The 57,671-nt window shown below is 63.0% G+C and carries 53 protein-coding genes and 2 pseudogenes (1 of these 55 cut by a window edge); 27 read left to right on the top strand and 28 right to left on the bottom strand.

The genetic code is table 11. From position 1 onward, the window contains the following. Positions 1–30: 30 nt before the first annotated feature. Positions 31–1,194, bottom strand: a complete 1,164-nt coding sequence (locus ACP8LP_RS08965; protein ID WP_016666021.1) for a THUMP-like domain-containing protein — start codon at positions 1,192–1,194, stop codon at positions 31–33. Between the two features lie 251 nt (positions 1,195–1,445). Between ACP8LP_RS08965 and ACP8LP_RS08970 the strand changes: the two genes are divergently transcribed. After that, positions 1,446–1,871: a hypothetical protein gene (locus tag ACP8LP_RS08970; protein ID WP_036910165.1), complete on the top strand. Its 426-nt coding sequence runs from the start codon at positions 1,446–1,448 to the stop codon at positions 1,869–1,871. Positions 1,872–1,897: 26 nt separating this feature from the next. Here the strand turns inward: ACP8LP_RS08970 and ACP8LP_RS08975 are convergent, their stop codons facing one another. From ACP8LP_RS08975 to ACP8LP_RS08990, 4 genes are all read right to left on the bottom strand, one after another. Beyond that, positions 1,898–2,650 carry an ABC transporter ATP-binding protein gene (locus tag ACP8LP_RS08975; RefSeq protein ID WP_016666023.1) on the bottom strand — a complete coding sequence of 251 codons (753 nt, stop codon included), beginning with the start codon at positions 2,648–2,650 and terminating at the stop codon, positions 1,898–1,900. After that, a complete protein-coding gene (locus tag ACP8LP_RS08980; RefSeq protein WP_016666024.1) occupies positions 2,647–3,726 on the bottom strand; it encodes a FecCD family ABC transporter permease in 1,080 nt (359 codons plus the stop codon). The genes ACP8LP_RS08975 and ACP8LP_RS08980 overlap by 4 nt, the downstream gene beginning before the upstream one ends. A 22-nt stretch (positions 3,727–3,748) precedes the next feature. Further along, on the bottom strand, positions 3,749–4,918 hold the full coding sequence (locus ACP8LP_RS08985) for an ABC transporter substrate-binding protein (protein WP_479929172.1): 1,170 nt from the start codon (positions 4,916–4,918) through the stop codon (positions 3,749–3,751). A 124-nt stretch (positions 4,919–5,042) separates the two neighbouring features. Beyond that, entirely contained in the window at positions 5,043–5,534 is a 492-nt protein-coding gene (locus ACP8LP_RS08990) for an NUDIX hydrolase (protein WP_036975462.1), read from the bottom strand. A gap of 459 nt (positions 5,535–5,993) precedes the next feature. Here ACP8LP_RS08990 and ACP8LP_RS08995 point away from each other — a divergent pair, with 459 nt between their 5' ends. Then, entirely contained in the window at positions 5,994–6,176 is a 183-nt protein-coding gene (locus tag ACP8LP_RS08995; protein ID WP_016666027.1) for a hypothetical protein, read from the top strand. Between the two features lie 290 nt (positions 6,177–6,466). On the opposite strand, the gene ACP8LP_RS09000 is transcribed toward ACP8LP_RS08995, so the two are convergent. Further along, positions 6,467–6,949, bottom strand: a complete 483-nt coding sequence (locus ACP8LP_RS09000; RefSeq protein ID WP_016666028.1) for a hypothetical protein — start codon at positions 6,947–6,949, stop codon at positions 6,467–6,469. Between the two features lie 666 nt (positions 6,950–7,615). On the opposite strand from ACP8LP_RS09000, the gene ACP8LP_RS09005 reads away from it, so the two are divergent. From ACP8LP_RS09005 to ACP8LP_RS09015, 3 genes and pseudogenes are all read left to right on the top strand, one after another. Further along, the gene (locus ACP8LP_RS09005) at positions 7,616–8,140 is read left to right on the top strand and encodes an EXLDI protein (RefSeq protein ID WP_036975464.1); all 525 of its coding nucleotides are present in this window, start codon (positions 7,616–7,618) and stop codon (positions 8,138–8,140) included. Between the two features lie 34 nt (positions 8,141–8,174). Next, positions 8,175–9,111 (top strand): annotated as a pseudogene (locus ACP8LP_RS09010) (ABC transporter ATP-binding protein). Further along, positions 9,108–9,848 (top strand): ABC transporter permease, encoded by a 741-nt coding sequence (locus tag ACP8LP_RS09015; RefSeq protein WP_334353273.1) that lies wholly within the window; start codon positions 9,108–9,110, stop codon positions 9,846–9,848. Before ACP8LP_RS09010 ends, ACP8LP_RS09015 begins: the two are co-directional and overlap by 4 nt. Before the next feature lie 63 nt (positions 9,849–9,911). Here ACP8LP_RS09015 and ACP8LP_RS09020 read toward each other — a convergent pair whose 3' ends face one another. From ACP8LP_RS09020 to tsaE, 6 genes are all read right to left on the bottom strand, one after another. After that, a complete protein-coding gene (locus ACP8LP_RS09020) occupies positions 9,912–10,094 on the bottom strand; it encodes a hypothetical protein (RefSeq protein ID WP_081302671.1) in 183 nt (60 codons plus the stop codon). Positions 10,095–10,793: 699 nt separating this feature from the next. Continuing rightward, complete coding sequence (locus ACP8LP_RS09025) at positions 10,794–12,128, bottom strand: C1 family peptidase (protein ID WP_065673598.1); 1,335 nt, start codon at positions 12,126–12,128, stop codon at positions 10,794–10,796. Positions 12,129–12,246: 118 nt separating this feature from the next. After that, positions 12,247–13,290, bottom strand: a complete 1,044-nt coding sequence (tsaD, locus tag ACP8LP_RS09030) for a tRNA (adenosine(37)-N6)-threonylcarbamoyltransferase complex transferase subunit TsaD (protein WP_334353272.1) — start codon at positions 13,288–13,290, stop codon at positions 12,247–12,249. Continuing rightward, positions 13,283–13,744: a ribosomal protein S18-alanine N-acetyltransferase gene (rimI, locus tag ACP8LP_RS09035; protein WP_334353271.1), complete on the bottom strand. Its 462-nt coding sequence runs from the start codon at positions 13,742–13,744 to the stop codon at positions 13,283–13,285. Before rimI ends, tsaD begins: the two co-directional genes overlap by 8 nt. Continuing rightward, on the bottom strand, positions 13,741–14,409 hold the full coding sequence (gene tsaB, locus ACP8LP_RS09040; protein WP_334353270.1) for a tRNA (adenosine(37)-N6)-threonylcarbamoyltransferase complex dimerization subunit type 1 TsaB: 669 nt from the start codon (positions 14,407–14,409) through the stop codon (positions 13,741–13,743). The genes rimI and tsaB overlap by 4 nt, the downstream gene beginning before the upstream one ends. Beyond that, entirely contained in the window at positions 14,409–15,299 is an 891-nt protein-coding gene (gene tsaE, locus ACP8LP_RS09045) for a tRNA (adenosine(37)-N6)-threonylcarbamoyltransferase complex ATPase subunit type 1 TsaE (protein ID WP_334338538.1), read from the bottom strand. The genes tsaB and tsaE overlap by 1 nt, the downstream gene beginning before the upstream one ends. Before the next feature lie 187 nt (positions 15,300–15,486). Here tsaE and ACP8LP_RS09050 point away from each other — a divergent pair, with 187 nt between their 5' ends. After that, positions 15,487–16,167, top strand: a complete 681-nt coding sequence (locus tag ACP8LP_RS09050) for an HNH endonuclease family protein (RefSeq protein ID WP_171023533.1) — start codon at positions 15,487–15,489, stop codon at positions 16,165–16,167. Between the two features lie 27 nt (positions 16,168–16,194). On the opposite strand, the gene ACP8LP_RS09055 is transcribed toward ACP8LP_RS09050, so the two are convergent. Then, entirely contained in the window at positions 16,195–17,664 is a 1,470-nt protein-coding gene (locus tag ACP8LP_RS09055) for a DEAD/DEAH box helicase (protein WP_138237669.1), read from the bottom strand. 1,372 nt (positions 17,665–19,036) lie between these two features. On the opposite strand from ACP8LP_RS09055, the gene ACP8LP_RS09060 reads away from it, so the two are divergent. Further along, positions 19,037–20,176: a glycosyltransferase family 4 protein gene (locus ACP8LP_RS09060; RefSeq protein ID WP_334353269.1), complete on the top strand. Its 1,140-nt coding sequence runs from the start codon at positions 19,037–19,039 to the stop codon at positions 20,174–20,176. Positions 20,177–20,243: 67 nt separating this feature from the next. Here ACP8LP_RS09060 and ACP8LP_RS09065 read toward each other — a convergent pair whose 3' ends face one another. Beyond that, complete coding sequence (locus ACP8LP_RS09065) at positions 20,244–21,689, bottom strand: NAD(P)H-hydrate epimerase (protein ID WP_016666041.1); 1,446 nt, start codon at positions 21,687–21,689, stop codon at positions 20,244–20,246. Positions 21,690–21,877: 188 nt separating this feature from the next. On the opposite strand from ACP8LP_RS09065, the gene ACP8LP_RS09070 reads away from it, so the two are divergent. From ACP8LP_RS09070 to ACP8LP_RS09085, 4 genes are read left to right on the top strand one after another with little or no spacing between them, the layout of a single operon-like run. Next, complete coding sequence (locus ACP8LP_RS09070) at positions 21,878–24,037, top strand: alpha-galactosidase (RefSeq protein ID WP_284950266.1); 2,160 nt, start codon at positions 21,878–21,880, stop codon at positions 24,035–24,037. 28 nt (positions 24,038–24,065) lie between these two features. Continuing rightward, positions 24,066–24,974 carry a carbohydrate ABC transporter permease gene (locus ACP8LP_RS09075; protein ID WP_016666043.1) on the top strand — a complete coding sequence of 303 codons (909 nt, stop codon included), beginning with the start codon at positions 24,066–24,068 and terminating at the stop codon, positions 24,972–24,974. A gap of 7 nt (positions 24,975–24,981) precedes the next feature. After that, on the top strand, positions 24,982–25,920 hold the full coding sequence (locus ACP8LP_RS09080) for a carbohydrate ABC transporter permease (protein ID WP_069102540.1): 939 nt from the start codon (positions 24,982–24,984) through the stop codon (positions 25,918–25,920). A 55-nt stretch (positions 25,921–25,975) separates the two neighbouring features. After that, on the top strand, positions 25,976–27,292 hold the full coding sequence (locus tag ACP8LP_RS09085; RefSeq protein WP_334353268.1) for an ABC transporter substrate-binding protein: 1,317 nt from the start codon (positions 25,976–25,978) through the stop codon (positions 27,290–27,292). A gap of 13 nt (positions 27,293–27,305) precedes the next feature. Here the strand turns inward: ACP8LP_RS09085 and ACP8LP_RS09090 are convergent, their stop codons facing one another. Next, a complete protein-coding gene (locus tag ACP8LP_RS09090) occupies positions 27,306–28,472 on the bottom strand; it encodes an ROK family protein (RefSeq protein WP_016666046.1) in 1,167 nt (388 codons plus the stop codon). Between the two features lie 113 nt (positions 28,473–28,585). After that, positions 28,586–28,933, bottom strand: a complete 348-nt coding sequence (locus ACP8LP_RS09095; protein WP_036909964.1) for a holo-ACP synthase — start codon at positions 28,931–28,933, stop codon at positions 28,586–28,588. 267 nt (positions 28,934–29,200) lie between these two features. Between ACP8LP_RS09095 and ACP8LP_RS09100 the strand changes: the two genes are divergently transcribed. The 4 genes from ACP8LP_RS09100 to ACP8LP_RS09115 are packed head-to-tail and all read left to right on the top strand — an operon-like array spanning position 29,201 to position 32,232. Beyond that, positions 29,201–30,130 carry a transporter substrate-binding domain-containing protein gene (locus ACP8LP_RS09100; RefSeq protein ID WP_065673584.1) on the top strand — a complete coding sequence of 310 codons (930 nt, stop codon included), beginning with the start codon at positions 29,201–29,203 and terminating at the stop codon, positions 30,128–30,130. A gap of 23 nt (positions 30,131–30,153) precedes the next feature. Next, positions 30,154–30,813, top strand: a complete 660-nt coding sequence (locus ACP8LP_RS09105) for an amino acid ABC transporter permease (protein ID WP_117189382.1) — start codon at positions 30,154–30,156, stop codon at positions 30,811–30,813. Further along, a complete protein-coding gene (locus tag ACP8LP_RS09110) occupies positions 30,797–31,462 on the top strand; it encodes an amino acid ABC transporter permease (RefSeq protein WP_334353267.1) in 666 nt (221 codons plus the stop codon). Before ACP8LP_RS09105 ends, ACP8LP_RS09110 begins: the two co-directional genes overlap by 17 nt. Beyond that, positions 31,459–32,232, top strand: a complete 774-nt coding sequence (locus tag ACP8LP_RS09115) for an amino acid ABC transporter ATP-binding protein (protein WP_016666051.1) — start codon at positions 31,459–31,461, stop codon at positions 32,230–32,232. The genes ACP8LP_RS09110 and ACP8LP_RS09115 overlap by 4 nt, the downstream gene beginning before the upstream one ends. A gap of 65 nt (positions 32,233–32,297) precedes the next feature. On the opposite strand, the gene glmS is transcribed toward ACP8LP_RS09115, so the two are convergent. After that, positions 32,298–34,145 carry a glutamine--fructose-6-phosphate transaminase (isomerizing) gene (gene glmS / locus ACP8LP_RS09120; protein WP_016666052.1) on the bottom strand — a complete coding sequence of 616 codons (1,848 nt, stop codon included), beginning with the start codon at positions 34,143–34,145 and terminating at the stop codon, positions 32,298–32,300. A gap of 177 nt (positions 34,146–34,322) precedes the next feature. Here glmS and ACP8LP_RS09125 point away from each other — a divergent pair, with 177 nt between their 5' ends. After that, positions 34,323–35,339 carry an esterase/lipase family protein gene (locus ACP8LP_RS09125; protein WP_063279433.1) on the top strand — a complete coding sequence of 339 codons (1,017 nt, stop codon included), beginning with the start codon at positions 34,323–34,325 and terminating at the stop codon, positions 35,337–35,339. A gap of 128 nt (positions 35,340–35,467) precedes the next feature. Beyond that, positions 35,468–36,451 carry a type I pantothenate kinase gene (gene coaA, locus ACP8LP_RS09130; protein WP_036976191.1) on the top strand — a complete coding sequence of 328 codons (984 nt, stop codon included), beginning with the start codon at positions 35,468–35,470 and terminating at the stop codon, positions 36,449–36,451. 37 nt (positions 36,452–36,488) lie between these two features. On the opposite strand, the gene ACP8LP_RS09135 is transcribed toward coaA, so the two are convergent. The 4 genes from ACP8LP_RS09135 to rplM form a co-directional block, all read right to left on the bottom strand. Then, positions 36,489–37,157, bottom strand: coding sequence for a hypothetical protein (locus ACP8LP_RS09135; protein ID WP_252906083.1), 669 nt, complete (start codon positions 37,155–37,157; stop codon positions 36,489–36,491). 109 nt (positions 37,158–37,266) lie between these two features. Beyond that, complete coding sequence (glmM, locus tag ACP8LP_RS09140; RefSeq protein WP_036975471.1) at positions 37,267–38,619, bottom strand: phosphoglucosamine mutase; 1,353 nt, start codon at positions 38,617–38,619, stop codon at positions 37,267–37,269. Positions 38,620–38,922: 303 nt separating this feature from the next. Further along, positions 38,923–39,444: a 30S ribosomal protein S9 gene (rpsI, locus tag ACP8LP_RS09145; protein WP_021107832.1), complete on the bottom strand. Its 522-nt coding sequence runs from the start codon at positions 39,442–39,444 to the stop codon at positions 38,923–38,925. A 22-nt stretch (positions 39,445–39,466) separates the two neighbouring features. Beyond that, positions 39,467–39,910, bottom strand: a complete 444-nt coding sequence (gene rplM / locus ACP8LP_RS09150) for a 50S ribosomal protein L13 (RefSeq protein WP_279187056.1) — start codon at positions 39,908–39,910, stop codon at positions 39,467–39,469. A gap of 482 nt (positions 39,911–40,392) precedes the next feature. Between rplM and ACP8LP_RS09155 the strand changes: the two are divergent. Next, positions 40,393–41,327: pseudogene (locus ACP8LP_RS09155) on the top strand (hypothetical protein). Positions 41,328–41,561: 234 nt separating this feature from the next. After that, the gene (locus ACP8LP_RS09160) at positions 41,562–42,458 is read left to right on the top strand and encodes a hypothetical protein (RefSeq protein WP_063279435.1); all 897 of its coding nucleotides are present in this window, start codon (positions 41,562–41,564) and stop codon (positions 42,456–42,458) included. Positions 42,459–42,573: 115 nt separating this feature from the next. On the opposite strand, the gene ACP8LP_RS09165 is transcribed toward ACP8LP_RS09160, so the two are convergent. Further along, positions 42,574–42,867 carry a DUF1540 domain-containing protein gene (locus tag ACP8LP_RS09165; protein WP_187117005.1) on the bottom strand — a complete coding sequence of 98 codons (294 nt, stop codon included), beginning with the start codon at positions 42,865–42,867 and terminating at the stop codon, positions 42,574–42,576. Between the two features lie 252 nt (positions 42,868–43,119). Here ACP8LP_RS09165 and trmB point away from each other — a divergent pair, with 252 nt between their 5' ends. The 6 genes from trmB (at position 43,120) to ACP8LP_RS09195 (ending at position 49,210) form a co-directional block, all read left to right on the top strand. Continuing rightward, the gene (trmB, locus tag ACP8LP_RS09170; protein ID WP_016666062.1) at positions 43,120–43,944 is read left to right on the top strand and encodes a tRNA (guanosine(46)-N7)-methyltransferase TrmB; all 825 of its coding nucleotides are present in this window, start codon (positions 43,120–43,122) and stop codon (positions 43,942–43,944) included. After that, a complete protein-coding gene (truA, locus tag ACP8LP_RS09175; RefSeq protein WP_023033156.1) occupies positions 43,941–44,777 on the top strand; it encodes a tRNA pseudouridine(38-40) synthase TruA in 837 nt (278 codons plus the stop codon). The genes trmB and truA overlap by 4 nt, the downstream gene beginning before the upstream one ends. Beyond that, complete coding sequence (locus ACP8LP_RS09180; protein WP_252908204.1) at positions 44,777–45,397, top strand: class I SAM-dependent methyltransferase; 621 nt, start codon at positions 44,777–44,779, stop codon at positions 45,395–45,397. The genes truA and ACP8LP_RS09180 overlap by 1 nt, the downstream gene beginning before the upstream one ends. Positions 45,398–45,471: 74 nt before the next feature. Next, entirely contained in the window at positions 45,472–46,734 is a 1,263-nt protein-coding gene (locus tag ACP8LP_RS09185) for a CbiQ family ECF transporter T component (RefSeq protein WP_171023527.1), read from the top strand. Then, positions 46,731–48,386, top strand: a complete 1,656-nt coding sequence (locus tag ACP8LP_RS09190; RefSeq protein ID WP_016666066.1) for an ABC transporter ATP-binding protein — start codon at positions 46,731–46,733, stop codon at positions 48,384–48,386. The genes ACP8LP_RS09185 and ACP8LP_RS09190 overlap by 4 nt, the downstream gene beginning before the upstream one ends. Further along, entirely contained in the window at positions 48,383–49,210 is an 828-nt protein-coding gene (locus ACP8LP_RS09195; RefSeq protein WP_016666067.1) for an ECF transporter S component, read from the top strand. Before ACP8LP_RS09190 ends, ACP8LP_RS09195 begins: the two co-directional genes overlap by 4 nt. Here the strand turns inward: ACP8LP_RS09195 and ACP8LP_RS09200 are convergent. Continuing rightward, positions 49,194–50,813 (bottom strand): hypothetical protein, encoded by a 1,620-nt coding sequence (locus ACP8LP_RS09200; RefSeq protein ID WP_021107839.1) that lies wholly within the window; start codon positions 50,811–50,813, stop codon positions 49,194–49,196. The genes ACP8LP_RS09195 and ACP8LP_RS09200 overlap by 17 nt on opposite strands. Beyond that, the gene (locus ACP8LP_RS09205) at positions 50,795–51,481 is read right to left on the bottom strand and encodes an ABC transporter ATP-binding protein (RefSeq protein ID WP_187117044.1); all 687 of its coding nucleotides are present in this window, start codon (positions 51,479–51,481) and stop codon (positions 50,795–50,797) included. Before ACP8LP_RS09205 ends, ACP8LP_RS09200 begins: the two co-directional genes overlap by 19 nt. A 701-nt stretch (positions 51,482–52,182) precedes the next feature. Here ACP8LP_RS09205 and ACP8LP_RS09210 point away from each other — a divergent pair. Together ACP8LP_RS09210 and ACP8LP_RS09215 are read left to right on the top strand one after the other, a co-directional pair. Next, on the top strand, positions 52,183–52,803 hold the full coding sequence (locus ACP8LP_RS09210) for a superoxide dismutase (protein WP_016666070.1): 621 nt from the start codon (positions 52,183–52,185) through the stop codon (positions 52,801–52,803). A gap of 355 nt (positions 52,804–53,158) precedes the next feature. Further along, positions 53,159–54,523, top strand: a complete 1,365-nt coding sequence (locus ACP8LP_RS09215) for an MFS transporter (protein WP_147612069.1) — start codon at positions 53,159–53,161, stop codon at positions 54,521–54,523. A gap of 44 nt (positions 54,524–54,567) precedes the next feature. Here ACP8LP_RS09215 and ACP8LP_RS09220 read toward each other — a convergent pair whose 3' ends face one another. From ACP8LP_RS09220 to ACP8LP_RS09235, 4 genes are all read right to left on the bottom strand, one after another. Next, a complete protein-coding gene (locus ACP8LP_RS09220; RefSeq protein ID WP_016666072.1) occupies positions 54,568–55,200 on the bottom strand; it encodes a hypothetical protein in 633 nt (210 codons plus the stop codon). After that, on the bottom strand, positions 55,197–56,435 hold the full coding sequence (locus ACP8LP_RS09225) for a glycosyltransferase (RefSeq protein ID WP_016666073.1): 1,239 nt from the start codon (positions 56,433–56,435) through the stop codon (positions 55,197–55,199). Before ACP8LP_RS09225 ends, ACP8LP_RS09220 begins: the two co-directional genes overlap by 4 nt. Before the next feature lie 117 nt (positions 56,436–56,552). Continuing rightward, the gene (gene rplQ / locus ACP8LP_RS09230; RefSeq protein WP_016666074.1) at positions 56,553–57,134 is read right to left on the bottom strand and encodes a 50S ribosomal protein L17; all 582 of its coding nucleotides are present in this window, start codon (positions 57,132–57,134) and stop codon (positions 56,553–56,555) included. Positions 57,135–57,399: 265 nt separating this feature from the next. Beyond that, a protein-coding gene (locus tag ACP8LP_RS09235; protein WP_016666075.1) for a DNA-directed RNA polymerase subunit alpha crosses the window boundary here: on the bottom strand, positions 57,400–57,671 show its final stretch. It continues 748 nt past the right edge of the window; the window shows 272 of its 1,020 coding nt (coding positions 749–1,020); the start codon falls outside the window, past its right edge; its stop codon occupies positions 57,400–57,402.

A 57,671-nucleotide genomic window follows, 5' to 3' on the forward strand; every position in this document is an offset into this window, starting at 1 on the left:
GATAGGTCGATTCTGGATACGGCTGGAGGATCAGCGCATTCGATCACACACCAAAACCTTGGCGTTTTTCCTTGTCGGAGTGCAGATGAGAGTGATGGAACGTGGCCCAGAGGGCTTGAGCTTTCGTCGCCACGCGACGGGATCGACGTCAACACCACGCTTCTTGATCTCGAGGGTTCCGACGCGGCGATCACGCACCCAGGAACGCAGCGTCTTGACGTCGAGAGGGAGCACCTCCTTGACGGCAAACCACGTCAGCCACGGAGAATTCACCGGGGCATCTGCAGTGAGGTAGGCGATGCCGTCAGACACCGTGTGCAGCGAGTCGTCAATCGCCGAGAGACTGCCTGCCCGAATGGCTGCCGGGTGAGGTTCAGCCACGAAGGGGCCCAGATCACCAACGTCCGGATCAGGTAGTGCACCGGGCAGCTCACAGGTCGTCTCGGGGCTGACGAGAATGGCACGATCCCCTGACCAGAGGTCGCCAAACCCGGACCACAACGTCGCCTCAACCAGATCCCCACGATGACCCACGTAGGTGACGGGCAGGTCAGGCAGTCGAGAACGATCGACGCCGGGCCCGAGCTTGACGACAGTAGCCGTCAGGGCAATCACCTTCTCAACGAAGGACCATGGCGGCTGCACGTCCTCCAGGCGCCAGGTCCGCCCTCGACCAGTGCGTCGAGCAGGGTCGAGCATGACGACCGTGGAGTCTGACGCATCCTTGAGCAGGTCATCAACGACCTCTGCGGCATCGGCGCACAGCACGTTGACTCCGGGCAGATTGTGACGGGCCAGCTCAGCGGTCGCCGGGTCGATCTCGACGGCCGTCACCCTCAACCCGGCATCGAGGCAAGCCCGGGAGTCTGCACCACATGCGCAACCCAGGTCCACAACGTCCGTGAAACCTGCCGAGACCAGGCATTGTGCACGCCACAGGGAGACGTCGCCACGGGTGGCCTGCTCGAGTCCGTCACGGGTCCACAACATGTCTGCACCGACCGGACCAACCTTGCTGACGGCTCGACGTCTCAGGCTGATTTGGTCGAGGGCTGCGGCGGCCAGATCGGCATCCATGTGACGGCGCAATCTGGTCGCGGCGGACAGCGAATCTGGATCAGACTCGGCGCCGGCGAGGTCGAGGGCGTCGATCCCTTCATCGCTGGCCAGACGGCGTGCCACGGTGAGATCCACGGTGCCACCATAGAGGTACTTTCGAACCGTTTGGGTACAATCTTCGGTCGAGACATCGCTTTGCACCGTTTTCCGTACGAGGAGCAATCAGTACCGTCGTGGCCATCACCACTTACGAGAATCGATCGAGATTCACCCAGCGCCTGCAATCCTGGGGGTCCAGGAACGTGACCCCTGAGGACGATCCTTCGCGCCGTTCTGCAGGGTGGTACGTCCATCACTTCATCGGTTCAGCCTTCCAGCTCGGAGCCATGGCGACGACCTACTATGCGTCGCGCACGGAACCCCTCAACATGGATGCCCACACCAATGTCAGCTGGGTGCTCCTTTTCGTCGCAGTCATCGTGATTCCTGGCCTGCTGACCTTCGCGGAGTCCTTCGTGAAACCGGACGGTAGCGGGCAGGACGTCGTCACTGCGGTGACCCTGATGCTGGGCCTGTGCGGCATCATCGCCTTCGGAATTCTGGCGGCGACGCCGATCGTGACGACGCCCATGTCGTTCTCGATCCTGCTGCCCGTGAGCTTGGCACTGACGGCCATTGCTCCGTACAGCCTGCCGGGGGCCAATCCACGTGCAGACAGCATGTTCACCGAAACCCACTACGGAGCGTGGAGTTCCCGTTGGTTCGCCCCGATCATCTGCCTGAGCCTGTGGGTCGTCGGGCTGGCTGGCTGACCAAGATAACGCCCGCAATTGACGGATTACGCGGTTACCACTGGACGAACGACGGGGATGCCGTCGTCGCTGAGCACCCGGGCACGGAACCCATAGACGCGCTCCAACACGTCCGGGGTGAGGACTTCCGAGGGTGATCCTTCGGCATGCACCCCGCCCTCGTGTAACAACACCAGGCGGTCACAATAACAGGCAGCCAGATTCAGGTCGTGGAGGGCGACGATTGCCATCCTGTGCCCGCTTTCAACGGCTCTGCGCACTAGGCGCAACACCTCGATCTGATTGTGCAGATCTAATGCAGAGGTGGGCTCGTCGAGCAGCAAGACCTGAGGATCTCGAACTACCATCTGCGCCAACGCCACCAATTGCCGTTGTCCGCCAGACAGCTGGGAAATGAAGCGGTGGGCGATATGGGCAATACCGACGCGCTCCAAGACATGAGCAGCACGTTCCACCGTCGCTTTGCTCCTGCTGCGAGCCGAGGTCAGGACCGACTCAAGGACGGTCAGGGATGCGGTGGCAAGCACGTCCTGGGGTAGGTAACCCACGACGTCGCGCAGTTGGGCTCCGCTGACATGGCCATCGTCATCGCTGATGATCACCTCTCCCGAGGTAGGGGTCTTCAGCCCGGCGATCGCCTTGATGAGCGTGGATTTTCCCGCTCCGTTGGGTCCGAGCAGCCCAGTGACCGTCCCCCGCTCCAGCGGACCGAGGCTCACCCCGTCGAGTACGTGACGCTGCCCGTAAGACAAGTGCAGGTTAGACAGGCGGATGTTCACGATGCCCCTCCGAAGACACGATGCCGAGTGAGGATGAGGGAAACGAATACTGGCACCCCCACTAGCGCGGTGATGATCCCAATAGGTATCGCCACCCCAGGGATGATGGTGATCGACAGGGCATGGGCGGTGGCTAGTAGGAAGGCCCCAGTAGCTGCGGAGGCAGGCGCGAAGTATCGCTGCTCCTCGCCAACCAGGATGCGGGCGACATGGGGACCGACCAGACCGACGAATCCGATGACCCCAGCAAAGGCGACGGTAACTGCTGCCAGCAGTGACGCCAGAATAAGGATTCGCGACCTCAGCCGGGGCACATTCACCCCCATGGCGGCAGCACGTTCATCTCCGAGTCTCAACGCGGTCAGCTGCCCCGAATGCCTGATCGTGATGGGAATAGCGATAGCCAGGACGGCGGCGATGATGGCATTCGAAGTCCACGTAGCCCGTTGAAGGGAGCCCATCGTCCAGAAGACGATCTGTTGGAGGGCCTCCGGGGTGGCTCGGTACTGCAAGAGCGCCAGGAGCGCATGGAATCCGAATACCAGGGCGATACCAAGTAGGATCATGGACTCCCGGCCATCTTCACGGCGGCGTGAGACAGCGGCAACAATGGCAACCGCAACAAGGGATGCCACTGCTGCGCAGACCGCCACGTTGAATTGGGAATTGGGAATGATCGTCCACCCCAAGACGATAGAGGCGGCCGCCCCAAAAGCCGCTGCTGCAGAGATCCCTAACGTGAAAGGTTCTGCCAGCGGGTTGTCCAGGATGGTCTGCATGTGCGCGCCTGCGAGCGAAAGGCACACCCCAATGAGTACCGCCATCACCGACGACGGAATGCGCAATTGCCACAGCACCATTCTGGTCTGAGCATCCACCGTGGAGGGATTGACCAGTGCTCTCAGCAGCTGGGGAAGAGTGATGTCCACGGGGCCAACCACGATGGTGACTAGGAAAGCAGCCACCGCAATGACCGAAAGCAGGACAATGGCCCAGCGCTTCCAACGGGCACGCCGGTAGTATCCCCTCACCACAGCCACCATTCCGGTGGCAGGATCCTCCCGGGCAAGGGACATGTCAGTGTTACTCACGTCGGATTCACTTCTTCAGCGTGACGAAAAACACGCCGCGGTAGCCAAAAGGCAAGTAGTCCTCATGGAATTTAGCGAAATCCTTCGTTAGGTCGACACCCTTGAATTGTTTCGGATGTTGCCATGCCGCGAACTGCTCAAGTGCGAAAACATTAAAGGGAGAGTCGTAGAACTGATGATAGACGGCATGCAACTTTCCGTCCTTCGGGGCCTTGAGTAAGGAAAATCCCGGGGTCTTGAGCAGGCCAGCCAAGGTCCTCTGTGCATCGTCATCAGTGACGTTATATCCAAGTTCGACGTGAGGAACCGACTCCGGTTTCTTCGAATCCTTAGCCCACGAACCACCGGTGGCGATGATGTGTTCGGGTTGGGTTGCCACAATCTTCTCTGGGGTGACGTCACCTGCAGATGTCCGGAGGAGGTCCACCCCAAGGTTGTGGCCTCCGGCAGCGGTGATGACGGCGCCCAGATTGAGATTCGCATAGGTGGAGCAACAGTCCTTAAGCCCGGCAGCACGCCACAGAAATGTGCGAGGTTTGTCACTTTCCCGGGAGACTCTTCGTGACACGTCATCAACCTTTGATTGATAGAATTTATTGAATTCATTAGCTCGGGAAATAGCCTTTCCACCAAAGATTTTACCGAGTGTCGCCATCGATTTCGTGGTGTTTTCTAGAGGCTTCCTGCGGAAGTCGATGAAAACATGGGGAAGCTTGGCTTGGTCCATTTTCTGAAGAAATCCAGCCTTCTCCGCAGCCTCTTTCTGGTCCAGAGTCATGACCACCGCATCGGGCTTGAACGACAGCATATTCTCCACAGTGACGTCCCCCTTCGCGATACTGCCAATCATCGGAAGTTTGCTCACCTGTGGGCGGGCCTGACGCAATGCAGATTCGAAGCTGGGCGCCGCCTTGTGTAAATCAGCGCCGATGGCTACCACATCCTTGGCCGGATTCTCCTTGTTCAGGACACTGGTGGCCATCAGCGCGCGCCCCTCAGCCAAAAGAATGCGCTTAGGTTGGGCGTCAAAGGAAACCGTGCGCCCTGCAACATCGGTGACACTCAGAGCGGGAGTATGGCCACTCGACGCCTTCTCCTGGACACCACCGGCGCAGGCACCAAGACCTAACGTAAGAGCAATCGTGGCAATGGCGCCGAGAGTTCTTGTGACATTCATGATGGTGGCGGGCCTTCCCGTGGGGGCGTACAGCGTCAATACAAAGTGAGCCTAAGGTTAGCTTTACCTAAGCCTTGGTGCAAGCATGACGCCGCGCATCCACGAAGCCCCCAGCGTCAAAGGTTTACACCGAGTATGACCACCCGGTCGGTCGACCATCGTGATAGGGCAGACAGCCGTGGAACTGCGGAACATCAGGATCAAAAACCAGCGGCAGAAAGTACCGGTCCCCCTCCCACATCGGTAGCTCGTCGAGGGAGCCGATGCGTTCCCAGGTCAGCGGACCTTCCTCGTTCGCGTCGGGGATGGCGTCGGCAATGGGATGCCATGCGTCGACGACGAAGATGAAGCCGAAATGGTCCTCTCCGTGCCGCCCGAACCCCGGCCACGAGACGGTGCCACGTAGGCGCATGGCGTCAACCTCGATCGCAGCCTCCTCGCGCAATTCGCGCTTCATGCCAGCGACGACATCCTCCCCCGGTTCCACCTTGCCTCCCAGCCCGTTGTACTTGCCGAGCTGCTCGTCGCCAGGACGTGCGATGCGATGCACCATGAGGACGCGCTCTCCGTCAGGGTGCATGACGAAGCCAAGGGTGGTGAGGATCGGGGTCATCATGTAGACATCCTCTCAAAGGGACGGAAATGGATAGTAAGCGAAAAGCAGCCTCGACAAGTCACAGAAGCTTATCTGGGGTCTTTGGTGCTTGATGTCTACATGGCTGCGCGTCCTTGTAACCGGTCCGGCAAGTCGTGGGTCACGCGTTAAATGGTGCTGTGTGTCTGACTGCCGGGCGATGGCGGGCGATAGGTCTGGAGCCCTTGTCCATGTTCAGGCCGCACAACGGGTCGACAGGGGTCCCTCGCCGCCCTGCTCAGGAGCGCACATCCCAGAACCACCGCAATGACCTCGCCGCTTAATTAGTAGGTGATTTCTCTAGTTCCCTGTTTGCCAAGTCCTGCTACCTCATCAGAAGGTGCCACGGGCCATGTGAAATGAATGAGGCTCTGGGAGCTGAAGCTTTCGGCTGCTACGTTGTCATTGGCGGCATTTTCAACGAGAGAAGGGATTGCGATCATGCAGATCACCGTCACGACCGCCAACGACCATCGGGTTCGCACCGTACAGACCGCCATGAGCAACACCTTGGGAATCGATTCCCAAGTGGACATGCTCGCTCCCGGCGGGTCCACCAGCTCTAGCTCCGGCTCGTGCTGCTCCTGCTCAACCTGTGCCGTCGTGGCGCAACCGGGCAACTGACTAGACTGGGTCCTTCGACCCCCTCACTTGTTGGACAGGGCGCGTGAGCTGAGGAACATAGCCAAGTGGGCCGCGACGAGGGGGATCAGAACGTCTGATCGGGCCGCGAGGTATCCTTGGCTGACCGCCATCACGATCGCTCCAACCGCTGCGAAGGCTCCTCCGATCGGTCGCTTCAAACCGCTGAACTGCATGATGATGAAATGGGGCCCCAGCGGTCCACATGTGCCCCGGCAGGCAGCGGGGGAAGATGAATCGGAAAATGATCTCTTCGCAGGCCAACTGCATAGTCAGCGGGGTCCCCCCATGATCAAGTTGGCTTCAACCGCCCCACGGATCGTCTTCATCCAGCCGCCAGCACTGGCTTCCACCATGTCGGCTGCCAAGCGCGATGGGCGGACCAGCTGTTCGCGGCGTCTATCGATCCAACCGAGCAAACCGTAAAGCATCTCCGCGAGGACTCCTGAAGCAACGGATTCTCCAATCCCCAGAAGCATGGCGAGTAGCACAGCGACGCTCTGGAATCCCAAGTGACTTGTTTGGTGGAGCCACCACTGCGGAGGCAAGACCAAGAAAGACAAGATGCACACCATGATGAGGTGAGCAGCCACCACCAAGGACATCTGGAATGTTGCTTGGCGTTCGGCGATAGTCGCGCTCGTGAGGATTGGAAGACTTGACCGGGCTGCGCTGCTGGACAGCTTGCGGAGGAACGGTTTAGAAACGAAGTAGTAGCCGACGTAGAGGGTCACGACTATCACGGTATTGATCATGCGCTTGGTGTCCTGCGCCGATGAGTCGAGTTCCTGTTCCACCAGTACTGAGCGTTGTAGACGATATGGGCCATTACGCAGGCCCAGAGGCCCCAGTAGAGAAACAGGACGGTTCCTAACGCTGCGAGCGGCACCTTCGCCAAGATTTGTCCCCTTCCGAAGACTGAATGGTTACAGGCGAACAGAGCGGCCCCGAAGAAGGTAAGGGCGAACCACTGCGGCGGCGGGCAATCACCTGTTCCAGCGGGACGCGCAACTTGCTGGACTGGGGAAGGCCAATCCCCTCATCGACTAGTGAGTCGCGATCCATCTCGCCGTACGTGACGATCATCGGATCAACGAAGTAGTCACCGACCGAGACATTGAATTCCATGTCACCCCGACCGATCCGGGAAGCCAGGAGGAAGTCAGCTGCCGCGCTGGATAGCCCCTGTCCATCCGTGTTGTCACAGCGGAACTGATGGGTCCTGAATCCCACCCCCTCCGTCCCCGGACTCTGTGCTCGATACGAGGTCACGGCCGAGCTGGCCTTGCGTAACCCGCTAGGTGTAGATGCCATGTTCCATCTCCCCTGACGTCTCCCGAACACCCGCGACACTAGGAGCCCATAGGTGCTCAGCGTTCAGCGATCTCTATGTGGATAGAGGGTTGACGAACGCTACATATATGCGCATAATTATATACATGCCCAGTAGAAACGTGTACGTGTCAGAAGACGACGTGAGTCTATTCACCGAAGCCAGTGAGATCGCTGGCGGCCTGTCGGCGGCCGTCGCGGAGGCACTCCGCGACTACGTGAAGAAGCATCAGCGAGCGGCTGAGGGCTACGAGGAGATCGAGCTCGCGCTGCGCACTGACGGCGCCGACCACCGGGCGACCTTCATGGGACGGCGTCTGGTTCGCGTCAGGCAACCAGTTCCAGAAGGGACCCGCATCGACACCGTCTATCAGACGGCCAAGAACCAGCTGGCTGTCGCCACCAAGATTCAAAGGAAGCTACCCGACTGGACCGCAAGCCAGGAGAACATCTGGTCACACCCCGAGACCTGGGACCGCGACTTCTGGACCACTGGAGACAAGACGCTGGTCGTATACCCCGATACCGAGCACCTGCGTCAGGCACACGCTGTTTTGGCTGAACGCGTTGAATCAGCCCTCTCCATCCCCCCTCTCGAAGTTCTGGACATCTGACATGTGTTCGCCCATCGCAAACCGTGCATCCTCGGTGCCAGCACTCTCTATTGCGCAGCTCACGAAGAAGTACGTCGTTCATGGCAGGTATGAAATCCCGGCACTATGCGGGGTTTCCCTAGATCTCAACCCCGGTGAAATGATGGGCCTTTTTCGGACCCAATGGGGCTGGGAAGACTACTCTCGTCAGAATCGTTGCCGGTCTTCTCTCCGCTGACTCCGGTGACGTGGTGTGGGGATCATCTGAGGGGCGTTCCTGCTTGGGTTATGTATCCCAGAAGGGTGGACTCCAATACGGCCTCACATGCCGGGAAGAGATGACCTTCCATGCCCAATGTTTCGGGTAGTCGGCCCGGCAGGCACGCGCGAGCGTCGACGCCGTTGCGGCGATGCTGAACTGTGGCTATCTCATGGACTGGGATGTTGGCCGACTTTCCGGCGGCCAGAAGAGGGTCGTCGAGGTTGGTCTTGCACTGGTGGGGCATCCATCTGTGGTCTTACTCGACGAACCGACCCTGGGCCTCGACCCTGCGACCCGGCTGTCTCTGTGGCAGACGGTCCAGGCCGCTCGACACGAGACCCGAGCCGCTTTCCTAATCACGACCCACTACATCGACGAGGTGTCCGACCATCTATCCAATGTCAGTGTGTTGAACCACGGCTCGATAGTCGCCAGCGGTTCCCCTGCAGCAATTCGCGAGCAATACGCGTTGGGAGAGGTGGTCGTCACCGTTGGGGGAGGCATTACCGAGCGCGCCACCAATCTATTGACCGATCCTTTCCCTGACACTACGCAAGACGACGATCGGATCCGCATCCGGTCAAAGCACCCCAACCGCGACGCGGCCGTGGTCAGTGACATCCTTGCAACCAACGCCATCGAGATGACTTCAATCGGCATCCGTGATGCGTCCCTTGAAGAGGCATTCTTGGCGATCACGGCAACCCCCGGGAAGGAGCAGCTTTCATGAAAGCCTGTTTTTCACGCTACCTGACGTTGACGCTGAGGGCGCGACGTGACTTCACCTTGACCTTCGCGCAGCCTCTCGTCTATCTCGCCCTCTTCGGTCCCCTGTTCGTTTCCACGATGAGGACACAAGGAGTCACCCGGGCTGCCGCGTACTCCATGTACGTCACAGGCCTGTCGATCCAGATGGCGATGACCATCGGGGCATTCGTCGGACTCACGATCATCCTTGAATATCGCCTCGGGATCCTTGAACGCATTTGGAGCACTCCAGCCAAGGGAAGCACCATGATGGCTGGCAGGATTTCACGTGACGTGCTGGTGATATTGGCCCCGATACTGGTCATCTTCCTCATTAGCCTCGCCCTTGGGGCCAGACCCAGCGCATGGGGGCTGATGACCTACTTCGTAACGGTTCTGGGGACGGGTGCGACGTTCGCGGGAATCTCCTATGCCGTGGCACTCAAGACCAAGAGTGAAGGAGCGTTGTCCGCGATCTTCAACCTCATCCTGCTGCCGATCCTCCTGCTGTCCGGGATCATGCTGCCCATGTCGTTTGCACCGCACTGGATCGTCGTCACTGCACACATCAACCCACTCTGGTACCTGGTCCAGGGCGCCCGGGCACAGTTCAGCACCAGGGGAGTGGTGGCGCCAGCCGCGTTAAGCTGGATCATCGCACTATTGATGTCAGCTATCGCGTTCGCATGGGCGACCCGCGAGTTCAACTGGAGGCGTTGACATAGGTGTGCCGAGAACCCGAGGGTTCTCGGCACACCTAAGTCAGTTCGACGGGCTTTCTGCTCAGCGCACCGGAGCGATGACGGCGCAGGTCGAGCACGAGGAGGACGAGCCGGCGCTGCTGCAGGTCGAGCCGCCCGGGGCTAGCAGGTCGACGTTGGCGCTGGCACCGCCGAAGGCGGACGTGACGGCGAGCTGCGTGGTGCGGACGCGGTGCTCGAGGGAGGAAGTGGTGGTGAGCTTTATGGCAAACTCCTTGAAGTGGAAGGGAGGGCGAACCCACTTGAGATGTTAACATGCGGTCCGCTCGAATGGGAGCGTACGCATCGCCTTCGCGGATTCAAAATTCTCAGCTCGCCCAAAGCTCGGGCTACTGGGAAGGTCACTATGAGTCTCTGGCCGACGGCGGTACGGTTCGGATGTGGCGCTTGTCTCCTTACAACGGGATCAGCGATCGAAGCCATTGAGCGCGCCTCCACGCCAACGTGTTGACCGCCTGATCCTCGCCCGGTCGAGCTCTCGTACGGGTCTGCTGGAAGAACAGGTGACAGTGGTTATGCAACCTGAGTGGCTGCTGATTTTCATGATCATCTCGAGCTCGATGGAGATCAACCGTCCGAGTCTCTTCTGGCGTCGTCGGCGGTGGTAGGCGGGGTCAATCCAGGTCACGATTGCGATGCGGAGTTCGTCTAGCGGGCGTCCGTCCCGTTCAGCTCAGCGTGGAGCTAACATGGGCTATAAGCTGGCTAGTATGTGGACTCAGATGCGGGGCATTAATGAACTTGACGACTAGGGGACACGTACCTGAGACGTTTCTGTCCCCCAGATAAGCGGGCTGGCAGAGTCTCCCCGACTTGACGGATTCTGCACGCGCGACAAGGAATGCCGACACGGATCTGCCCGCCCGCGTTCCTACGGGCGGGCAGATCCGTGTCGGCAGGGGACTCACATCATGTCGTGCTCGGGCAAGACGATCGGCTCCTGGTCACAGGCCTTGGCGATCTCCTCGGAGACCCGGGAGCGCGGCACGATGACGTTGTAGACGTACTCGTCGAACCACGAGTCGTTCATCGTGAAGAACCCCTTCTTGCCGACCTCGTCACCCCAGGAGTTCTCAACCCGCCAGCGCACCGGGACACCGTCAACGAGGTCCACACCGACAACGGTCATGGCGTGGGTGCCACCAGACTCGCGCAAGCGCAACCGCTCGGCCTTGGACATTTCCATGTCGATGCCGTAAAGGGCCTCGTAGTCATGCAGCTTCGCATCCCAGATGCCCAGGTCCTTGTCGAACTGCTTCTTGACGTCGCAGGCGAACCAGACCGGCTCGCCTGCTGCGATGGAGTCGATGACCGCCTTCTTCATGACGTCCAGCTCTACCGACAGGTGCCAGTACGGGGTGCCACCTTCCATGTACGGGGTGTGCTCGTGGACGTAGGTGCGACCGACCGGGTGCTCCTCACGTGGGTCATGGGCGAGGCTGACCCACGGCTCGAAAGCCTGCGGCACGATCTCGTGGGCGAACTCCAGCGGGGTGTAGGTGCCCTTGCGGTGGAAGTTCTTGTCCTTGTCACGGTACTGCCAGGTGAAACTGGTGGGCGGGGTGCCGAGGTGGATCGCGAGGATCTTCCACACAGCGTCCAAGGCCTCGCCACGGGCGGCCTCCATCTGAGAGGCTCCCTCATTGGCGTCGGAATTGGTGGCTGCGTCGCGGATCTTTCCGATGGCTCGACGCAGCACCGTCGACAGGGCGCGGTTCATCTGCAAGGTGTTGCCAGCCGACTCGGTGTCGGGCATGACCCAGGAGGGCACCACACCGTACTTGGCGACAAGGTCGGTGAACTGCATCCACCATCCGCCGTCCTCGGCCGGGTAGTCCATGATGGCGCGCACCTCTTCCTCGTCAGCGTCACGCGATGCCGTGGCGATGGCGCGAGCAAGGGTGTGGTTGGCCTTCTCGAGCTTGTCGAAGAAGGCGATGTAATTCTGCGAGAACTCGAGGTCGTCGACCTTGAGCTCGTCGATGACCTTGGCACGCAGGACGTTGAGCCCCGCGAATTCCCAGCACCGTCCGGAGTGCTTCTGGTCGGTCACCTTCCAGGAATCCAAGCGCTCGGAGGTCGTCTCGTCGATGCCGTTGACCACGGTGCGATCCAGACTGACGGTGTCGGCTCCGGTGCCGGTCACCGCATTCTGAACCAGCCGCCCGGTGACGTCGTTGGCGAAGGACTCGGCGCGAAATGCGCTGAAACTGGCATCGAGAACGAAGGGTTCACTCATTCCTCATCCATTCCTGTCGAATACTGATGCCTCACAGGATGACACAGCGAGGCCCATTGCGAGCCGATTGTGACCAGCAGTTCTCCAGCGGCGTCGCGTCCGCACCCCCGATGCCACCTCAGACGAGCACCTTCGCGATGGGCAGCCCGGAATCAGCGGAGATGTCCATCGACGACGGCGGCAGGCCAGCCTTGACGACCTGCACACCGAGAGCAGCGATCATCGCCCCATTGTCGGTGCACAGCCCCGGACGCGGGCGTCGCAGCTCGACTCCAGCAGCCTCCATCCGCTCGGCGAGCAGGGTGCGCAGCCGCGAGTTGGCCGCCACTCCCCCACCGATGAGGAAGTGCTTGAGGTCGTACTCCTGGCACATGTCGACGGCCTTGGCGGTCAGCACATCGGCAACAGCCTCCTGGAAGCTGGCGGCGACGTCGGCCACCCGGAACTCGACGTCGTCACGCTGCTGGGTCTCGACCCACCGACTCACCGCCGTCTTGAGACCGGAGAAGGAGTAGTCGAAGCGGTGCTTGACCATGTCGTGACGGGCCGTCAGCCCACGCGGGAAGCGGATGGCGTTGGGGTCGCCCCCGGCGGCGGCCTTGTCAATGACGGGGCCTCCCGGGTAGGGCAGGCCGAGGACGCGGGCAACCTTGTCGTAAGCCTCGCCAGCGGCGTCGTCAATCGTCGAACCCACCTCGACGACGTCGGTCGCGATGCCATTGACCCGCAGCAGGCTGGTGTGGCCGCCCGAGACCAGCAGAGCGCCACAGGGCATCGGCAGGTCCCCGTGCTCGAGCAGGTCGACGGCGACGTGTCCGGCCAGGTGGTTGACGCCGTAGAGCGGCTTGTTGAGCCAGCTTGCCAGCGCCTTGGCAGCCGACAGGCCGACGACCAGAGCCCCGGCCAGACCTGGACCAGCTGTCACTGCGATGCCGTCGAGCTCGGACAGGTCCACCCCTGCGGTGGCCGTGGCCTTCTCCAGCACCGGGACGATCGCCTCCAGGTGGGCACGCGACGCCACCTCGGGGACGACCCCGCCGAAGCGCACGTGCTGCTCCATCGAGGATGCGACCTCGTTGGCGAGCAGGTCATTGCCACGGACGATGCCGACTCCGGTCTCGTCACAGGACGACTCGATGCCCAGGATGAGCGGTTCAGACATGGTTCTCCTCGGTTGTGGTCGCGGGCAGGTCGACGGACATGACGAGGGCGTCAACCCCGCCGCCGTAGTAGTTGGGTCGCTGGGAAATCGTCTCGAATCCGAAGCGTTGGTACAGGGAGATGGCCGGGTCGTTGTCGCGGCGCACCTCAAGCATCATGGTGTGGCATCCCCGGGAGCGTGCCCAGTCGATGCCACGGGAGAGCAGTCCGACGGCCAGTCCTTGCCCCCGTGCCGCGGGCGTGACCATGATCCGGTCCAAGTCGGCGACGTCGAAGCCGTGAAAGGTGGCGACGGCCGCGACCTCGTCCTCCCCGGCGACCAGCGTGAGGCGGTGGTCGGCCGGCGATATCTCCTCGGCCCAAGAGGTCCGGGACCACTGCCGGGACGTGTCGAAGCTGGCCTGCTCAACGGCCATGATGGCATCGAGATCGGCCGGGCTGGCGACTCTGGTCATCGCTTGATGCCGGGCAGGGTCAGGCGAGTCGGGGTCAGGGTGGCCTTGCGCGTCGTCGGGACGGTGGCGTCGGGGTCGCGCAGGTAGAGCGGCTCCAGACCGACGTCGGGCATGGTCTGCCAGGACGCGGCGAGCACCCCGGCGTCCAGACGCTCTGGGGATCCGGGGGCGGGCGTCAGACCGCGAACCGGGCATCCCGGACCGCCGACCGGAATACCCTCGGGCAGTTCCTCGGGCCGGGTGACGTTGGGGCCGTCGAGACGGTTGCCGGAGGCGTCGTAGCGACCCCAGTACAGCTCGTGACGACGGGCGTCGGTACACACCACGAACTCGCCGTCGACGCCGTCGTCAGCCCACTGACGGGCCAGGACGTCGAGGGAGCAGACCGGGTGCGGGGTGAGGTCGGCCAGGTGGGCGAGTACCCGCCCGGTGGCCACCCCGACGCGCAGTCCGGTATAGGGGCCAGGGCCGACGCCGATGGCCACGTCACCGATGTCGGTCAGGGCGATCTCGGCCTGCTCACACGCGGTGTGGATGAGGGGCATGAGCTGCTCGGCGTGGGCGCGAGGGTCGTCGTGGTGCAGGCTGACGAGCACCTCGGACCCGCACGCCAGACCGACGCTGACGGCCGTCGAGGTGTCGATTCCCAGAACGATCGTGTTCATCAGATGTTGTCTCCGGTCTCGTCAGGGGTGGTACCAAGGGGAAATTCGGACAGTGGCGACAGGTCGACATCCTGCCAGCGGGGGCCGAAACCTTCCAGGTAGACCACGCGGGTCTCGTCGGCGGGATCCCCGCTGCGACGAATGTCGATGTCGAGGTGAGAGCCGCCGAGGTCCTCGGCGATACCGGCTCCCCACTCGATCAAGGTGACGGCCCGGTCCATGGTCTCGTCGAGGTCCAGGTCGACCAGTTCTGCGGCTGACCCGAGACGGTAGGCGTCAACGTGGACGAGTCCCGGGCGCCCGTCAACTCCGGCGTGACGTCGGGCCAGCACGAAGGTTGGGGAAATGACCGGCCCCTCGACCCCCAGACCCAGACCGATCCCCTGGGCCAGGGTGGTTTTCCCGGCCCCTAGGTCTCCGGAGGCCAACACGATGTCACCGGCGCGAAGCTCGGTCGCCAGAGTGGAGCCGAAGGAGTGCATGGCCTCGGTGGTGGGGACGACGAGGCGGGTGGGCAGCACACGCACCCAGTCGTCACCGTCACGCTGATAGGCGGGGCTGGGAGCGGACTGCATGCAGGAGACGACGAGGATGCGCGACTCCAGGTCGGTGGCGATCTGCTCGGCTCCCTGGACGAGGGCCGCGGCGATGTCGTCGTCGGGAGCGGCCAGGACGAGATCAGCGACCTCGGCATGACCACCGTCGTCGACGAGATGGGCGAGGCCGGCGGTCGCGGCACCACGGCGTGCCGTAATTCCGATGCCCCGGGTCAACCAAGTGGACACGGTCGTCTCGTCAAGGTCGAGGGCGCGCGCCAAGTCAGCGGCTTCCTCGGGAGTTGCGACCGCGAGTTCCGGGGTCACGTCCTGCGGGCTCGTCTGTTCATCCACAAGGCATCAGGATAGTCCGCGAAACGCGCCGGGCTCTCGTCGTCCGGGTGCCGCTACCCAGGCGTGGCAGACGTGTTCGCCTTAACCCTTCTGCTGAGTCGGTGGTCGCGAGTAGCGTCAGGCCACCGGTTGTCGAGATTGTGAGGGTGATGACATGGCGACGCGGACTCGTCGGCGGTGGGAGTGGTTGGTGCTGATCGTCGTCGCATCGTTGGCTCTCATCGGCGTCTATCGCCGGGCCGCTCCTCACGAGGGATCGACGGCCTACGGACAGGCGGCCGAAGTTCTCGGACAGCTTCCCGTCAAAGGGCGCGCACCCATGACGGGGTACTCCCGCGAACAGTTCGGACAGGCATGGAGCGACAGCTCCGACCCCGTCCTGACGAGCCCGTGGGGGCACAACGGCTGCGGCACCCGGGATGACGCCCTGGCCCGCGACCTCGTCGGGGCGAAGCTGAAATCCGGCAGCCGGTGCCGCGTTGTGTCCGGGGAATTGCACGATCCCTACACCGGCCGGACGATCAGGTGGAAACGTGGGCGCGAAACATCGGCCGTCGTACAGATCGACCATGTCGTCGCGCTGGGAAACGCCTGGGTCACCGGGGCCCAACAGTTGCCGATGGACCGACGTCAGGCGCTCGCGAACGACCCCCTCAACCTGCTGGCCGTCGAGGGACGGGCCAACCAGCAGAAGGGAGCCGGGGATGCGGCGACGTGGCTACCGCCGAACAAGTCCTACCGCTGTGACTACGTGTCTCGTCAGATCGCGGTGAAGAAGAAGTATCACCTCTGGGTCACCTCGGCGGAACGCAACGCGATGGTTCGGGCACTGTCGACGTGCCCGAACCAGCCGTTGCCCGCGAGGTGACTCCGCCTCGATTCATTAGGCGTCGGATCACCAGGTGTCGTTGCCGGAGCGACCGTACCTGGTCTCGATGTCGCGACGACGTCCGTCATGTCCACGGGAGTTGTGACCGCGAGAATCGTGTCCACGATCATGGCCGCGACCACCGCGACGATCCCGGTCGTAACCGCGACCACCGCGGTTGCGTCCGCCCTTGCCACGGCCGGGCTTGCCGTCACGGGACTTCTTGCCGCGCTGCTGCTTGGGGGCGACGAGGGCCTCGTAGTCTTTCTCGTCGATCGGCGCGCCCAGGGCCGGGCCGCAACCGGCGACCTCGGCGACGTGGTCGTCACCCATCATGACCTGGGCCTCGACCGGCTTGACCCCGGCCTGACGGTACAGACGCGACATGCTGCGGCGCTGGTGCGGCAGGATGAGGGAGACGACGGCGCCGTCGTGCCCGGCGCGAGCAGTACGACCGGAACGGTGCAGGTAGTCCTTGGAGTTCATCGGCGGGTCAACCTGCAGCACCAGGGTGACGTCGTCGACGTCAATGCCTCGGGCCGCGACGTCAGTGGCGACCAGGACCGGCAGGGAGCCGTCCTTGAAGGCCGCCAGTACGCGGGCACGGGCACCCTGGGTCAGACCACCATGTAGGGCACCGGCCATGACGCCGGCCTCACGCATCTGCTCGGCCATCCGGGATGCGCCCCGCTGAGTGCGGGCGAAGACGATGGTGTGACCGTCGCGGTTGGTGATCTCGCACATGAGCCCAACCTTCTCGTGCGGTTTGATCTGGAAGGCGTGGTGGGTCATCGTCGAGACCGATCCCTTGTCGGGGTCGATCTCATGGGTGACCGGGTCGTGCATGTAGCGCTTGACCAGCTTGTTGACGGCACCGTCGAGGGTTGCCGAGAACAGCAGGCGCTGGCCCTCGGAGGGGACGGCGTCGAGGATCGACCCGACCGCCTCCATGAATCCCAGTTCGGCCATGTGATCGGCCTCGTCGAGGACCGTCACGGTGACGCCGGACAGGTCGGCGTCACCGGTCTCGAGCAGGTCGACGAGGCGTCCCGGAGTGGCGACGACGAGGTCAACACCCTTCTTGAAGGCCTTGGTCTGCGGGCCGTAGCTCATGCCACCGGCGATAAGGATGGTGGACAGACCCATTGACGAGGCCAGCGGCGACAGCACGTCGGCGATCTGCATGGCCAGTTCGCGGGTGGGCGAGAGGATGAGGGCGCGCGGACGCTTGTCCTCGCGCGGCTCGGTGGATAGACGCGACAGCAGCGGAACGCCGAAGGCCAGGGTCTTGCCCGAACCCGTCGACGCACGACCCAGCACGTCACGCCCGGCGATGGCGTCCGGGATGGCGGCAATCTGGATCCGGAAGGGCTCGGTGATGCCCGTGGCGGCCAGGGCGGCGACGATCTCGTCAGGAACACCGAGGGCCGAGAATCCACCCTCGTGATCAATACCGGAGACGTCCAGATCGGTCAGCTCAGTGGCCTTCCAATTCATGTTGTCGGCGTCGTCGTGATCGGCGTGCCAGTCGCTGCGGTCCTCGCGACGACGATCGTCACGGCGATCAGACCAGCGGTCGTCGCGGCGACGGTCCTCGCGGAAGTCGCGGTTCTTCTGGAAGTCCCGACGGTCGCGGTCGCCGCGGTAACCGCGGTCATCACGGTTTCCGTGATCCCGACGGTCGTCACGGCGATCATCGCGCCAGTCGTTGCGACGCTGACCACGACGGTCATCACGCCAGTCGTCACGATCCCACCTCGAGCCGCGACGATCGTCATGCCTCCAGTCACGGTTGGCACGGTTGTTGGGACGACGCGACTTGCGGGGGCGGAACTCGCCGTCATCGGACCAGCGATGGTCGTCACGGCGTTCATCGCGACGATCCCAGCGGTCGCCCCGGCGTCGGTCGCCGTCACGGCGGTCATGGCGGCGGTCGTCACGACGATTGGACCACTCACCGCGGCCGCGTCGATCCTGGGAGTAGCGACGATCTTTGCCAGCCCCATCCTCACCGCGACGAGAGTCCTCACGGGGAGTCCATGCCTCGAAGTTGCGACCGTGCGAATCGGTGTGACCGTTGCGGACCCCTCCCCTGGTGCGGGGCTTGTGACCGCGAGCGGCGCGCTCAGCGGCCGTCCAGCGACGCTTCGGGGTGCCGTCGGCCTTGAAAGACTTGGGGTTGCGTTTCTTGTTGCTCAATGGGGTCATCCCTCACGATGGACGGACTCCTCGGGCGCTGGCGGACCACGTCACCGCGCATGAGGGCGCGGCGTCACTGCACGGGTCGCGGAATCTGGCCACGACGCACCGGACCCAGCGGGTCTCGGTGACATGGAATCCTGGGTTGATTGTCTGTCTCGATGGCCGGGCGAATAGCTGCTGTGCAGGTGAATGCAGTGAATCAATCCCGGAGCCGGGGGCTCCGCCATGCCCCGAGGGCACATCGAGCAACTGAAACGCATCATGGGCCCGAGCAAGTCAGGCCGTTGCCAACGCCATCATCCTACCCAAAACGGTCGTATCGACGAAATCAACCACATTCCTCGAGGAACGTCAGTCGCTGATGGTCGTGTTCCACGAGTAGAGACGGTGGATCGTGGAACCGAGGGCGGAACCAACCATGACCGACCCCGCGAGCGCGCCCAGAACACCGCAAAACGGAAGGCGCTCCACCCTGCACGCCTTTCCCCGTGAGCCGCAGGTGATCCCAATTGACGCGGCCACGCGGTGAGTCGCCACGACTCCCTGAAACACATGTCATTCCTCGCCTTCACGAAGCCCCAGGCGACGGCGATCTCGTCACCCCAAGTTCACCACCTCGACACCGCGACCCCGCCAAGGTGTCGCGTGTCCCGGTTACCATGAAGTTGTGCGTGTTGCGATCATCACGGAGTCATTCCTTCCCCAGGTCAATGGAGTGACGAACTCGGTCTTACGAGTGCTGGAGCACCTGCGCGACAACGGCCACGAGGCCCTCGTGCTCGCTCCCGGTGATGCTCAGACTCCCCGCGAGTACGCCGGATTTCCCGTCATCCCGTTGGCCTCCCTGCACTGGCCGGGCTACCAGGACGTCCGCGTCTCCACCAGCCCCCAGTGGACCATGGAACGCTACCTCGCCGAGTTCGAGCCTGATGTCGTTCACCTGGCCGGACCCTTCATGATCGGGTACAAGGGCGCACTGGCAGCCGCATCCCTCGGCGTCCCCGTGGTGGCGATCTACCAGACTGACATCCCCTCCTACGCCGGCCGCTACGGTCTCGGCAAGCTGGAGTTCTACGGCTGGTACCGCGTCCGTCAGATCCACTCCTTGGCAGTCGCAACCTACGCCCCGTCCACTTTCTCCCGCGATCAGCTCGTCAGCCATGGGGTGCCGCGGGTCGGCATCTGGGGTCGCGGCGTCGACAAGGTTCGCTTCAACCCGTCGAAGTACTCCCAGGAACTTCATGACAAGTGGGCTCCCAATGGTGAGGTCGTGGTCGGATACATGGGACGGCTTGCCGCCGAGAAGCGCGTCGCCGACATGGCGAACCTCGCGGACATCCCCAACACCAAGCTCGTCATCGTAGGGAATGGCCCGGCTCGATCCGAGTTGGAGAAGCAGCTTCCCAATGCCGTCTTCACCGGCGGTCTGGGCGGAGAGGAACTCCCCCGCGCGGTCGCCAGTATGGACGTCTTCTGCTCCACCGGAGAGCTCGAGACCTTCTGCCAGGCTGTCCAAGAGGCCAAGGCCTGTGGCGTGCCGGTCATCAGCCCCCGCAAGGGCGGGCCGATCGACCTCATTGACCCGTCCCGCACTGGATGGCTCTACGAGCCCGGAGACATGGCAGATTTCCGCTCTCGAGTCATCGACCTCGTTGGTGACGATTACAAGCGTCGCGCCATGGGCGTAGCCGCCCGAGCCTCGATCGAGAACCGCACCTGGGAGAACCTGTGCAGCGAGCTCGTCGTGCATTATGAGGACGCGATCCGACTGGCCGGACGCTCGACGAGGATTCGCGCCGCCCTCTGAGAGGATCTTGCCCGAGGAGTCCAGCACCCTGGAGCTCCTCGCGAGCCAGTGCGCGCAGTGTGCTTGGTCAGCGGCCCAGGACCGTCGTCACGATCCCGGGCAGCAACTCGGCAATCTGGTCGGGGGCGTACGGACCAGGCATGGAAATCGCCGTGGCAGCCTGCATCCCTGCAGCGCACACCGCCGCGTCAGCAGCATCTAGCCCCGCAGCCATGAGAGTGCCGCACATACCAGCCAGCACGTCGCCAGAACCCGCCTGAGCCGTCCATGCAGGGCCCGGCAGAGCAGCGCGGACGGTGCCGTCGGGGCGCGCCACCCACTGGATCGAGCCCTTTACCAAAACCGTCGCCCTGAAGCGTTGGGCCGCACGGACGGCTGCCGCCCGCGGGTCGGCTTCCACCTGACTCCGCTCAATCTGCAGCATCCGGGCAAGCTCACCGGCATGCGGGGTGAGCAGACATCCCTCTGGCAATTCAGCAGGCAGCAGACCCAGGGCGTCGGCGTCAATGACCATGGGGACACCGTCAGCAGCTCGCCGGATGAACCGATCGGCGTTGCCGTCATGGGTGCCCCAGCCGGAGCCCAGAACCCATGCCTGGACGCGCCCTTCCCCAATGACGACCGAGGGGGCTCGGCTGAGGATGAAGGCCATAATGGCGGTTGGCCCGGCAAATCGCACCATCCCTGGTCCACTGCGCAGCGCTCCCAGGACACCCAACACCGCTGCACCGGGGAACCTCTCAGATCCGGTGTCGACACCGACAACTCCGCGGGAGTACTTGTCGTCGCGGACACCTGGTACCGGCCAGAGCGCGGCGATCTCGGCCAGATCGCAGTAATCGTCGACACCGTCGAGCGCATTTCCCTCGTCATCGACGAGGTCCAGGCCGATGTCATGGACCTCCAACTGTCCGCAGAACTTCGCGGCCGGATGCGTGATGTGGCACCACTTGAGACTCGAGAAGGTCACGGTGTGGGTGGCGTGGACGCAGGACTCCACCTCACCGGAATTGGCGTCCAGTCCTGATGGAAGGTCAACCGAGAGCACCGGGATCTGATGATCCCGCAGCCAACCGTCAATCCGCTCGAGGGACTGCGGGATGCCGGGGCGTCCACCAATACCAAGGACGGCGTCGATGGCGAGGTCATAGGAATGACTGGTGACCTCCCCCAGCGGTGTGCGAATACAGCCGGCTTCCAACGCCGCCGCAATGCCAGCCTCGTGAGGCTGACCCATGACCTGGGCCACCTCGACCCGCCAACCACGCTGAGCCAGTGCAGCGGCTGCGAAGAGGCCGTCACCGCCGTTGTTTCCGCCGCCGACGAGTACGAGGACGCACTGTGTGGCTGCCCAGTCCGGCACCACGTCCCCGATGGCCCCGCCGAGGAGCAATTCCTGGGCCTTGCGGGCGACAGCATGGGCGGCGACGTCCATGAGGTCCTGGCCAGGCCGGGCGTCGAACCACCTCTGCTCAGCGGCTCGGGTGGCCTCAGCGGTGCAGACAATTGCCATGACGGTCCCTCCAGCCCCGATTGGGGTTCTCGCTACAGACTGACTTTCATTCAACCACGGCGGGAGAGCTGGGTCGGGAAGATGCGGTCCGGACGTGGCACGTTGCGGTGAAGGCATGCCTGAGATACTGTCTACGAGACTTACTTTCTAGAGAAACAAAGTCGTTCGCTCGATGACAGGAGGTCGCCATGAAGGGCACCAACATTCACTTGCACACCGCCGGAGTTTCACTCGTCATATCCGTGGTCGACGACCGTCAGGCATCAATCACTTACTGGGGCCGTGATCTCGGCCACCTCGATGCGCACCTCGCCGAGGACCTGCGATCCTCGTGCATTCAGACCCAGGTCGGTAATTCCATTGACGAACCCGTACACGTCGCACTACTGCCCCAGTCCGGGGACGGCTGGCTCGGCAGGCCCGGAATCGAGGGGCATCGCGAGTCCCGCAGTGGTTTCTCTCCCCAACTCCACACCACGGCCGTCCGCCTCGACAGTCGGGAGGTCGAGGAGTTCGCTGAGGCAAGCACTGGCACCCTGGAGGTGGACTCGGTCGACCCTGATGCAGGTATCGCTCTCACCTCAACCGTGACGATGTTGCCGTCCGGCCTTGTCACCGTGAGTTCTCGCCTCACCAACACAGGATCCGACGACTACCACCTGGACTCGCTCCAGCACTGCGCTCCGGTTCCCTTTGAAGCCAGCGAGATTCTTGACTTCACTGGACGTTGGGGACTTGAACACACTCCGCAACGCACCCCAGTCAGCTACGGAACTCACTGCCGAGAGGTGCGCCGCGGCGTCACGGGCCCCGATACCGCATGGGTCATGCACGTCGGTACCCCTGGATTCGGGTTCCGTCATGGTGAAATCTGGGCGACTCACCTCGCCTGGTCGGGAAATAACCGCTACTACGTCGAAAAGCTCGTCCAAGGATTCCAGGTGATGGCTGCTGGGGAGATCCTGCTACCCGGCGAGGTCGTCCTGCACCCCAGGGAGAGCTACACCTCACCCGACCTCTACCTCAACCATGCCATCGGCCTCGACGGGGTCGCCGCACGCTTCCACGATCATGTCCGTCACAACCTGCACCCGTTGGCCCCTGATCGTCCGGTCTCCTTGAACGTCTGGGAAGCCGTCTACTTCGACCAGAATCTCGACAAGCTCATCACCCTTGCCGACCGCGCTGCCGCCGTCGGCGTCGAGCGATACGTCGTTGACGACGGGTGGTTCGGTTCCCGCCGAGACGACCGCTCCGGACTGGGAGACTGGACTGTCTCACCTGACGTGTGGCCTAACGGTCTCCACCCGTTGGTCAACCACGTGAAATCCCTCGGCATGCAGTTCGGACTGTGGTTTGAACCCGAGATGGTCAACGAGGACTCCGACCTGGCTCGCAATCATCCGGACTGGCTCATGGCCCCCGGGGAGCGTCTCCCCCGCCAATGGCGTCACCAGCAAGTGCTCAACCTCACCATCCCACAGGCGTGGCAGTACATCCATGACAGTGTCGCGGCGATCATTGAGGAGTACGGGCTCGACTACATCAAGTGGGACCACAACCGAAACCTTCTCGAGTCGGGCACCCGCGCGACCGGTGTACCCGCCGTGCACGAACAGACACTGGCGACTTACCGACTCATCGAGACTTTGTTGGCCGAACACCCCGGCCTGGAGATCGAATCATGCTCGTCAGGTGGTTCTCGCGTCGACCTCGAACTGATGCGCCGCTGCTCTCGAATCTGGGTGTCCGACTGCATTGATCCGTTGGAGCGTCAGACGATGCTGCGCTGGGCCAAGCAGCTCCTCCCTCCGGAGTTCCTGGGAAGTCACATCGCGTCAGCCACCTCCCACAGCTCCGGTCGTACCCATGACCTGTCCTTCCGTGCGGCGACCGCCATCTTTGGACACCTTGGCATCGAGTGGGACATCACTTCCATCGATGACGACGAGCTGGCTGAGCTCAAGGAATGGATCGACTTCTACAAGGAGAACCGTCAGTTCCTCAACACCGGGACGGTCGTCCGGGCTGACCGCGCGGACGAGTCCCTGTGGCTGCACGGAGTCGTCTCTCAAGATCGTCACCACGCTCTGTTCAGCCTGGTTGCCAGGTACCGCTCGCCCATGTCCCCACGCGGCAACATCCGCTTCCCAGGACTCGACCCCGAGATGACGTATCACGTCAGACCGGTTCAGGTGGGCCATCCGGTCGAGGGAATGGTCGATGCGTCATGGTTCGACGGGGTCGACCTCACCGGCGCTGCATTGGAGGTTGCCGGCATCCAGGCTCCGGGACTCAATTCCGAGCATGCACTGCTTATCGAGATCTCCGGCATGTCGAAGAACTGACGACAACAGATCACAGAAGGAAGATCACATGTCAACCCATGCCTCAACGATGAGGCGGCCACGTCCAGCACACCGCTCAGACTTGAGCCTGGCCCTGCGGTTCATCGCTCCAGCCAGCATTGGCCTGATCGTGTTCCTCATCTGGCCTCTCATCACTGGTATCTACTACAGCTTCACGAGCTATGACGTCCTCACCCCGCCTCGATGGACGGGCCTGGACAACTACCGGGCCCTCATCGCAGACGACAGGTTCTGGAATTCCCTGAAAGTGACCGTCGAGTACGTCGCCATCAACATCGGTGTCCAGACGATCCTCGCCGTCCTCATCGCCGCTCTCATGCACAGATTGACGAAGTCGACAGTGGTCCGGTCACTCATCCTCAGCCCGTACCTTGTGTCAAACGTCGTCACGGCGCTGACCTTCTTGTGGATGCTCGACATCCAGTTCGGCATCGTGAACCAGCTCATCGTCAAACTGGGCGGGGAGGCCATCGGTTTCTGGAGTGATCCAAAGTGGGTCATCCCGACGATCGCGTTGGTCAATGTCTGGCGAAACATGGGTTACACAGCATTGCTGATCTTCGCAGGCTTACAGGGAATCCCCGAGAACCTCTACGAGGCCGGACGAACGGACGGCGCCTCCGAGGTGTCGATGTTCTTCCGCATCACCATGCCTCTACTGCGGCCCATCCTCGCCCTGGTCCTGATCATGACGATCATTGGATCGTTCCAGGTGTTCGACACCGTCGCGGTTTCCACGACCGGCGGACCGGCCGACGCATCGAACGTGCTGCAGATGTACATCTATCAGAAGGCCTTCGGCGAGTACGACTTCGGTTATGCCTCGGCCCTGTCCGTGGCCCTGTTGATCATTCTCGTCATCATCACCGCAATCCAGTACAAGCTGACCCGCGCTGGCCAGACGGACCTGAACTGAGGGAACAATGTCATCACTTACGATTGCATCACCCAAGACCACTCAGGCCGCATCCTCGGAGCCACGCAAGAAGCGGCTGACCGTCGGACGGATCATCGGTTGGGCATTCATGCTCATCATCCTGTTCATCACACTCTTCCCGTTTTACTGGATTCTCCGAACGGCGCTGTCCAGCAATTCCATGCTCGCCACCAACCCTGATTCCCTACTCCCGGTGGGAACGAATCTCGGTGGCTTCGGGCGTGTCTTCGGCAAACAAGATGTCGCCACCGCCGTGGCACAGGGCGGTTCAGGAGCGTCGATGAATTTCTGGCGCTACCTCCTCAACTCGGTGGTCGTAGCAACAATGATCACCGTCGTGCAGACATTGAGTTGCGCCATGGCCGCATATGCTTTCGCGCGTCTGAAGTGGCGCGGCAGGGACACCATCTTTGCCATCTTCCTAGGAGCGATGATGATCCCATCGATCTTCACCCTGCTGCCCAACTTCGTCCTCATGAAGCATCTGCACCTCATCGACACCTTGCTGGGAATCATGCTTCCGACCCTGTTGATCTCCCCATTCGCAGTGTTCTTCCTCCGGCAGTTCTTCATGAACATTTCCCGCGAGGTCGAGGAAGCCGCCCTCATTGACGGCGCGTCAAAGACGCGGGTGTTCTGGCAGCTCGTCCTTCCCATGTCGTCGGCCCCCATCGCCACACTCGCGCTCCTGACCTACATCACGGCGTGGAACGAGTACTTCTGGTCGCTGATGATCTCCTACACCGACAAGTCACGCGTCCTCACCGTCGCCCTCGGAGTGTTCAGGGCTCAGTCCCCGCAGTCTGGCACCGACTGGTCAGGGCTCATGTCCGCCACTCTCGTGTCTGCCCTCCCGATGCTCATCCTGTTCGCATGCTTTGCCAAGCGCATCGTGAACTCCATCGGCTTCAACGGAATCAAGTGAGTCATCAATCATGAAGGAAAAGAAGAGAAACTCCCGCAAAATCCGGTCCCGAATCATGTCACTTGCCCTCGTCGCCGCAATGGCTGCTGCGAGTGCGGGATGCAGCCAAACAACATCCAACAGGACCCAGATCGACTACTGGTTGTGGGACGCAAATCAGCTTCCCTCTTATGCGAAGTGCATCAACGGGTTTGAAGCAGAGAATCCTGACATTTCGGTTCGAATCACTCAGATCGGATGGGGCGATTATTGGACCAAGCTCACCGCCAGCTTCGTCGCCGGGACAGCCCCCGACGTCTTCACGGACCATGTCGGCCGTTATCCGCAGTTCATGCGACGAAACGTCCTGCAACCGCTGGACGAGGTGGACAGCGTTGGAAAGGTCAAGCCCTCTGACTTCATGCCCGGTCTGACATCCCTGTGGACCGGGGACGACGGACACCTCTACGGGATGCCGAAGGATTACGACACCATCGCCCTGATGTACGACCAGAAGAAGCTCGAAGACGCCGGAGTGACCACGAAGGAACTGGAAACTGCGACCTGGAACCCAGATGACGGGGGCAGCCTCGAGAAGATCTTGGCCAGACTCACCATCGATGACAAGGGACGTCGGGGCGATGACCCGACGTTCGACCCGGCGCATGTGAAGCAGTACGCGCTTGGTACTGACCCGTATTTCGACTATGCCGGCCAGACAAACTGGTCCCCCTTTGCCCTGTCGACCGGTTGGCGTCATACGGACAAGCCCACGTGGGGCACTCGATTCCAATACGACGATCCCCGGTTCATCAAGTCCATCGGTTGGTACACCGGCCTCTCTCGTAAGGGGTACATGCCCAAGATGGGTCAGTTCGGCAAGAGCGTGACCAGTGATCAACAGCTCGGGTCCGGAAAGGTCGCCATGAGTCTCACCGGCTCGTGGATGCTTCAGACCTATGCTCATCTCAAGGGGATCAAACTCGGCATTGCTCCCCTTCCGAGCGGACCATCTGGCCATCCGGTTTCGTTGTACAACGGTCTCGGCGACTCGATATCGCGGAGTTCTAAGCACAAGACCGAGGCAGGAAAACTCGTGTCTTATCTCGGCTCTGACGCATGCCAAGTCGTCATGGGACAGGATGCCGTCGTGTTCCCGGCTCGGCCACGAGGGACCGAAGCGGCAATCGAGGCCTTTGACGAGGAAGGCCTCGACGTGACGCCATTCACCGATCGGGTGAAACGTCGTGAAACTGCGCTGTATCCGATCGTCGACAACGCGGCCACTGTCGACTCCATCCTGCAGCCCTCATTGGATTCGGTGTGGATGGGAACGGAAAAACCATCTGTCTTCATCAAACAGAATGAGCGCGTGAACAAGGCCATCCGATAACTGATTGACCCGATCATGGACTGGGTTCGGGCGCCAGCAGGAGCGCCAAGGCGGTCATCGCAGCAGCCCGACCCCAGTCCTCGAAATTCCAATCAGCAAAATGCACGGGCGGCAGGTGGGCGCATCCTCCGGTGATGCGTCCCACCTCCCGCTCGAGTTCGTCAAGGCCGGTCTCCACAATTGGACCGAGCTCTCCTCCGACCAGCAAGGCTTGCGGATCCGTGAATGCCTGAAGATTCGCGATGATCGGTGCCAAACCGACTGCCATGTATCGTCCCAGTTCAGCCACCGCATCCGCGTCGGTCTCGGCCAACACCGCCAATTGATCGATGTCGGTGGGGAGACCGAGCTCCGCTGCCCGCGCTGTGACCGGGCCGGTTGTCAGTACTCGAGATGCCGGAACAAACTGCTCGCATTCGCGCGAATAGGTGATGACGTGCTGCCGCAGACCAGCTTCACCGTCACTTCCACGCACCTGAACACCCTCATCGACGATGCACACGGCGACGCCCATCCCCACCGTGATGACGTTGAATGAGGAGGTCCGGCGCCCAAGTCCTACTCGCTGTTCCATCGCGACAAGACACCGAACGTCGTTCTCGAGGTACACAGGGGCCCCCAGGCGTTCGGCAAGCCCGTCAAGAATCCTTCCGGGCTCCGCCTCGACCAAGTCATTGAACAAGAGGGTGGCGTGGTCAGTATCGACGATTCCTCCGATCGAGACTCCTATCCCGATGACGATGCTCTCCTCCACGAGCCGACCAGCCGCGTCGAACAATCCGGCGAGGATCTGGTCACGTGTGGTTCCCCCGGTCTCAATCATCTCTGATCGCTCGACATCACCCGCCAGGTTCGTCCGACACCCAACTATTGCGGTTGGGAGGATCTTCATCCCCAAGAGACTCAGACGGCTGCTGTTGGGATTGATGATCTCTCCCGGACGTCCCATCCCGGACTGGGCCCTAGTCGTAGTCAACTCCCCGGTCTCCACCAGTCCGCAATCGAGCAGAACGTTGACGGCCTTCGTGACTGATCCGTTCGGAACCCCGATCATCCGACTCAGTTGGGCCCGAGTGCACGGCCCGTGGCGAAGCAAGCCATCGAGCACCTTGCGCGGAATGACACTCCTCGCACCGAACCCCCTGTCCCAGGGTGCAGCCTTTCGCGGGTCGACAAACACCCATGCTCCTTACCACTCATCAGCTCTGTGACGTGTTGTCACCGAGTATGGTCCCAAGTCCTTGGTCTCAGCACCCAGAATCGCGCTGTGGCCTGTGCGCACGGTCCACGCTGTCACCCCTCGCAGACCACCATGGCCACCGCCACTCCAGCGTCATGACTCAGCGAGAGATGCACCCGCGTCACCCCCAGGTCGGATGCCCGTCGTGCCAGGGATCCGCGCAACTCGAACTGCGGAACGCCACCGTCGGACACCACCTCGCAATCTTGCCAGGGCAGCCCGTCTCTCCCGCCCAATGCCTTATACAAGGCTTCCTTGGCGGCAAATCGGGCAGCCTGGGAGCGTAACGGCGTCCGGGCCTCGGCCTCGGCGAGGACCTTGCGAACCATCCCCGGATGACGCTCGACAGCGGCCTCCCACCTGGAGACATCGCAGACGTCCACCCCGATTCCCATGATCACCCGTCAAGACTATGCGTTGCACACTGCACACCGTTGCATCGGGGATGCTCCCTGACGCTGATCCCATAGAGCGCATATTCTCATTATTTGGTATGGCATATCGACATAAAAGACATTTTCAATAAATTTTCAGTGGTTTCGGAAGCCACGTTTTTGGCTTCATGGCGCTCCCAAATAGAGATATATCACTGTCCACATTGACCGGAGCGCCAGAGTCCAATGTGATATTCCAAGCACAGAGGACACATCAACAACAGGAGATTCCCCATGTCCCGCATCATGCGTCACGGCCGGGCCACGAACCCGCGCACCGCTCTTAGCACCCGCACCAAGGCAGTCGTCGCTGCCATGCTCTGCGGACTGATGACCGTCGGCGCCACTGCCGGGTGTGGATCCCCTGACGTGGGCGGGGACTCCGGAGGCTCTGCAGAGACCGCGAGCAACGTCGGCACCCGCACCCCCGAGCAGATCAAGAAGGACGGCACCATTCACATCGGCACCTTCGCCGACAAGGCCCCCTTCGGATCCCTCACCGGCAAGAACACCTACAAGGGCTACGACATCACCTACGGCGAGCGTCTCGCCAAGGACATGGGTGTCAAGCTCGAATGGGTCCCCGTCGACGCCGCGTCCCGGGTCGAGTTCCTCAAGTCGGGCAAGGTCGACATCATCCTTGCCAACTTCACCGTCACCAAGGACCGCGCCAAGAAGGTCGACTTCGCCAACCCGTACATGCAGGTGGCCTTCGGTGCCGTCTCCCCGACGGACCACCCGGTCAAGAAGGTCTCCGACCTCGACAACGCCAAGATCCTCGTCGTCAAGGGCACCAGCCAGGACGCCTGGATCCAGGAGCACCACCCCGAGTGGAAGGTGACGAAGTTCGAGGAATACGCCGAAGTCACCAGCGCCCTGGCCGACGGCCGCGGCGATGTCTGGATCACCGACAACACCGAGGCCGTGGCGTTCACGCGCCAGAACAAGAAGTTCGTCACCGGAATCACCTCTTTCGGCGACAAGGCGACCATCGCCCCCGCCGTCCACAAGGGCAATGACCCGCTGCGCAAGTGGATCAACGACGACCTCGTCAAGCTCGGCAAGGAACAGTTCTTCCACAAGAACTTCAAGGAGACCCTGGAGCCGGTCTACGGCGACACCATCAAGCCCGACCAGCTCGTCATCGAAGGTGGAAGGAAGTAGGGCTCACCCCTACGTCAGATCACATGGATTTCGACGTCATCGGACGGTCGCTTCCGCTCTATGCGGAGGCGGCCGCCCTCACTGCTCGCATCGGCATCATCGGCGTCCTCGCGTCACTCCTCCTCGGCGCACTCTGCGCGGCCGTGCAGTACTTCCGCATCCCGGTGGTACGCCAGATCGTCGCCGTGTACGTCGAGCTGTCGCGCAACACCCCGCTGCTGGTCCAGTTGTTCTTCCTGTTCTACGGACTGCCGAAGGTCGGCGTCACCATGTCCGGCGAGACCTGCGCCATCGTCGGGCTGACCTTCCTGGGCGGTTCCTACATGGCTGAGGCGCTGCGCTCTGGACTCGACGAGATTCCCACGATCCATCGCATGAGCGCCGCAGCCCTCGGGCTGAACCGTCGTCAGACGTTCATCCACGTCCTGGTGCCCCAAGGCGTGGCGACCGCGATGCCGGCCCTCACCGCGAACACCATCTTCCTCATCAAGGAGACCTCGATGGTGTCGGTCGTCGCCCTGCCCGACCTCGTCTACCGAGCCAAGGAACAGATCGGCAACTCCTACACGACGACCGAAGCCCTCTTCCTCCTCGTCGTGTTCTACCTGCTCATCCTCATCCCGGTCGCCCTGCTGGGCCGGTACTTGGAAAGGAGGACGCGTCGTCATGCAGCCACTGCTTGATCCCCAAACCTGGGTTCTGCTGCTGCAGGGACTGTGGGTCTCGGTGCGCATCGCCCTCGTCTCGATGGTGTTGTCCATCATGCTCGCGATCCCACTCGGCCTCGTCATGGATTCCCGACATCTGTGGTTGCGGATCCTGACTCGCGGCTACGTCGAGGCGTTGAGGCTGCTTCCCCAGCTCGTGCTGCTCTTCGTCGTCTACTTCGACATGGCACAAGTGGCCGACCTCGACGTCAGTGGCGAAGTTGCGGCAATCATCGTCTTCACCCTGTGGGGCACGGCAGAGATGGGCGATCTGGTCCGTGGTGCCATCGCGGCGGTCCCCCACCACCAGATCGTCAGCGCCCAGGCCCTGGGCATGTCCGACCGTGCGGTACGACGACGCATCGTCATGCCGCTGGCACTTCGCCAGCTCGTGCCGCTGACGGTCAACCTCGTCACCCGCATGATCAAGACGACAGCCTTGGTCTCCCTCATCGGCGTCGTCGAGATCCTCAAGGTGGCCCAAGCCATCATCGACCGCAACCGCTTCGACCACCCGGACGCCGCGCTGTGGATCTACGGGACGGTCTTCTGCCTGTACTTCGTCGTCTGCTTCGTCATTTCCCTGTACTCCCGTCACCTCGAAAGGAAGATGGCGCTGTCATGACAGATCATCACCTGACCCTCGAAGGGGTCACCAAGACCTATGCCAATGGCGTGACGGCCCTGCGCGATGTCTCTCTCGACGTCGCCCGGTCCGAGGTTGTCGTCATCGTCGGGCCCTCTGGATGTGGTAAATCCACCTTGCTGCGTACCATCAACGGCCTCGAGACGATCGATTCGGGCACCGTCACCTTCGACGGCAAGGCCCTCGAGTACACCCCGTCAGGACTGCGCCAGATGCGCGAACGCGTCGGCATGGTCTTCCAGAATTACGAGCTGTTCCCGCATCTGAGCGTCGAGGACAACCTGCTGCTGGCCCCGCGGCTCGTCAAGCACGAACCCAACGAGGTCTCGCGGGAACGTGCCCGTCGACTTCTTGACCGCGTCGGGCTGCTCAACCGGGCTTCCGCCCTGCCCCGTCAGCTCTCGGGCGGCCAGAAGCAGCGTGCGGCCATCGTGCGAGCACTCATGATGGAGCCAGAAGTCGTCCTTCTCGATGAGGTGACGGCATCCCTCGATCCCGAGATGGTCCGCGAGGTCCTCGACGTCGTCCTTGAGCTCGCCCGGGACGGCATGACCCTCGTCCTCGTCACCCACGAGATGGATTTCGCACGGGCGATCGCCGACCGGATCGTCTTCATGGACGCCGGACAGATCGTCGAGATCTCGGAACCGGACCAGTTCTTCACGAACCCGACGAGCGAGCGTGCCAAGACCTTCCTGCAGATCTTCAACTTCGACGAGGTTGATCACCAGGAGCAGTCATCCCGCTGACCCCTGACGCAGAACGCACGTCGCCCCCGGAATCCTCGGATTCCGGGGGCGAAATCGTGCAGAAATCACTCCACCGTGACGGACTTGGCCAGATTGCGTGGCTGGTCGACGTCGTGACCCTTGGCGGTGGCCAGCTCACAGGCGAAGGCCTGCAGCGGGACCGCTGCCACCAGGGGCTGCAGCAGGGTCGAGCACGGCGGCAGACCGATGAAGGTGTCGGCGAACGGCCTGACATCCTCGTCCCCGCTCTCGGCCAGCACGATTGTCTTGGCGCCACGAGCGCGGATCTCCTGAATGTTGGAAACCACCTTGTCGTGGAGCTGATCGCGACCCTTCGGAGGCACGACGACGAAGACCGGGGTGTCCTCCTCGATGACGGCAATCGGGCCATGCTTGAGCTCGCCGGCGGCGAAGCCCTCGGCGTGCATGTAGGCGATCTCCTTGAGCTTAAGGGCACCTTCCAGAGCCACTGGGTAACCGACGTGGCGTCCGAGGAAGAAGACGGCTTCCTCCTCCTTGGCCATGACTCGCGCCAACTCGTAGACCGGCTCGATCTCGTCGAGGACCTCCTGGATCTTGCCCGGCATCTGATCCAGCTCGGACATGACGCCGCGGATCTCGTCGCCGTACTTCATGCCACGCACCTGGGCCAGGTAAAGGCCGAGGAGGTAGCAGGCGACGACCTGGGTGAGGAATCCCTTGGTCGACGCGACGCCGATCTCCGGGCCAGCGTGGGTGTAGATGACGGCGTCGGACTCGCGCGGAATCGTCGCACCATTGGTATTGCAAATCGCGATGACCTTGGCATGCTGTTCACGGGCATGCCGAATGGCCATGAGGGTGTCGGCGGTCTCGCCGGACTGGGAGATCGTCACGATCAGGGTCGTCGGGTCGATGATCGGGTCGCGGTAGCGGAACTCGCTGGCCAGATCGACCTCGCAGGCCACTCGGGTCCAGTGCTCGATGGCGTACTTGGCGACCATCCCGGCGTAGTAGGACGATCCACAGGCCACCACGACGATCTTGGTGATGCGTCGCAGATCCTCCGGGGAGATGCGAATCTCGTCGAGGACCAATTCTCCACGGTCAGACCAGCGGCCCAGCAGGGTGTCGGCGACCGCACGCGGCTGCTCGAAGATCTCCTTGCGCATGAACCAGTCGTGGCCCTGCTTCTCGGCCGCCGACAGGTCCCAGTCGACGTGGTACGGGCGAGCCTGGCTGGGGTTTCCGTCGAAGTCGGTGACGGTGACGTCCTCGGACGTCAGCACGACGACCTGGTCCTGACCCAGCTCGAGGGCCTCGCGGGTGTGCTCGATGAAAGCGGCGACGTCAGAGGCGAGGAAGTTCTCCCCCTGCCCCAGGCCAACGACCAGCGGGGAGTTGCGACGAGCGGCCACGACGGTGTCAGGGGCGTCGGCGCTGACGGCCACGAGGGTGAAAGCGCCCTCGAGACGAGAGGCCACCGCCCCCATGGCCTCGGCCAACGAGGAACCCTGCTGCATCTGCAGAGCAAGCATGTGAGCGGCCGTCTCGCTGTCCGTCTCCGAGGTGAAGGTGACTCCATGTCCCTCAAGCTCAGCGCGCAGGGAGGCGAAATTCTCGATGATTCCATTGTGGACGACCGCGACCCGGCCGTCGAAGGACAGGTGGGGGTGGGCATTCTCGTCGGTCGGGGCACCGTGGGTCGCCCAGCGGGTGTGGCCGATGCCCTGGTTGGACTCCGGGAGCGGATGAGCAGCGAGCTCCTCCTCAAGATTGGTCAACTTGCCCGATTTCTTGGCCCGGTGCAGGCTTCCACCCGCCACAACCGCCAGTCCGGCTGAGTCATATCCTCGGTACTCGAGACGTCGCAGCCCGTCGATGATGACACGTTCAGCCTGTCGATGGCCGCAGTACCCAACAATTCCACACATGGCAAGAAACGTACATGAATCATGAGCGTTCTAGCGAACCGAAACGCCTGCCCATTTGAACACTCGCCAACAATGCCGTTTGCACGAATGACCTGGTTCGCGGATGCACAGCCCACCGTGACCCTGCCGGTTCATAGATTTTCTCACATCTGCACCGACGCAAGATTGAGGAAAAGCATGAGATCAAAGAAGTTCGCAGCAGTCCTGACCTCCCTGACCACCGTCGTGGCCACTGCCTTCGCGGCCATTTCGGCTGCCCCGGCACATGCCGCCGAAACCGATACCTCGGTTCCGCCCGAGATCACCATGCCCGGCAGCCCGGATGGCATTCCGTCTGCTGGCGACGGACCCCGCAAGCTGTTCACCTACCCAGCCTCCATCTACGCCCTGGCCCACCCTGGTACCAATCCCCAGGGAGCCAACGACTTCGGCTGCAAACCGCGTGAGGGGCAGAACCCCGTCGTCCTGCTGCCCGGCACGAACTCCGACGCCTACGCATCCTGGTCGATGTACTCCCCGAAGCTCACTAAGGCCGGATACTGCGTCTTCTCCCCGAACTTCAACGGGCTGAAGCTGCTGCCGAACTTCGCCTACACCGGTGACATCCGAGTCTCCGCCAAGGCCGTCTCCGGCTTCGTTGACCGCGTCCTCGCAGCCACCGGGTCCAAGAAGGTCGACCTCATCGGGTGGTCCCAGGGTGGTGGCCCGCTGCCGAACTACTACATCACCAAGCTCGGCGGGGACAAGAAGGTCGACAAGCTCATCGCCCTCGCCCCGTCGAACCACGGCGTCGGTCCGAAGGCCGCCTCCAAGTTCGTCAACGAGATCGTTGACGAGGCCACCCACGAGCAGATCGAGGATGCCTTCGACAAGGCCCACATCGCCAGCTACGAGCAACAGCTCGGCTCCTCCCGCTTCATCAAGGAGCTGTACGACAACGGCCCGGTGACCCGCCCCGGCATCAAGTACACAGTCATCGAAGGCCGCTACGACGACGTCGTGGTGCCGTTCACCAACGCCTTCCTGTACGAGCCCGGCGTCAAGAACATCCTCGTTCAGAACATCTGCCACTCTGACCACGCCAGCCATGTCAACTTCACCTACGACACCAACGTGTACCAGATGGCCGTCAACGCCCTGGATCCTGACCAGGCGAAGCCAGTGGTCTGCGTCCCCCAGCCCTTCCTCGGCTGATCGTGTCCGTCCTCAACACTGACGGCGCGGCCCTGGGGGCTGCGCCGTCAGCGCATTCGGCTGTGCAGGGTGCCCTCCGATGAGTACAGTCATTCGACGTCATGTACAGCCACGATGAGGTGTCCACCGTGAATCTCACCCCGCCCGCCCCCGCAGACGACGACAACACCGAACCCGGTCCGTTCATCGAGTTGTCGCGGGAGTCCTGGGCCGCCCTTGCTGATTCCACCGAGATCGACATTGATGAGGCCACCCTGGATCGCATCCGTGGTCTTGGCGACCCCACGAGCCACCGTGACGTCGTCGAGGTGTACCGGCCGCTGACTCAGCTCATCCATCTGTACTGCATGCACACCGGCGCCCTTTTCGACGCCTCCTACAACTTCCTGCAGCTCACCCGCCATGGCATGCGACGTACCCCGTTCATCATCGGGATCGCCGGGTCGGTTGCGGTAGGCAAGTCGACCGTGGCCCGTCTGCTGCAGGAATTGATGGGGCGCTCCCCCCGTCGCCCGGTCGTCGATCTGGTGACGACCGACGGGTTCCTCTACCCCAACAAGATTCTCGAAGAGCGTGGTTTGCTGTCGCGAAAGGGGTTCCCGGAGTCCTACGACCGCAAGGCGCTGCTGAAATTCGTCGTCGACGTGAAGTCCGGGATGCCCGAGGTCACTGCCCCGGTGTACTCCCATGTCACCTATGACATCGTCCCTGGCCAGCAGCTCGTCGTCCGCCAGCCAGACGTCCTCATCATCGAGGGCCTCAACGTCCTGCAACCACCACGTCGCCGCAGCAGCGGGACGATGGGGCTGGCGCTGAGCGACTTCTTCGACTTCTCGGTGTACGTCGACGCCGAGGAAACCGACATCATTCGGTGGTACATCAACAGGTTCCTGACCCTACGTCAGACCGCATTCACCGATCCGGATTCCTTCTTCGGCGACTACGCACGCATGCCCGACGACGAGGCCATCTCCGTGGCCACGGAGATCTGGAACACCATCAACGGCCCGAACCTGGTGCAGAACGTGCTGCCCACCCGCGGACGCGCCACCGCGATCCTCCACAAGGGCCCCGACCACGAGGTCCGCAACGTGTGGATTCGGAAGGTCTGAGCAATACCGCGTGGCCACGGTCCACCGGAACGACTGTTCAGCCGATGCGCCAAGCAAAGGGGTCTGCGACTCGTGACGGCGACAAGGCACAATCCAGCTCGTGTGCGTGGCCAATCGCCGACACGAAGACCTTGTCCGGGGACTCAATCCCGACGAGGACATCATTTCCCACCTCATCGACGATGGGCTGCCCCAACCCCGGCACGAGGGGCCAAGAGGACACCAGCCAGGACGACCCCTTGACGGTGACGACATTCCCCTCACGGGCGACGTCGAGACCGTCGGCCAAGACGGTCGCCAACCTCTCCGAGCCGCGACGGTAAGCGGCGTCCAGATCGTCAATCTCAACCAGAGCCGCGTCGTTGAGAAGCTCGACCTCGTCGTTCAGCCACGCCAGGGCGACGACGAGTCCCGGGATCGGAGACCCCGTCGCGGTGGACACCAGGGGACGCGCGTAGTCGAAACTGCGTCCGGCTCGCTCCCGGTCTCCCAGGATCCTCACGACGACGTGGCCAGCGAGGGTGGCGTCGGTCAGACGGGTCGCCCCGTCGAGGAGGGAGCGCACCATGCGGGTGACGAGCTCGTCGACGACCAGCTGCCAGTCCCGGCGATCATGACCGTCGAGCTCGTCGACCATGGGGACCAGAGGGATGTCACCAACAGAGGTAACGGCATGATCACCCTCGACCCTCGCGTCGATTCCCATGGCCGACAAAGACTCCTCGACCATGCCACGCAACCGACTCGCCGCCCCAACGTCCAGACCGGGTAGGTCGGCATCAGGGCGGCGACGGAACAACGCCATAATCAGAGCCTCACAGAGCCAGGCAGCTCTTGACGGTCTCGGCCAGCTCGGCGCAGATCTGGTCAGCCTCCTCCTGGGTGGCGGCCTCGACCATGACGCGCACGACCGGCTCGGTGCCCGACGGGCGCAGCACGACGCGCCCGGTGTCACCGAGTTTCTGGTTGGCATCGGCAACCGCCTTGTTGACGTCAGGGTCGATACCGGCACGCAGCTTGTCGACCCCGCGCACGTTGACGAGGGCCTGCGGCAGACGAGTCATCACCGAGGCGAGCTCCTTGAGGGTCTTGCCGGTGCGGGCGACGCGGGCTGCCAGATGCAGACCAGTGAGGACGCCGTCACCAGTGGTGGCGAACTTGCTCATGATGACGTGACCGGACTGCTCGCCGCCGAGCGAGAACCCGTTCGCATTCATCGACTCGAGGACGTAGCGGTCACCGACCTTGGTCTGGTCGACGTGAATGTCGTGCTCACGCATCGCCAGGATGAGGCCGAGGTTGCTCATGATCGTCGCGACAACGGTGTTGGAGGCCAAGCGATGATCCTCCTGCAGAGCCAGGGCAAGGATGGCGATGATGTGGTCGCCATCGATGATGTTGCCCTCGTGGTCGACGGCCAAGCAGCGGTCGGCATCGCCGTCGAAGGCCAGGCCCATATCGGCCCCGACCTCGACGACCTTGGCCTGCAACTTCTCCGGGTGAGTGGAACCGCAGCGCTCGTTGATGTTGAGGCCGTCAGGCTGGTCGTGGATCGCGACGACCTCCGCTCTCTGGGCCTTGAAGGCGGCCGAGGCGGTGTAGTAAGAGGCACCGTTGGCGGTGTCGAGGACGATCTTCAGACCCTTGAGGGTGTCCTGCTGTCTCAGGGAACGCACCAAGTGGTCGACGTAGGTGTCGACGGCCTGCGGGGTGTAACGGATGCGTCCAACCTTGTCGCCGACGGGTCGGGCCCACGGCTCCCCCATGCGCTGTTCGATGGCGTCCTCAAGGTCGTCGGGGAGCTTCACACCGCCGCGGGAGAAGAACTTGATGCCGTTGTCAGGCATCGGGTTGTGAGAGGCCGACAGCATGACGCCGAGGTCGGTGCGGTACTCGTTGACGAGGTAGGCCGCGGCCGGAGTCGGGATGACGCCCACGCGCAGGACGTCAACACCTGCACTTGCCAAACCGGCGCATACGGCCGCCTCAAGGAACTCGCCCGAGGCGCGAGGGTCACGTGCCACCAACGCGGTGGGTTGGCGGTGCCCGAAGGCGCCAGCCTCACCCAGGACGTGGGCGGCCGCAACCGAGAGGTCGAGGGCCAGTTCGGCGGTGAGGTCCTGGTTGGCCACACCGCGCACTCCGTCAGTTCCAAAAAGTCGTGCCACGAAGTGCCACTCTACCCACCGCTCACACCAAGTGAACGAATTACCCGCTGAGCCCACCGGGATCGGGCTGATTCGATAACTGGCGTCGGGAGTGTCTTCGAGGGGTTTTCAGATCACCCGTGGAGTTACCGATGAGCACCTCGGGTGCTGCTACGAGAGATGACAGCGAGCTGGCGATTTCCCGGGCAAACCACGCGCGTTACAGAAACCGTCTCTCTTCTACAACCGAAAGTGAGCCGAGAAACGCCTCGGGGCGGCCCTCCACCGTGGGAAGGCCGCCCCGAGTTCCAGGAAAGGACCAGATCAGCGCTTCGAGTACTGCGGGGCCTTGCGGGCCTTCTTGAGTCCAGCCTTCTTGCGTTCCTTGACGCGGGCGTCACGGGTCAGCATGCCGGCCTTCTTGAGTGCCGGGCGGGAGGCCTCGGCGTCAACGTTGTTGAGCGCGCGGGCGATACCCAGACGCAGCGCACCCGCCTGGCCGGTAATGCCGCCACCGCCGATGCGGGCGATGACGTCGTAGGCACCCTCAACGCCAGCGGTGGTGAAGGGCTCGGTCACGATCTGCTGGTGGACCTTGTTCGGGAAGTAGTCCTCCAGGGTGCGGCCGTTGATCTTCCACTGGCCGGAGCCGGGGACGATGCGGACGCGGGCGATGGCCTCCTTGCGGCGGCCGGTGGCAGCACCGGGGGCGATCATGGCGGGGCGATTGGAGTCGCCAGCGGCCACGGTCGGGGTAGAGTCGGTGCGGTAGGCGATCTCACGGTCGCCCTCGGTGAACGGGGTGACCTCGGTGTTCTCGAGGTTCTCGGTTGCGGTGTCAGTCACTGTCACAATCCTTCGTGGGCGATCACTGGGCGATCTGGGTGATCTCGTAAAGCTGCGGGTTCTGCGCAGCGTGCGGGTGCTCAGGGCCGCCGTAGACCTTCAGCTTCTTGAGCTGCTGACGCGACAGCTTGTTCTTGGGCATCATGCCCCACACCGCACGCTCAACAGCGCGGCGCGGGTCCTTCTCGAGCAACTCGCCGATGCTGGTTACGCGCAGACCACCCGGGCGACCGGAGTGGTCGTAACGCAGCGAGTCAGTGGCCTTCTTGCCGGTCAACGCAATCTTGGAGGCGTTGATGACGACGACGAAGTCACCGGTGTCGATGTGGGGTGCGTACTGCGGCTTGTGCTTGCCGCGCAGGAGGTTGGCAGCGGTGGTGGCCAGACGACCCAGGATGATGTCCTCGGCGTCGATGACGTGCCAATTGCGCTGTACCTCGCCGGCCTTGGGGCTGTAGGTGGTCACAGGTACCTTCTCGAACTCGGTCCCATGCGTGAAGTTACGCACAGGGATCTTGCAACGTGGTGGTGCTCTGCGGGCAATTCCTCCACTCGACGGCGTGACACACCGGAGACCGGAACCGCATCACGACATCGCTGTGTCGGACAGACGGAGTGACCGCGGCGGCCAACTCCCGTTTGCTCGAAGGCAACAGCGGAAACATACACGGACTGCAGGCTTGGGTTCAAATCAGAGGTGGCACGGCCGACGCGACGACCGTGCCCAAAACCTCGGGACACCAGGTGCATTCAGCCCCGGTCCCATGCCCCTCCCCGCTCCTGACCGCGAGGCCATATCGTGAGGTCGCCGCCCGACTGTCACCTGTGACAGCAGCGAGAAGCACCCATCAAAAGTTATCCACAGCAGCCTTGGAGCGCTCCCATCCAGTTGTCCACAGATTTCACAGTGGATGACGGATTTCGGAGCCTCAGACGACAACTGAGGGTATGAACGAACTCGATTTCGAATGGCGTGCGAATGGCGGGGTGGCCCGTATCCATCGATTCAGTCACCTGCGAGGGCAAGCAGACCGAGCGGTGGCTGCCGGAAAGGCGGTGCGGATACTTCCCGGCGTTGTGTCCCCGACATCAGTTGCGAGTGACCCGAGGGTGCGGATCAAAGCGGTGCACATGTGGCACCGGGACGCCGTGCTCATCGGCAAGGCCGCCCTTGTCATGCAGGGGTTGAAACCACCTGGCCAGCACCTCCACAACCTCGATGCCGTGAAGGAGGTCGAGGCCTATTCACGTACCCGTTCAATTGAACGGGAGGGGATCCGTGTTCACCGATGGCGAGTCCCCCGTCGGTACGTGACGGAGAAATATGGCATGTGGGTCGTGGAGCCCGAGGTGTCAGTGCTCCTCCTGGCACTCGACGGGGACTGGGCGTGGGTCTGCGAAGCACTCCGGCAGGGGTTGGTGAGCCCGGAGTCGTGTCGAGCCTCGCGATCCAGTTTGTCCTGGCGATTCAGCCGACACCAGATCAGTTCCGCCCTCGCCGACATCAACCTCAAATCCTGGTCAATTCCGGAACTGGAATTCGGACGGCTGATGCGAGCTGTCGGCATCACCGGCGTGAAACCAAATCAGGCCGTGCGAGCCGGAGACCGTCGATACATCCTCGACAAGGCCTTCGAGGCCGAGAAGGTCGCGGTCGAGCGATCCACGGAACGATTGACGGTTACGAGAACACGATGATGCGTTCAGCGAACCTTGATCGCTCCGGATGGAAGATCCTCCACACCACTCCGACCATGATTCGGCAACATCCACAGTTCGTGCTGGATTGGCTTGCCTCCCACCTTCACCGGCGACACCGTCCCCGGACGACGTTTCCCGAACACATCCTGCGCCAGACCATGGCTGGCATCGTTCCCGCCTGACACTCGCTTTTCTCACCGAGAGCCACTGCACCGAGACCCTGCCCCCTACCGCGGCCACTCATGCTGCCCGGCTCGTGGAATTACCGATAAGACCGAATGTTGCTGCCCCTCCAGGTGGCACGAGCCCCTTTGCTTATCGGTATCGCCACGGGACCTTTCAGCAATCCGACCCCGTCCTATCCCCCACGGCTTCATCATGTTAGATTAGGCTCGCCTAAGAGGAGGGATGTGACAATGACTGCCCACGGCAACACCAACGACGGCATGGCCCCGGACCCGAAGACCCGCATCGCATCGACCTTGTCACAACGCAGTTCTTCACTCGCCCGACGCATACTCGGCGGCGCCGGCATGGCCACGATGGTCGCCCACGCGATGACCTCGGCCGACGGAAACCTCGATGAGTGGACGTGCGATCTACAGGCTCACGGAGTCACGGCATCAGGACGATTCATCGTCGCCCTGCGCCCCCAGCCAGCCCAGGCACTCTGCCAGATTCCCGCCGGCCTATCGACCGACGTTCGCCTGGAGATTTCCAAGGATTCCCCAGAACCGGCAATCCGGCTGCTGGCAGCGACCCTCCACATTCTCGGAACCATGACCTGGCTGAGTGCCGACCAGATCGATCATCTGCTGGCAACTGACGTGTTGCCGAGCGAAGTCTCGATGATCACCGAATTCGACGATGGCCTCATCGGCCTCATTGACCCGCGTCAGGCCATCCTGCACGACGCCCTGGGAAGTGCAGAGATCGATATCCCCACCCTCATCGCCGATTTGCCGAATGACGAGGTCTTCCCATCAATCAACGACGAGCTCTCAGCCCTCGACGTCGTCGCCTCCCTTGGCGACTTCCACCTGTCGCAGCTGTGCGACGCGGTGAGACAGGAAAAACTGCCGGGCTGCAATTGCTGGTCGCGCGCCACCCACCACGCATGTCCTCACACCGTGGGACGGGTGTTCTGCGCGGACATTGATCGCACCGGGCTGACGCTCATGTACGTCAACCCCGATCAAACGGGTGCGGTGTTCATTCCTCTAGACCAGGAGGCATCGTCCCTCCCTGAGCTCGAGGCCGCCGTGGCCCAGCTCCCCCTGAACTCGGGTCCGGTACGCCCTACGCGTGTCTGACAGCCGGAACCGGGACAGCGTGGGCCTCCTCTCCCCCGAGGGGGCCCACGCCTGAACCACGGCGGTCAGTTGCGAGGGCATCACCCCTTCAACAGGCAAGACGCCTACGCCTGACTCAGCGCGCTTGGTATGCCGTGCAAGCCGCAGCGTCACTGATGGTGACCTCCTTGGCGGTGCACAGAAGCTTGTCGTTGTGGATGCACTCGATGCGATGGCAGGCACCAACGCGCCCGTCAGCCGAGGAAAGGCCGGCGCGAGCGTCAAGGTGAGCAACGGTTGCGCAGGTGGGCTTTCCGGCGGTTCCACCGACCGTCACTGCGAAGGCGGTACAGCCGGAATCATTGAAGGCACAAGCGGTGCGGTTGCAGGAAACAACGGGAGTTGCGGTAGACATGTCGAAACCTTTCATAAATGACCACCGCGTGTCTGACACTGCCAATGCTAGACACTCAAAACAGCGTTCACAAGCAAGGTAAGCCTCATCTCAGAGTCGCATCTGACAAGGAAGAACACGTCTCGAATTAGCGAATTGACTGTTTATCTTTTGATGCGCTGAACATTCAGATATTCATGCTTTCCACAACGTTGGAAATTCCAAAACACAGACCTTCGCAAATTCATCCGCACCTGCTGTCGGCGCAATCGCCTAGCATGTGTGCCCATGACCGACGACCTCGACACCGCCTCCGGGTGCGACTCCCCTACCCCGCTGCCCAATACCGCGGAGTACTCCGACGACCACTCAGCTGGCGCACATCGCTCGGGTGACCGCGCACGACGCGGCGTCGTCTCCTTCGTCCGCCGGTCCCCCCGCATGAACGTCTCCCAGCAACGCGCCATGGACACCCTGGCCAGCACGTACATGATCGACGTTCCTCGTGACACCACCAGCACGTCCGTCGCGCCTGACGCCCGACTCGACCTGCCGACGATTTTCGGACGCGTCGCCCCACTCACCCTCGAGATCGGAACCGGATCCGGCGACGTCCTGGCCACCCTCGCGGCAGCCCATCCCGAGCGGGACTTCATCGGGTTCGAGGTGTATCTGCCCTCGGCCGCCAGCGCTCTCAACAAGCTCCATGTCGCTGGCGCAACGAACGCTCGCATCATTCTCGCTGACGCCGCCGCTGGTCTGGACCACCTCGTCGATCCCGGTCAGGTCGACGAGATCTGGACTTTCTTCGCTGACCCCTGGCACAAGAAGCGTCACCACAAGCGCCGCATCGTCAACCCCGACATGGCCCGCCTGGTGGCGTCACGACTACGCCCGGGAGGGTTGTGGCGTCTTGCCACCGACTGGGACGACTACGCGACCTGGATGGTCGAGGTGCTGTCGGCCGAGCCACTGCTCGAGCCGGTCAATGCGGGCCCTAACGGTTTCAGCCCACGCTGGGACGAACGCCCGGTAACCCGCTACGAGAAGAAGGGGCTCGCGGCTGGGCGAACCGTCCACGACCTGACCTGGCGTCGTGTGGACGAGTCATGACCCGCTGGCGTCTGGACATCGCCTACGACGGGGCGAATTTCTCGGGGTGGGCGGCACAGCCGGGTCGTCGCACCGTTCAGGGAGAGCTGGAGACATGGATTCCCCGGGTGCTCCGGCTCGGCGAGCCAACCCCACTGACGGTGGCTGGGCGAACTGACGCCGGAGTCCATGCCCGCGGTCAGGTGGCCCACGTCGATCTTCCCGACGGCATCGACACCTCCTCGATGCTGCGCCGGTTGGCGCGGGTCCTCGATTCCGACGTCGTCGTCAGGTCTATCCGCCCTGTTCCCGGCGAGTTCGACGCCCGCTTCTCGGCCTTGTGGCGTCGTTACGTCTACCGGCTGTGGGACGAGTCCTCCCGACCCGATCCGCTGACGCGATTCCACGTGGCATCCGTACGAGGGCACCTCGATCTTGACCGCCTCAATACGGCCGGCGATTCCCTTCTCGGGCTGCACGATTTCGCCGCCTTCTGCAAGTACCGCGAGGGCGCGACAACCATCCGCACTCTCTTGGACTGCCACGCCGAACGTCTCGAAGACCCGTGCGGGACCATCGAGGTGACCGTCCGGGCCGACGCCTTCTGCCACTCCATGGTGAGGTCCCTCATCGGAGCTCTGACGGCCGTCGCCTCCGGCCGCCGCGACCAGCACTGGCTCGACGAGGTCGCCGCCAGCACGTCGCGGGCGTCGTCGGTGCTCGTCATGCCAGCTTGCGGACTCACCCTGGAAGAGGTCGGCTACCCAGCCGACGAAGACCTTGCCGAGCGTGCCGCCCAAGCGCGTTCCCGTCGAAGCCACGACGAACTCTGCGACACCTGTTGGGAGGACTGATGAGCCGATCCCGCCGCGATGACCACGCGCCCAGCCATTACTTCACGACCCCCGAGGGGCCGGTGCAGACCCGCACCATCACCGTCAACGTCTGGGACGACTCCATGATGATGACGACCGCCGGTGGAGTGTTCTCCGGCGCACGCCTCGACCCGGGAACCGCCGTCCTCATGCGCGAGGTCACTCCCCCGCCCTCCGACGGCACCTTCCTCGACCTGGGTTGCGGGTATGGACCCATCGCCTGTGCCTTAGCGCGGGCCTGCCGCGGCTCAAAGGTCGTCGCCGTGGACGTCAACGACCTCGCCATCGACCTCACCACTCGCAACGCCAAGGCCCTCGGGATCGGCGACCGTGTCCACGCCTGCCGTCCCGAGGAGGTCGATTCGGACCTGCGCTTCGACGAGATCTGGTCCAACCCGCCGATCCGCGTCGGCAAGCCGATCCTGCACGAGATGCTGACGACCTGGCTGTCACGGCTGACCGACGAGGGAGTAGCGCACCTCGTCGTCGGAAAGAACCTCGGTGCGGACTCCCTCACCCGCTGGCTGTGCGACCAAGGTTTCGACGCTGCCCGGGTAGCCTCCGCAAAGGGTTTCCGGGTCATCGACGTCAACGCCTAAGCTCGTCGTAGACTGATGTGGTGATGATAGGAAGGGAAGTCATGCCTCACGACGACTGGGACCGGCGCTGAGCTGTGTCAAGACTGGTGACGAGGACGGCCGACCCGGTCGTCGAGAATCCTTCTGCCACGACGCACGGCAGCGCCCGGACAGTCCACCCATGGTCGTGGTGGGGCTGGGCGGCCGGCTGCGGAATCGCCATCAGCCTCACCAACAATCCCCTTCTCGTCGTACTCGTCACGGCGGCCGTGGCACTCGTCGTCACCTTGCGTCGCACCGACGAGCCCTGGGCTCGTTCTGCCGGTGTCTACGCCGGTATGGCCCTGACGGTCGTCGTCATCCGGGTGTTCTTCCAGGTTCTGATAGGAGGAGACGGGACAGGGACCGTCCTCTTCCGACTACCCAAGGTGTCCCTGCCTGACTGGGCAGCCGGGATCCGGCTCGGTGGACCGGTCACCGCTGAAGGCCTGGCTGCCACCGGTTACGACGCCCTTCGCCTGGCCGGCATGCTGATCTGCTTCGGCGCCGCAAACTCCCTGGCCAACCCACGGCGAGTCCTCAAGTCGGTCCCGGCCGCCCTGCACGACGTCTCGGTGGCCATCGTCATCGCCCTGGCGGTCTTTCCCCAACTCATCGCGTCAGTGCAACGAGTCAGACGGGCCCGAAGGCTGCGTGGTGACACCAGAAAGGGAATGAGAGCCCTCGTCGCAGTGCTCGTCCCCGTGCTCGAGGACTCGGTGGAGACCTCGATGTCCCTAGCCCGTGGAATGGAGTCGCGTGGGTACGGTCGAACCCGCAACGACCGACAGGTCCGCCCCGGGACACGAATTCTGCTCGTCCTCTCGGTGATGGGGCTGACCCTGGGCTGCTACGGGATCCTGGCCAACCCGACCGGATCGTTCAGCGCTGACCCGTCGACCTGCGCCCCTGGCAGCCTGTGCTCGTGGTTCCTGGCCGACCGGATGGGCCAACACATCGGCATCGTGCTCATCGTCGTCGGCGTCATCGGGTCGATCATCGGCCTGCGGACCTCGGGACGTCGTCTCGGGGTGAGCCGGTACCGTCCCGATCCCTGGACCTGGCAGGCCACCGCGTCATGCCTGTGCGGCGCCGTCGCGATGATTGCCATGATCTGGCTGTCCCAGGCCAATCCGAAGGCCATCACCGTCCCCACCTCGCCGGTGGCCTGGCCATCGTTGGAACCGGCCATGCTCATCGTCGTCGTGGCGGCCGCCCTGCCCGGGGTGCTCACCCCGGCGCCTCAACGATCCGCGTCAGCCGACCCGGAGCAGGCGGCCTCGTGGAAACCCCGGAAAGATCAGGTGAGCGAGTCATGACCGATGTCATCACCCTGTCGAACGTGTCGATCACCCACCCCGGTGCCACGGCTGCGACCCTCAGGAACATCAACCTGACCGTACAGGAGGGTGACCTGGCGCTGGTCGTCGGGCGTACCGGCACCGGCAAGTCGACCTTGTTGGGGGCGCTGAACGGAATCGTCCCCCATTTCACCGGTGGACGTCTCGACGGCACCGTGACGGTGGCCGGACGTGACACCCGCACACATCGTCCCCGCGATCTGGCTGACGTCGTCGGAGTCGTTGGGCAGAACCCGGTCAACGGATTCGTCACCGACACCGTTGAGGACGAGATCGCTTACGGCATGGAACAGCTGGGCATCTCCCCGTCGGTGATGCGCAAGAGAGTCGAGGAGACCCTGGACCTCATGGGGATCGCCGACCTGCGACGTCGGGCACTGCTGAGCCTGTCAGGCGGCCAACAACAGCGGGTGGCCATCGCCGCTGTACTTGCAGCCCAGCCTCGCATCCTCGTCCTCGACGAACCCACCAGTGCGCTGGATCCCACCGCAGCCCAGGACGTTCTTGCCTCCATCACCACGCTCGTCCATGACGTCGGACTGACGGTGGTGCTGGCCGAACACCGACTGGAACGCGTCATGCACGCCGCCGACACCGTCTGGTGGCTTCCCGGTGACGGGTCCATCGTGCAGGGTCGCCCGGAGGAAGTCCTGGCTCACGCTGACGTCATCCCACCCTTGGCCGCACTGGGCCGGGCCATGGGATGGCCGACCGTTCCATTGTCAGTGCGCGAGGCCCGCCGTCGTGTCGGTACGCGCCCCGACCTCCCGAAAGCACCACAACCCTCAGAAACCATGACCTGGCAGGGCCACGGTGACGAGGTGCTGCGGCTGGAGAAAGTCGGTGTCGATTACGGCACGGTCCACGCCGTCGACGCCATGACGACGACCCTGGGGCTCGGAACCGTCACCTGCCTCATGGGGCGAAATGGGTCGGGCAAGTCATCGCTGATGTGGGCCATCCAGGGGGCGACGAGGTCCTCGGGAAAGGTCCTTGTCAACCATGACGGATCCTGGACCGACCCGCGCAAGGCGAACGCCGAAACCGCGCGGAAGATGGTGAGCCTGGTTCCCCAATCCGCCGCCGACCTGCTCTACCTGCCGACGGTGGCCGAGGAGTGCGCCCAGGCTGACAAGGAGTCCGACGTTCCCGAGGGAACCACGCGGGCCATCCTCTCCCAGCTGGGCGTGGAACTACCGGAAGATCGCAACCCTCGTGACATGTCGGAGGGGCAGCGGCTGGCCCTCGTGCTCGCAATCCAGTTGTCCAGTCGCCCTGACGTTCTCCTCCTGGACGAGCCCACCCGCGGCCTCGACTACGCCATGAAGAACGAGCTGGCGAGAATCGTCAAGGACATCGCCGCCGGCGCCACTGGAGCTCCTGCGGCCGTCCTGCTAGCCACCCATGACGTGGAATTCGCAGCAGCAACGACCGACCGCACCATTGTCATGGCAACCGGCCACGTTGTGGCCGACGGATCCACGCGCTCGGTGTGCACCTCCTCACCGGCCTTCAGCCCACAGATCGCCAAGGTCTTCCACCCGGCCGACGTCATGACGATCGCCGATGTCAAGAGGCTCGTGGGAAACCCGGGAGGTACGGGCCGATGAGCAACCGACAGAAGCAGAACGTCGCCGTCCGCACGTCGACGACATCGCGGGTGCTTCTCGTCGTCACCGCACTCATGGGTCTGCTGGCCTTCTGCTGGCCGCTGTTCCTCGACCCCGGCAGCTCGACCGACTACGAGACGCGCACCCCCTTCCTCTTCGCAGCCATCCTGCCGGTGGTGCTCGCCGTAGTGGTGTCCCAGCTCAGTTCGGACGGTATCGACGTCAAGGCCATCGCCATGATCGGCGTCCTCACCGCCTGTGGGGCCGCGCTACGAACCCTCAGCCCGTCGATGGCCGGCATCTCCTTCGTCTTCATCCTCATGATTCTCGGCGCGAGGGTGTTCGGCGCAGGGTTTGGATTCGTCCTCGGTACGACGACGATGTTCGCGTCCGCCCTCCTCACGGCAGGCTTTGGACCGTGGCTGCCCTACCAGATGATCGCCTCGGGCTTCGTCGGGCTGGGAGCGGGCCTCCTCCCCCGTGCCAGAGGGAAAGCCGAAATAGCGTGGCTGTGCGGCTGGGGATTCATCTCCGCCTTCATCTACGGCTGGCTGATGGATTTCGCCTTCTGGCCGTTCAACCTGGGTACCAGCACCCAGCTCTCCTTCGACCCACACGCGTCTCCGCTGACCAATCTGTGGCACTTCGTGCTGTTCAACGTTGCAACGTCCATGGGCTGGAACCTGGGACGCGCGCTCACCAACGTCATCTGCCTGGCGCTGCTGGGCGGTCCGATACTACAGGTGTTGCGTCGAGCCTCCCGACGCGCTCAATTCGGCGCGTCAACGGCAGAATTGGCGCCACAGCTCACGACACCGGAGTGACCTTCTTCAGCACCTCGTCCCAGCTGCGATCAAGTTTTCGTCCGCCCACGATGATCCCAACATGCAGTATCAGGAGGGACCACGCCAGCCCGACGACGAAGGTCAGGAGGATGCTCCACCACGAGTTGTCGGTCATCCCCACCAGCATCACGAGCAGGCCGATCGGGATGGCGGTGATGACACCTGCCACCATGCCGATGAGGGCCCCCAGGCAGCCAGCACCCGTCGACGATCCGGAACCGGAGTTGAACCCGCTCCCCTTACGATTGTCAGCCACCCGCATCGGATTGACGACACCCATCCACGAGCCGATCCCCGTCGAGAGCAGGAGGGCACTCCAGGCTTCGGCGACCACCACCGGCAACAGTTCCCACTGACCACAACGCCACACCATGACGAGGGCCAGCAGCAAACCAACCGGCATCGTGACGATGAGGTAAGCAATCGCGCGACCGCGTCGATCCTCCACACCGGCGACCGACGCCTCAATGTGATGCCACAAGGCCGTCCCGTCGTAGCTGATGAGCGAACCCGCGTAGAGCGGCACCGCGCACAGCATGACCATGAAGGGGAGGGCGGTGAAAACGAGAGCTGACGTCGTGCCGCTCACCTTGTACCCGCCATTGATGAACATCGGGACCAGAGCAAAAACCGGGATAAGGAAGGTGTTGAGCAGCAGAGACACCATTCGAGGATCGCGCTTCATGTAGCGCAGGGTGCGTCCGGCAATAGCTCCGGTCGGGGTGACCGGAAACATGCGATCTATCCGGCTTTCAGCCTTGATCTTCTCGGCACCGCCGCCATCTCCAGCTGGCGAGACGAGGCGACGGTCAACGATGGCCTGCCAGGCCCAGACCATGAGTGCAAGACCAGCGATGCTGAGGACGAGCTTGACGATGAGTGCCAGCCACGTGCTGCTGGCAGCTTCCCAGGGCATCGACCAGGCCCATCCTAGCGGGGTCCAACCAACAATCCGTCCGACGTTGACCGGAATCGCGTTGGTCGTCGCATCAGCCCTTGTCACGAACTGCATCCCGACGCCCAGTCCGCAGCACAGGAGTACGAGAAGGACCATCATGGTCTCGCGGAATCGACGCTTGGCCAGCACCGCCGACATCGCGGCCAGCAGGAGATTCGATGTGATCATGGCACCGGACCATCCCAGTAGGACACCGAGAACGGCCACAACGACCGAAATCGCGCCCGCACTGGACCATGCGACAACATGTGAGGCTGCCGCGACCAGGGTGACAATTCCCCCCAAGCCCAACAGACCGGCTGTCACGAACGCAGGCATCAGCTCCCGAGAACGCCTGGGGAACATGGCGTACCGCGAGGGGTCGGTGTAGATCGGTTGGGCACCGAAAAGTACCGGCAGCACGATCCAGAAGACCATGAGGGAGGCCCCTGCGGCCACGGTGCTGGCCCCGCGAGGATCGACGCCAAGTTGACCGGTCGAGAACACGTAAGAGAAGTAATTCCCACCGAGGAACAGGGCCATCAGAATAAGGAAGATCAGTCCGACCGTCTCACCGGCCTTGGCGCCTTTACGGCACGGGGCCAGAGTGGTTCGCCACTGGTATTTCAGGACTTGCGCAACCACGTGAGCCCCTCCCCAGTGTTGGCATTTCCGCCGACGAGCTCGACGAACCTGTCCTGCAGGGACTTGCCCTGACGGACCTCGTCGATGGTCCCGATGGCGTGAAGTTGTCCCTTCGCGATGACGGCCACCGAGTCGCAGAGGGACTCGACAAGCTCCATGACGTGGCTGGAGATCACGACCGTCCCGCCGCCGTCGACGAAGTGACGCAGGATTGCGCGGATCGTCTGACCGGAAACCGGGTCGACGGACTCGAAGGGTTCGTCGAGGACGAGCAGGGCCGGGTCGGCGATGAGGGCGCAGGCCAGACCGATCTTCTTCGTCATGCCGGCGGAGTAGTCGCACACCAGGGTGTTGGCAGATTCCGTCAGGCCGAGGGCGTCGAGAAGACCGTCGGTGCGCTCATTGACGGTGCCCTCGTCGAGGCGATGCAGCATCCCACAAAAATGGAGCAGCTCTCGGCCAGAAAGTCGGTCGAAGGTCTTCATCCCGTCGGGGAGGACGCCCATCTGGGCCTTGGCCGCGGCCGGATCTGCCCAGAGATCATGGCCAAGCACCTCGATTCGGCCGCTGTCAGGACGCAGCAACCCAGTGGCCATAGAGAGCGTCGTCGTCTTGCCGGCCCCGTTGGGGCCGACAAAGCCGAACATGGAGCCACGCGGAACCCACATCGTTAGGTTGTCGACGGCAATCTTGGTGCCGAACCTCTTGGTGAGGCCGTCGATTCTCACGGCTGGGTCACTCGTCGGCGAAGCCGCCAGAGGCGTGGACACGTCGGTCTGAGGGATGGGCCAGGATCCTGTGGGGTCAGTCACATCATTCATCAAATCACATTGTCAGACCACACCTAAAGAACCGATCAGCGCTGCAGCCACGGCCAGACCGTCTGTTCCGGCCCCGTATGACCACCTGTTCCGAAGGTCCCGGTACTGGTCACATTCATGGGGATGCACCAGGTTAGGAAAAGCTCAGCGCCGACCAGGGCGACGGGGAGGGTGGAGCAGCCACCGCTGATATTGGCGATGGACCTCGCAATCATCGCATCGCAACGACGAAGGCCAGCAACAGCAATAGGGGAAGGGTGTCGGCGCGCACCTGGCTGCTCCTGTCTGGTGTGACCGGCCGCGTCAGCGGTCAGGCCTCACGTCAGAGGTAGTACGTGAAGGTCGTGGTTACAGCGTCAGGACGGGGCCTCGTCGCTGTCGCTGAAGACTGAAGAGCTCTAGCCAGGACCAATTTCGGCACATTACGTGAAAAATCTCGCAGTTGTGGGAATGATGGAGACAGTTCCGGTGTTGTACCAAACAAGCGGCCCCGCCAAGGGCCACGTCATGACGGAAGCCATGGCGCATCTCGTTCCACAGGAGGAAGAATGGCTGTTTACACCCTTCCCGATCTCGACTACGACTACGGCGCACTGGAGCCCCACATCTCGGGCAAGATCATGGAGCTCCACCACGACAAGCACCACAACACCTACGTGCAGGGTGCCAACACCGCCCTGGAGAAGCTGGCCGAGGCCCGCGAGAAGGGCGACTTCGGAGCCATCAACAAGCTCGAGAAGGACTTGGCCTTCAACCTCGGTGGACACATCAACCACTCCGTCTTCTGGAAGAACATGTCCCCCGACGGCGGCGGCCGTCCCGAGGACAACGAGCTCGCCGCTGCCATTGACGAGTTCTTCGGATCCTTCGACGGCTTCAAGAAGCAGTTCGAGGAGGCCGCCAAGGGCGTTCAGGGCTCCGGCTGGGGCATGCTCGTCTGGGATGTCCTGGGCCAGCGCCTCAACACCATGCAGCTGTTCGACCAGCAGGGCAACCTGCCGTCCGGACAGATCCCGATCGTGCAGCTCGACATGTGGGAGCACGCCTACTACCTGCAGTACCAGAACGTTAAGGCCGACTACATCAGCGCTTGGTGGAACGTCGTGAACTGGGCCGACGCCCAAGCTCGCTTCGATCGTGCCCGTTCCCAGACCCCTGGCCTCATCTGAGAGACCGTCTGAACTCACGAGGGGCTCGTCTTCTTGACGAGCCCCTCGTGGTGTGTCTGGGCCATACTTCCCGAGAAGCCTTGCCCCAATCGGCTTGACCCACCACTTTGACCCACCAACTGGTGGTAATCCCGAAAACCTATTCACCAGCTGCCACACGCGATGACAGCCCCACCCCATCCTTTCGGCATATGCACGGGACTCACGAGTCTCAGCGAGGCGACCCCCTCCACGGCTAAATTTCAACAGGGCCGAAACCGTAACTAACGGCCCACCAGCCATGAAACGGTGAGTCGATTGGCTTACGGATCCGCTCGGTATCGTCTCGTGGTGCATTGTCCACCACCGGAAGGGGCTGCCACGATGGCCGCCAACACGCTGCCCACCAGTTCGATGCCCAATAGCGTCGACACGCATCTCCCCGGAGTCCAGACGCTTCCTGCGCCATGTCACCGCTGCCACGGCGTTCGGAGGCGGACTCGACGGATTCGACCTCGGTATCATCAGCGTCGTCATCCTGCACATCAATCATGACCTGGGTCTCTCCCCCGCGATGGAAGGTCTGGTCGGCGCCGCAAGCTTGCTCGGTATTTTCATCGGCGCTCCACTCTTCGGCTACCTCACCGACAAGTTCGGCCGCCAGAAGATGTTCATGGTCGACATCATTTCCTTCATCGCCATTGGTGTCGCCCAGGCCTTCGTCACCGGCGGGGTGTCCCTGGCCATCCTCCGATTCCTGCTGGGCATGGCCATCGGCGCCGAGTACTCGATCGGTGCCCCGATGCTGTCGGAATTCGCCCCGGCCCGGGAGCGTGGATCGAAGCTGGCCTTCCTCGAGTTGTGTTGGCGTATCGGTTTCCTCATCGCTGTTCTGCTGGGCTACGCGCTGTTGTGGCTCGGGATCTCGTGGAAGTGGATCCTGGCGACCTCGGTGATTCCTGCCCTCGTCGTGTTGGGCCTGCGGATCGGTCTGCCCGAATCCCCACGCTGGCTGCTTCGTCACGGCCGAGAGGCCGAGGCGCGTGAGATCGTCGAGAAACACATGGGTCCGGAGTTCTTCGAGGCCGAGGAGTTCGCCGCAGAGTCGGTCGGCGAGGACGGGTACCGCAAGCTCTTCCGCAAGGGTCAGCTGCGACGCACCGTCTTCGTCTGCATCTTCTGGACGTGCATCGTCACCCCGTACTTCGCCATCTTCACCTACGCCCCGAAGGTGCTGGAGTCCCTCAATGTGAAGTCCCAGGCGACCGGCACGATCCTCTCGAACACCGTCGGCGCGATCGGTGCCCTCATCGGCCTGCTGGCCATCGACCGGATCGGTCGCCGCCGCATGCTCATTGGCCCGTTCTGGGTGCAGATGGTGGTCCTGCTGGTCGTCGGCCTGTGGACGAACGCGCCGTCGTGGGTACTGGTGCTCGGTCTGGCGGTCTTTGCCCTGGTCAACTCCTATAGTGACATCCTCACCGCGGTGTACCCGTCAGAGATCTTCGACACCGACATTCGCTCCAGCGGCGTCGGACTCGGGTCGGCGATGAGCCGTATCGGCGCCTTCCTCGGCACCTACCTGCTGCCCATCGGCATGGGGACGATCGGCATCAAGTGGTGCATGGTCATTGCGGCAGGACTGTGTGTCATTGGCGCGGTGACTGGCCAGTTCATGGCCCCGGAGACCATGAACCGCTCCCTCACCAGGACGTCCACCGGCGACCTCATGGACACCTGAGCACTTGGGGGCCTGGGATCTCGCCCGATCCCGGGCCGGCCATGTCAGGCGGAGACCCCGAATGGCCGGTATATCCACCTCTGGATTCCCGACCCCGTCAACCAGGACTTCCAGACACTGACGACGGTGATCGGCGCCAGGGCGATGGTGGTGTCGATGCTGTTGAGCTTGGTGCGGTCCAGGACGTCGGTGATCGGGACGAAGGCGACGTCTCCGGCAGTGTTGCCCGGACGTGATGCGCAGACGTCGAGCTCCTTGCCCTCGTATGTGACGCGAAGCCAGCTGTGGCCGGTGTGGTACCAGGGGTGGTGCTCCAACCGGACGCGCGCAGCATGGACCGGCCTCACCTGGAATCCGAGTTCCTCGAGCACTCGCCCGAGGACGATGTTGTACTGCCCCGAGTGGCCGTGACCAGCCGCGAGAGATGCCTCCGGGCTGAGCCACAGATGCCAGCAGGAGTAATGGGTGTACATCCGGTGGACGAGCTGGGTGGCCTCGTCGACGAGGGCCCAACCGGTCTTGCCCGTCGCTCGGCAGGCCGCGACGACGTCGTCAAAGGTACGCAGCGGTTCGTCGCCGGGCCCCTCAGGCAGGGCTGGTTCTGATTTCGGCGCCGCCACGACGACCGGGACGACGATGGCTGCCACACCGGCCAGCACGAGTGGGATCTTCTTCATCTGCGCTCCTGATGGTCGTCGATCTGATGGTCGCCTGTCTGCGGGGCGAGTGGGTCGTCGACGCCGCTTAGGACGTCGTGCCGGTCCTTGAGTTTCTGCTTCCAGTAGGGCTTCCTACCAGGACGTGCGGCAATCTCGGAATGAACAGCCAGCATCTTCTCGACACTGGCTTCCCAGGTGAACTGCTCGGCTCGCCGTCGAGCGGCCTCTCGCAGGTCGGGTCCTAGCCGGTCGGCCAGACGCACGGTTGCATCCGCCAAACCGTCGGCGTCGGGACTGCCAGCCTCTCCGCTGGTGGCATCGACGATCTCGTGTGCGCCTCCTCGGTTCGCAGTGACGACCGGGGTTCCGCAGGCGAGAGCTTCCAAGGATGCCAACCCGAAGGTCTCTGCCGGGCAAACTGACATGGAGAGGTCTGCAGCCGCAAATCGACGGGCAACCTCGTCGCGCCCTTCCACGAAACCGTTGAAGAAGACCGGGGCGTCGCCGGCCTGCTCCTTCAGGGTGTCAGCATCGGGACCGACACCGTACATGTCCAGTCGCAGCGGGACACCGCGGCGATGCAATTCGACGGCGGCAGCGACAGCCAACTGCGGGCTCTTCTCGTGACTCATCCGGCCGACGTAGCACAGCCTGAGGAGCCCGTCCGGGCGCGGGGTGGGAAGCCCAGGCTCGCGCTTGTCCGGATGGAAAGTCTCAAGGTCGACACCGAGAGGAACCTTGACGAGGCGAGCTCCCGTGTCGGCGAACTCACCCGCGGAGTAGTCCGACGTGACGACGACCACGTCGAAGGACTTGGACAGACGGCGGTTCAGGGCGCCGACAGCGGCGGCGACGCCGAACTGACGACGCACCCACATCGTCAGCATGTCGTCGAGGCGTTCGTGGCTGAACAGGACCGAACCGATGCCGCGTCGGGTCGCCCAGCCGGCAGCTGGGGTGAGGGTCCACTTGTCGGAGGACTCGATGGACGTGGGACGGAAACGATCAAGGATGTCGAGAGCACGCCAAGGCGTGGCGATCATACGGTAACCGGCCGAAACTCGTGGTGCCGCGATCTCGACCGTGATGCCGGACTCCGACTCCGTGATGCGGTCCCTCGGTCCTGGAATGACGAGGATGCGCTCGTGACCTGCAGCGACGTATCCCCTGCCAAGAGCGTCGATAGCCACCTTCATGCCACCCGAGACGGGGCCGACGAAGTTGGCGAGCTGAGCGATACGGAGGGTCGTCACTTCTCCAGCCTATGTGGTGATGACGCATGACGGCGTCCGGGGTTGGGTCGAGTTCGCGGAAACACCCGAGCGCCGACCCCTCAGGGACCGGCGCTCGGGTGTTTCAAGGAAGGAGGATCAGGCCTGAGCCTTCTCCTCGGCCTCAACGGCATCCTGCTCAGCGGCCACGGGGGCGTCAGCAGCGGCGTTCTCGGCCAAGGTGTTGTGCTCGATGGCGGCGTCACCCTCGGTCTTCTCGGGGGCGACCTCCTTGACCTCCGGCTCCTTGGCATCAGCCGCCTCGGTGGCGGTGTTGATCTGCGCCTTGGCGTCAGCAGCGCTGGCCGGAGCCTTGGAGGATACCTTCTCGGTGACGACCTCGATGACGGCCATGGGGGCGTTGTCGCCCTTGCGGTTGCCGATGCGGGTGATGCGGGTGTAACCGCCGTCGCGACCCTCCATGAGGGGGCCGATCTCGGTGAAGAGGATGTGCACGACGCCGCGGTCGGTGATCGTGCGGTTGACGATGCGACGGTTGGCGACGGTGTCGGTCTTGGCTCGGTTGATGAGCTTCTCGGCGAGCGGGCGGACGCGCTTGGCCTTGGTGACGGTAGTCACGACATGGCCGTGCTCGAAGAGCTGGCTGGCCAGGTTGCGCAAGATGATCCGCTCGTGGGCCGGGGAACCGCCAAGACGGGGACCCTTAGTGGGCTTCGGCATTCTTTTTCTCCTTGTGTGTCGGTGTGGCGGGCAGGTGGACCCGCCGCGATCCGGCTGAGGGAGGACGGTTGTCCTCCCCTCCCCTTCCCCGTCAAGCGACGGGTGGGGGTGTGGCCAGGGTCCACCCCCCTGGCCTCCCCTCCGAAGAGAGGAAATCTTTGGTTGTCAAGAGCTACTCGACCCTCTACTCAACCGCAGGCAAACCCGCGACTGCGAAGCAGAGCCGACTCGCTCGGGGGATGCAGGGGTCCCTGCATCAATCAGCTCAGTACTGCTCGGTCTCCGCGAAATCATCGTCGTCACTGGCCTCGTCGTAGGCCTCGGCGGCGGCGAGTGGGTCAAAGCCCGGGACGGAGTCCTTGAGAGCCAGACCGAGCTCGGTCAGCTTCTCCTTGACCTCGTCGATGGACTTGGATCCGAAGTTGCGGATGGCGAGCAGATCCTGCTCGGAGCGGGAAACAAGCTCTCCGACGGTGTGGATGCCCTCGCGCTTGAGGCAGTTGTAGGAACGGACGGTGAGGTTGAGCTCCTCAACCG

The organism is Cutibacterium sp. LaCa_89 (genome assembly GCF_058177555.1).

What these genes read in the sequence shown, in the direction of transcription:
- ACP8LP_RS09135 (WP_252906083.1), bottom strand. Translation starts at nt 37,157, where the DNA reads ATGGGAATCGACGCGAGGGTCGAGGGTGATCATGCCGTTACCTCTGTT.
- ACP8LP_RS09075 (WP_016666043.1), top strand. Translation starts at nt 24,066, where the DNA reads ATGTCAACCCATGCCTCAACGATGAGGCGGCCACGTCCAGCACACCGC.
- ACP8LP_RS09015 (WP_334353273.1), top strand. Translation starts at nt 9,108, where the DNA reads ATGAAAGCCTGTTTTTCACGCTACCTGACGTTGACGCTGAGGGCGCGA.
- rimI (WP_334353271.1), bottom strand. Translation starts at nt 13,744, where the DNA reads ATGACCAGAGTCGCCAGCCCGGCCGATCTCGATGCCATCATGGCCGTT.
- ACP8LP_RS09100 (WP_065673584.1), top strand. Translation starts at nt 29,201, where the DNA reads ATGTCCCGCATCATGCGTCACGGCCGGGCCACGAACCCGCGCACCGCT.
- ACP8LP_RS08980 (WP_016666024.1), bottom strand. Translation starts at nt 3,726, where the DNA reads ATGTCCCTTGCCCGGGAGGATCCTGCCACCGGAATGGTGGCTGTGGTG.
- ACP8LP_RS09220 (WP_016666072.1), bottom strand. Translation starts at nt 55,200, where the DNA reads ATGAAGAAGATCCCACTCGTGCTGGCCGGTGTGGCAGCCATCGTCGTC.
- rplQ (WP_016666074.1), bottom strand. Translation starts at nt 57,134, where the DNA reads ATGCCGAAGCCCACTAAGGGTCCCCGTCTTGGCGGTTCCCCGGCCCAC.
- ACP8LP_RS08985 (WP_479929172.1), bottom strand. Translation starts at nt 4,918, where the DNA reads ATGAATGTCACAAGAACTCTCGGCGCCATTGCCACGATTGCTCTTACG.
- ACP8LP_RS09070 (WP_284950266.1), top strand. Translation starts at nt 21,878, where the DNA reads ATGAAGGGCACCAACATTCACTTGCACACCGCCGGAGTTTCACTCGTC.
- ACP8LP_RS08970 (WP_036910165.1), top strand. Translation starts at nt 1,446, where the DNA reads ATGGCGACGACCTACTATGCGTCGCGCACGGAACCCCTCAACATGGAT.
- tsaB (WP_334353270.1), bottom strand. Translation starts at nt 14,409, where the DNA reads ATGAACACGATCGTTCTGGGAATCGACACCTCGACGGCCGTCAGCGTC.
- trmB (WP_016666062.1), top strand. Translation starts at nt 43,120, where the DNA reads ATGACCGACGACCTCGACACCGCCTCCGGGTGCGACTCCCCTACCCCG.
- ACP8LP_RS09025 (WP_065673598.1), bottom strand. Translation starts at nt 12,128, where the DNA reads ATGAGTGAACCCTTCGTTCTCGATGCCAGTTTCAGCGCATTTCGCGCC.
- ACP8LP_RS09180 (WP_252908204.1), top strand. Translation starts at nt 44,777, where the DNA reads ATGAGCCGATCCCGCCGCGATGACCACGCGCCCAGCCATTACTTCACG.
- ACP8LP_RS09205 (WP_187117044.1), bottom strand. Translation starts at nt 51,481, where the DNA reads ATGTGGGTTCCGCGTGGCTCCATGTTCGGCTTTGTCGGCCCCAACGGG.
- ACP8LP_RS09125 (WP_063279433.1), top strand. Translation starts at nt 34,323, where the DNA reads ATGAGATCAAAGAAGTTCGCAGCAGTCCTGACCTCCCTGACCACCGTC.
- ACP8LP_RS08995 (WP_016666027.1), top strand. Translation starts at nt 5,994, where the DNA reads ATGCAGATCACCGTCACGACCGCCAACGACCATCGGGTTCGCACCGTA.
- ACP8LP_RS09000 (WP_016666028.1), bottom strand. Translation starts at nt 6,949, where the DNA reads ATGATCAATACCGTGATAGTCGTGACCCTCTACGTCGGCTACTACTTC.
- truA (WP_023033156.1), top strand. Translation starts at nt 43,941, where the DNA reads ATGACCCGCTGGCGTCTGGACATCGCCTACGACGGGGCGAATTTCTCG.
- ACP8LP_RS09085 (WP_334353268.1), top strand. Translation starts at nt 25,976, where the DNA reads ATGTCACTTGCCCTCGTCGCCGCAATGGCTGCTGCGAGTGCGGGATGC.
- ACP8LP_RS09005 (WP_036975464.1), top strand. Translation starts at nt 7,616, where the DNA reads ATGCGCATAATTATATACATGCCCAGTAGAAACGTGTACGTGTCAGAA.
- ACP8LP_RS09080 (WP_069102540.1), top strand. Translation starts at nt 24,982, where the DNA reads ATGTCATCACTTACGATTGCATCACCCAAGACCACTCAGGCCGCATCC.
- ACP8LP_RS09190 (WP_016666066.1), top strand. Translation starts at nt 46,731, where the DNA reads ATGACCGATGTCATCACCCTGTCGAACGTGTCGATCACCCACCCCGGT.
- ACP8LP_RS09110 (WP_334353267.1), top strand. Translation starts at nt 30,797, where the DNA reads ATGCAGCCACTGCTTGATCCCCAAACCTGGGTTCTGCTGCTGCAGGGA.
- ACP8LP_RS09195 (WP_016666067.1), top strand. Translation starts at nt 48,383, where the DNA reads ATGAGCAACCGACAGAAGCAGAACGTCGCCGTCCGCACGTCGACGACA.
- glmS (WP_016666052.1), bottom strand. Translation starts at nt 34,145, where the DNA reads ATGTGTGGAATTGTTGGGTACTGCGGCCATCGACAGGCTGAACGTGTC.
- ACP8LP_RS09115 (WP_016666051.1), top strand. Translation starts at nt 31,459, where the DNA reads ATGACAGATCATCACCTGACCCTCGAAGGGGTCACCAAGACCTATGCC.
- ACP8LP_RS09065 (WP_016666041.1), bottom strand. Translation starts at nt 21,689, where the DNA reads ATGGCAATTGTCTGCACCGCTGAGGCCACCCGAGCCGCTGAGCAGAGG.
- ACP8LP_RS09210 (WP_016666070.1), top strand. Translation starts at nt 52,183, where the DNA reads ATGGCTGTTTACACCCTTCCCGATCTCGACTACGACTACGGCGCACTG.
- ACP8LP_RS09055 (WP_138237669.1), bottom strand. Translation starts at nt 17,664, where the DNA reads ATGAATTGGAAGGCCACTGAGCTGACCGATCTGGACGTCTCCGGTATT.
- ACP8LP_RS09165 (WP_187117005.1), bottom strand. Translation starts at nt 42,867, where the DNA reads ATGAAAGGTTTCGACATGTCTACCGCAACTCCCGTTGTTTCCTGCAAC.
- ACP8LP_RS08990 (WP_036975462.1), bottom strand. Translation starts at nt 5,534, where the DNA reads ATGATGACCCCGATCCTCACCACCCTTGGCTTCGTCATGCACCCTGAC.
- tsaD (WP_334353272.1), bottom strand. Translation starts at nt 13,290, where the DNA reads ATGTCTGAACCGCTCATCCTGGGCATCGAGTCGTCCTGTGACGAGACC.
- ACP8LP_RS09160 (WP_063279435.1), top strand. Translation starts at nt 41,562, where the DNA reads ATGACTGCCCACGGCAACACCAACGACGGCATGGCCCCGGACCCGAAG.
- ACP8LP_RS09105 (WP_117189382.1), top strand. Translation starts at nt 30,154, where the DNA reads ATGGATTTCGACGTCATCGGACGGTCGCTTCCGCTCTATGCGGAGGCG.